Here is a 57,671-nt window from a genome sequence, read left to right as displayed (position 1 = left end):
TAATTTTTGTACAAGTATACCCGCTTCCATTTGTTGAATACGATATCCTCTGTATCCGAGTTTATGTCTGTAGTAATGATAGTCCCCTACCACATGCAGGCAGATCGGAACATCGAGTATATTGAAGTCGCTCCTATTTATTGCCTGTTTTAATATGGGGCGATGGTCTCCAAGACGAATGAGCCTTAATTTATGGGAAGGATAGTCATAATAATAGGCGCCAGCGGGAATATCCTCCACAGAATAGAGACAACAGTACAACGAAACTCGAGACCTCGGTTGTTCTTGGATTTCGGGGATATCTATTCGATCCAGATCATTTCGGTAGAAGAAAGCATTTGTCGCCTCACGCAAAAGAGTGGCTAATTGCTGTTGACTCACTTCGCGTAAAACGAAGTGCTCACCAGGTGAAAACCTCTTTCGGCTTGCCTCCATGAGATCCCAGTTTAAAGGTTTTACGTTTGGTAATGCCAAAGAAGGACCTCCAAAGGCAGGCTTTTTTTCTCCCCGTACCCGCTGAAAGCAGTCCGTTGATTCGAACTTTGATGCTTCATTCAACTTTATCAGCATGGGATATTTTCTAATCCTTCGAGAACGGATATAGAAATGATGCTGAACAGCGGGTAACTTCCGATACAATTCTTTATCCCAGACAATTTCCATTCCTTCACGCTTATGGGCAAACCAATTGATATCTGATTTTATCGAGAGAGGAATCACCGCATATACGCTTTCTTCCCATTGGTTCAGCCCCAGCAGATGATTGACGGCTCGATCGAGAAATTGATAGTAGACACCTGTTGTAAAACCAAACCTTTTCGCTGCTTCAAGTAGCTGGCCAATCAGTACCCCTGCATCCAAACCTTGGAGGCGGTACGACAGATTATGATACTTAAAGAAATTTTTCCAAAACATTGTCGATACAAATACTGCAGCAAAACACCCTGACATGTCACAATAGTAACCCAGAGCCATTGTCAGATAGGAATCGCAATTTCCTTTGCGCAGCAACACCAAACGATGATGGGCAGCGTCATAATGGTACACTCCCGCGGGCAAGTCATCCATGTTTAAATACACGTATAATTCGCTTGGATACAAAGCCCCTCCAGACGGAACAAATCTTCGGAATAACTCCTCTGATCTTTGGTCGAAGGAGTCCCAGTCATTACCTGGATCAGACACTCGTGTAAGACCAAATGTGACCCAGAGAAAATGTCCAATATCACGAATGGTTGGCTTCGATGATTGTTTATTTCTGCCGTGTTCAAGAGACAGCGGAACTTCTAACGAAAGCGGCACGACAGGCAGTTCGCGATAGATCTTATAAACCAAAGGGGAATCTCCCCAATCTACTGTCCAGTCGGCGGGGATAATTTTTTCGACGTCATACAGCAGATTGTGCAAAAATACATCCCTGCGCATACTTTTTCCTCCTACTTCAAGACCTATGGAAATGGATGCGGATGCGGATTCAGTTGTTCATATGTCAGGGGATGTTTGGTATAGCCAAGCTGCATGGGTACGTTCAAGACACGATCCAGTCCTGTTACGCGGGTTAAGTGATAGCCAAACGTCATCGGCAGCATCCCAGGGATCAGAACTTTCACGCTGTACAGTTCGTTTCTGATCATTTCTGGTGTCGTCTGGTTAACCACTATCACTTCGAGGTTTAATTGCTTAAAAATCTGCAGAATGCCTTTCAAATCATCCGTCAGGTCATGATGACCTGCCTGCAGCTTAAACTCCTCGTCAAATGTTCGCATGGGCCGATCATCATGAAGCAAAAAGTGCAGTCGCTCTTCCGCTTCAGGCAGACTGTACAGCATACCATGGTCTTCCATGCTTTGCACCCGGAAGGGATCGTGCAGCATTTGCAGAAACTCTTCCCGATGCATTTCATATTTTTCATCGAGTGTTAACAGCATGTCGGCCAGTTCATGCACCGCGGTTTTTACAGCTCGCAACGGATCCGGATGAGACCCGGCGGCACAGACGAGATTGACTCCCTTCTGTTTCCTGTTTTTCGTAATGGCCCAAACACTTGGTATCCCATTCTCCATTGTCGCGTTATACAAATACAAATCGTAACCTGCCACTGCTTTTATTCGCTCAATCATCAAGAGCAATTCTTTGTCTTTCGCAGATTCAGGATCAAGCCGCGGTAAAGGCAGTTGTGCGTACCATGTCAAAAGAAATGCGTCTCGTTCCACCACTTCCAATATACCGTAGAAAATGGCCTCTTCTAAACACCTGCCTAACGCGCAACCATTGGAGTTTTCATAGACGAAGTCATCTTCCAGGGCGTAGTAGGCAATCGATTCTGGTACCAAGATTGGCTTCTCCTTAAAAAATGAATAACCCCATACCCAATTCATGGGCCGTTTTGGATCAAATCTTTGGAGAGGATAATCAGGACTTGCATATTGTTCCTCCGAATGCAGCCCGATCTTCAGCGGGTTGAGCGCGTGGTCTTTCACCTTCTCATAACTGTCGCAGATGACCGTTCTTTTGCCTCGTGGATGCAGACCTGCGTATCGCTCCAATGCCTCCAGGATCGCTGTCAGTTCACTCTGCTCATAAGAAAGAGTTCTCCCGGCTGCTCCTTCATTAGACGTTATCATCGGCAGATTCACGCTCATGACGGCAAATGGGGTCAGGTGGTCTTTGGTTTTTTGATTGATCATGCCAGTTCGAAAATCAAAATATTCCTGAATGAGGACTTCCTTAAAAACATCTAGCGAACAGATTCGATAACTGTTGCGATTTGCCTTTGGTCTTGGTTGAAGAGTAATACGTGCGGCCTCAGGTGTATCCTCAGGCAATTCCCCACATACCTCACATATTGGATTTGGCAAAAAGAAGTGCTCTGAGGTCGCCAGAGTTTGCAAGTTTACCAAATGGATTCTTGTTCTTTGTACTGTATATGGGCGACTGCCCTGTAACACTCTTTGCGCTTCCGCGGTGATCATGTTCGCCAATTGGTACATTCCCGTATTTGATGCCCATGCATCACGCTGTCGTTTCTTTTGATTTTTTAGCTGGAGTTGAATTTCCCTCAGATCTCTCCGGTTTTTGCGGGTCATCAGTCTTCGGAAGTCGGCACACTGCGGACATCCTTGCATACGTGGTCCCACGAGTGGCCCTACTACGCCCTCTCCAAATGAAACAAAGCCCCTTAACCAAGGAATGCCAGCCTTCTTGAACACCTCTTCAGCCTGCAGATGAATGGAAGGATGCCAGAAATCATGCAGTACTAAAGCCAATTCCACCTCTTTGGGTATATCAGCCTTACAATCAGGCTGCTGCACGACACTGTATTGACTGGACAGGTTTCGATATACGAAATCCGCTAACAATCCCTCTCCGACAATCATCAGGACTGTGCTCATCAGGATTCATCCTTTCGCAACAGCACACCAAATACTCCTGCCAATTCCTCTTTCAAGACTTGCTCCAATTCCAATTCACAAACGAACAGCTCTTTATTGTTTCGTCTCAAAGAGGACAAGGCGGCTTGCAACATTTCGGTGTGTGCTGTCTCTTCAACTGTGGGGATGACCAAACTGTGTGGAAGCTTTTCTTTTACTACAATGGAGGACGGATTAATCCCATATGTCGTTGTTTGGCTAAGAGATGGGTTATGGTTTACCCATAACGCCTGCTGCAATACGGTGCGCAACCCCATAGTCAGATGTAAGCATACGCTGTAATACCAGCGATCATTTGTGCCTATCCAGACTACCGGGAAGCCTGATATTTCCTCCCCCAGGCATACCGTCGGTGGGCCGTTCATGATTGTCAGAGCCTGTAAGTAAAAAAGAGAATGTTTATCTTCTATTGAGTTCAGCTCAACTGGATAAACAGCAGTTTGGTGGTTTTCGAGCTGTTTACGCAGCTCTGCTGTCAAACTCTTTTGCAATCCTCGGGTAACGGCTTCCGGAACAGTCTCACCCGCGCCTATTCCAACAAATTCCTCAGTCCCAAAAAGCGGTTTAGCCATTCTCGATGCATACGCTTCAATTCCCGCCAATCCCGCTTCACGCCTAGCTCCATCATGCGTCAAAGCTGAACAAACAATGTCAGCAAGTAACTCTACCGGACCTTCGGATAAGGGATCAACTACTACCACTCGGCATTGCGCCAATGGGAGTTGTTCCAAATCCCCCTCGTCCCATGTATGAAAAATTCCTGTTTGATCCGATGTTAACGAACCAAAGAATGCTGGCAAATCATATGAGCCATTTTGATGAAAACGTTGTTCAAAAAGTAGATTCGTGTCCTGCACCCATTTCACACGTGCACCACCAGTCACCAGAGGGTGAGGGGTAAACGGATGCCACTCTCCTTCCATCGTCTCCAAATTCATGAGAAAGATTTTATTTTCCTGCTCAAATGTCCCTGTAATGGTCTTAAGCAATTCAAACACAACGATGTTTGCTAACATGGCAGCGCAAATGGGGGAATAAGCGCTGGAACAAGAGCCGTTGTTGAATGAAGATCGGTGGATTCGGCGCCTGGCCGATTCAAAACATCCATCTGCATCTGGACGTAAAACTGGCCCCGCAATTCCCACTTGGTCCTGGCAAATAGCAGGAATAAAGATTTTGTTTTGTTCCTTGCAAATCGAATAAAGCACCCGCAATTCCTCAAGGTCGCCTTCTTGTTGTACATATAAGACAACTTGAAAAGTCTGCACAGCCTTATGCCAACCATCCCGATCATTTTTTTGCAGATAAATTTCCTCCAGCTTTACCTCGGAGTCCTCTTTTCGAGCATGTGCTGCCAATTCCCACAAACGTTCCCGATTGGTCTCAATGGAATGGGTAGTGGCTATGTATATGGCAGGCAATCCTGATTCCAACAATGCTGCAACCAAAGCAGAAAGTAGGGGACCAGAGCCAACGGCCAGCACTTTGGTTTGACGGTACAACTGAAAACGATAGGCAGCGGAATCAGTGAAGCTGTTCAAAAATTCTATCTGAGGAGCGTATTTCTCCATAATTTCCTTGGATAACTGGTGTGGAAGCTGACTGCTCCAATCGTGGACAAAGCCGTTTTGGTACAGCATGTCTGCAATGTGATATATGTGATTTCTACGCTGGTCAGACAGCCCATTTGTCAATTCTTCCAATGTATGTTCCCCGTTAAACAAGGGCATCAGTTTTTCAATCCACTTGTGAATTCCCTTCCCTTCCATCTGAAATGATCCTAGATTGTTTTGAAAATACACACGGTCATCTAGATCAGGAACGTAATACGTATCCCCTTTTACTTTTAGTCGCATGGATGGGGTGATAGATGTCATTTTATGCCTCCTCCCGTGACCTGATTTCGGAAATATGTCTTTCACAACTATTTTGATCTTATGCTCTGCAATTTGTCCTTCTTGTCAGAAAATGATGGGGAAGAAAAAAAGCCATAACCCACGATAATCATGGATTATGGCCCTTCTATCAGCATATCTATATCTTACCCTTTAGACATCTGTCTCAACATCAGTCCCAACATCTGGGTCTGCATCTGTCATAACATCTGTCTCTCCAACCACATCTGTCTCTACAACCGCATCTGTCTCTCCAACCGCATCTGTCATAACATCTGTCTCTCCAACCACATCTGTCTCTACAACCGCATCTGTCTCTCCAACCGCATCTGTCTCCACATCGATATTGGTATAAGTCCCCAGAATCACTACTACCAAAAAACATGCTGCTTGCTTCGATCCTGCTTACTTCCATACTTTCAAAATCTCGCCTGAAATCACTGCTCACTTGTTTTCCTCCCTTTTTCATGTCCTAGGGCATTACTTAATAACCCTAATTCTCCTAACGTATGATCAACAAAACCTACTACCAGGGGAGTTAGAGTACTTCAGTTCGTCTTGCTGCAAGATATTCTCGGAACAACTCGTTCGTCACTTCATTTCCTCAATTCGGGTATTTGCCAAGTGTACAAAAAGGTCCAAGAAGAGAAAAGGCAGTCCAGGAAGAAAAGAGTGATCAACAATGTCTAACTCTCTAACGAGGAGAAAAACCGCACATTTCTCATTAAATGTTATTGTACAGAAGGGTGCATTTGAGGATTTGGAAATAGCCAAGTCTACGGTGAAACAAAACATTGTCTATGCGCAACATTATTTTGATAGGAACGCTGAAGTGAATGGTTTTCCATGGATAAATCTCGTGTTTCATGAAGAAAATGATGTCTTCGAAAATGACAGACTTCAGCATAGCTTCAACTCATCTCACGACTTACGGGATTTTTTTATTGAAACCGCTCGTGCAGGAGGTTGGAGAAAAACAAAACAACGATTACCTTGTATTAACATCTACTACCTTATTGCAATCCCTCCTGATGGTATATCTGCTGGCGTTCATATACCCGGTGCTGCAACATTCTGCAATCTGCGGGCAATCGAAAAACTATCTTTGTTGCTGCGGAAATGGAAGAGGGCCAGCCCTTCAGAACACCTTGCCTTGTACGGTATTATTAAGCATCGCCCTTCCGTTTTTCTTAATGCAAACGCTATTTCGCCATCTACATTGGCTCATGAGATTGGACACATCTTGGGGTTAGGCCACAGTTCAGAACCGAGTAACCTTATGTACCCCATAGCTAATCAACGAATTCGATGTGAACTAACCTATGAACAAAGCATTTGTTTGAGAGATGGAATATGGAAGTACAGTCACGGGTATTTTCCGTTCCTATGACGATCGCAATACAAGAAAAAAGCCCCCCGTTATACGAGTGGGCTACAGGCTGTCTATAAGGTGAACTGCACCCCGTCAAGTAGACAGTACAAATAATAAAAATTGGTTAAGCGACCTTGGTCCTGAATTCCATGGGCCCATTATCAATACACCTACCAACTCGGGATATGCTCTGGGTGATTTTACGACCAAACAACCTTTTGAACCTCAAAGAGGTATTCTGGAATCCTCGATCACTGTGAAGCATAGGCTTGCTTCCCTGTACCGTTTCCAAGGCCAGTTTCTCCGAAGCACTATAATTTACTTTGGACATGAAAAAGCTCCCCTTCAATAGCAGGTTTTATATTTCACCTGTCTACTTAAAGGGGAGCATATCATACCCTTCATACCGCCAGCCTCTTTTTTTACGTGCAGGAAAGTTTAAGCGCTTCATACTTAAACTTTCCGGAGCGCATAACGAAGTACCTCAGCGAGCGTTTCCGGCATTACTTCGGTGAAACTTTCCTCTAAAACGCGGTCGCTCCCCCATGAATAAGCATCGGTATAGTTTTTTTACGAGATATATTCCTGCTGCAAAATCCCCATGTGCACGAGATCATGCCATTTTCCCTCTCGAAACAAAAACTGACGCGAAATCCCCTCTTGCTTGAATCCGAGTTTCTCATACAGCTTGATGGCCTTTTCGTTAAAGGAAAAGACGCGAAGCGATACCCGATGCAGATTCATTTCCAAGAACGCATAATCTAGCAATAGCTTCAGCGCTTCTCGTCCATACCCTTTGCCCCAGTATTCCTTCTCTCCAATATCGATGATGCACTCCGCATTGCGGTTTTTCAGGTCGATTTGAATGAGGGAGGTAATCCCAATCGGTCGATTGGTTTGGCTGTCTACGATCATGTAGCTCTTCGATGAGCTTCCTTGCAATATGACCTGATTCACAAACCCGTTCGTATCGTCCCACGTGTAGACGTCCAAAGACGGACTCGTTGTCCGCATGACTTCCACGTCATTTCTCCACGTATGGTAGACGTCCACATCCTCCCCCGTCATTTTTCTCAGATAGATTCTCTCGGATTGAAACAACATTCTTCCCCCTCCTTATTGAACCGGTCCCAGCATCGCTCTCAATGAAAACAACAATGCTTCCATCTGCACGGACACCTTCGTTTTCTCTGCGCCCAAATGCGCGGTATCCAGCATCAATCCATCGATAACCGAGATGAGATAGCGAGCAATCGCCTCAGGTGGTAGCTGTGGCTTGAACTCACCTGTCGCTGTCCCATGCGCAAAGAAAGCTGTCAATACATCCACCATTTTTTCATAGCGAGTCGTGATGTATGGATAGCTCTGTTGCTTTTGCTGATCTTTCAATGACAGGAAAAACTCTGAGTTGGCTTGGGACAGGGTTTGTTCGATTTTCTCAATCTCGACCTGCTGTTTGTAGACCCATTTGGTGACTTGCTGCCAAGATGTTTCGCCAGCAATTGGTGTGAAAAACTGTACATCCTGTTGATCCTCGAATTGCAGCAGCTCCAAGTATAAGTGCTCCAGATTATCAAAGTAGGCGTACAAGGCTCCCCGCGATACACCAGCCTCGTCCATGACGTCTTGCATGGTGGCCCGTGTATAGCCTTTTGTGATGAACACACGTTTTGCCGCTTGTAGCAGTTCGATTTTCTTTTTGGTTTTGTATTCGTCGCTTACTTTTGGGGCCATGGGGTTTAGGACTACCTCCTTTGAACAAAATATACACTGATGTCGTTTTTGTTGGTGAGATTATTATAAACGACATTAATGTCATTTTTCAACTCCTCATGATCTTCCCTCAATTTTCACCCCAACTTTCAACGGAAGTAGCCGCAATGTCCAATCAATGAAAAAACCATGGCATATCCTGTGTTAGATTGTCATGAAAGGATGGGGCATTCTTGAAAAGAAAAAAATCGAAATGTCTCAAGAAAGTCTTTGGACGTTTAGTACAATATGGACCCTATCTGGAACGTCGTAGAGATCTAAGTAATCATCTTAGAGATGAATGTAATGAGTTGAATCCGAATAATCCGAGTGGGACTTTTTGTTGTTACCATTGTAGTAGATGTGCCATATATGGTAATCGTTATGGTGACTATGACTGCAACTATTGTAATTCCGCAGAATGTAGGGGCGGGTGAACAGCATTCCTTGGTATAGAAAACACGCGAAAAAGCACCCTGCTTCACCAGTAATAGTGATCCAGGGTGCTAAAATAGCAAACTTGCTCTATTGCGTCCGATCCGGTATGACAAAGGACACCGTTGTTCCTTCACCCGGCTTACTCGTAATGCGCAAGCCCTTCCCGTACATTTGCGTCAGTCTCCGATTCGTGTTGGATACTCCGATTCCGCCTCTTTCCTTCTTCGACAAGTCGAGAATTTGCCGCACAGTCTCTTCCTCCATCCCGATACCGTCATCCTTCACCTCAAAAAGAGTGGCGTTTTTTTGCCGGACGATGCGGATATGGAGAGTTCCCCCCTCAATTCGGGTAAGAAGACCATGGTTGATTGCATTCTCAACCAATGGCTGAATGGTCAGTGGCGGAATCAACAAATCGATATCAGGCTCAACCTCCCACACGATCTGTAGCCGCTCGCCAAACCGCTCCTTTTCAATGTAAAGATACGCTTGGACAAGCTCCAGCTCATGGGAGAGGGCAACTTGTTTTCCTGTATTTAAAAAGTCGAAGCTGATATGCAAGAAGGCGGTAAACGCATCCCCGAGTTTACGCATCTTCTCCGTATCAATGTCACTGAGTGCCATAATCGAGCTAAGTGTGTTGAACAAGAAGTGTGGGTGAATCTGTGCCTGCAAGTAGGCAGCCTCCATGCGCAGTCGTTCATCGACGGTTTGCTTGAGCGTCGTCAACGACCAGACGCGATATTTCAGCTCCATGCCATCGACTGGTTTGCAAACATAGTCATTCGCACCAGACAAATACCCGGTGTATACATCCTCAGACTGGCTACGCGCCGTTAAGAGCAAGATCGGAAGCTCGGAAACAGTGAAATGCTCCCTGACCTTTTGCGTCAGCTCGTAGCCCGACATGTGCGGCATCATGACATCGATGATAAGCAAGTCCCACTGCTCAGTAAAAAGCAGATCGAGCGCGTCTCTGGGCGATGTGCACGTCGTGATTTGGTATTGCGAGGATGAGAGCATTCGATCCAGCACCCTTAGGTTAATTGGGTCGTCATCGATCGCCAATATGTTCGCCTTTCTTTCTACAAACGTATGTACAGCCGTTTCCTGAAAAGCCAAGATACCTGAAGCTTCGCTATGCCTCATCTGGTTGATAGCCGTCACTTGATTATTCTTATCTATCTGCTCCACATATTGGCTCTCTGCTGCTTTCATTTCATCTGTACTAACCACGGGCAGCCAGAAGCTAAATACCGAACCTTTGCCCGGTTCAGAGTCGACTCTCAGCTCGCTATCATGCAGCTCGACCAGCTGTGTACAAATAGCAAGACCGAGGCCGATTCCTCCTCCATCGTTCGTTGCTTGCGCTCCCTGCTCATACGGCAAAAATATCCGTGCCTTGGTCTGCTCATCCATCCCGATTCCTGTATCGGATACATAGATCGCCATCTGTCCGTCCACGATATCAGCAGAAACGACGACAGATCCTTCTTCCGTGAATTTCAGTGCATTGTGAACAAGATTGAACAGAATCTGGACTAGCCGCTTCTCGTCTGCCAAGATTGGTGGAATGGACTCTCGTATGTCCATTTTCAGTTGAACAGGCTTACCCTCTACCATGTAGGTGAGCATGCTGATGATTCCGGAAACAACCGATTGAATATGCAACGGCTTCTTCTGCAACACGATATGCTTGTCTTGCAATCGTACGACATCTAACAAATCGTCTAGTAAATGCGACATTCTGCGGCTGATCGTGATTAAGAGCTCCATATCCTGCGTGCTGCGACGACCCATGACATGCTTTTCATTGTTAACGACAGTCTGGGCGATATTCATGATGCCGTGCAGTGGCGTTCTCAGTTCGTGAGAAGTATGGGCGAGAAACTGGTCTTTGAGCTTGTCGGCTTCTTTCAATTGCTCCGTTAGCATTGCCTTTTCCTCTGAATTGCGAAAGAATCGCTTGAACCAATAGGCAGAAAAACTGACAAGAGCAGCAATCAGATCGAGCGGATAAAACACGTACTTGATATCGATGACTTGATATTCCATGATTGCGGACCATATGACATTGGAAAAAATACTCGTTGCAGCAATGAGCAAAAACACAGCGTCATGCTTGTTTTGCATGAGCATGCGGCTGATCCTGCATACAAACAGCAACAACGGGCCGAAATAAATCATGACCAAAAATGGCGTCCCCGCTAAAACATACACCCATTGTGCCGTTCCAACTACGATGACTGCCGAGTATAGACTAAGCATGAAAAGATACGCCCTGAACGGTTTGGAGTATTCTTTCTCCCCCTGTTCAGTTAAGCTTCTGACCAATAATATCATCAGCAAAGGCTGCCATATGTAGGCAAGCACTTCCACCTTGATCGCCCATGTATAATCGAAGGGGAACCAATGCAACAGCAGGTTGTCATAATCAGACACACTCTTTATCCCCACGCAGGAAAGCAACAACAAAAACACCAGAAACTCTTTGTGACGGGCGTTAAATATATACAAGATGCCGGCGTACAAGCCATGTAGCACTAGGATGAGGAAGGTTGCCATCTGGAAGCCGATAGAATACCAACGTTCGGTGTCAATAGTGGCCTGCGACCCGAAGTAAATCGATCTGACAAGGCCCCCTTCTATTGGATTATGAAAGTTGGCCGTTCGGACAAGCACTTCAATGACCTTCGCATCATCTGCAATGTATGTAACCGTGAAGGATTGCTTCCGCGGTGTGTACTCTTCCACTGTTGCCGCAGGCACTCCGACTCTGGCTAAAATCTCTCCGTTAACCTCTACGGTGGAAGCTGCCTCCACTTGCGGAACCCATAAGGTGTATGGCTGATTTAGCGGTTGATCGACCAAGATTCGTAAACGGTATGTTCCATAGCCATACGATGACGGAGAGTCCCTGGAAAAAGCGCTGCTCCAATTGCCAGGCACTTGAACGTATTGTCGTTCGTCATTCAATGATTGCTTGAAATCTTCATGCGTGATGAAAGAATTAGGAAAAAACTCCCATTCCCCATCCAGTGAAATAGACGGGGAATTTTCAAAGTCCCACCCGCGCATATCAAGAACCCCTTGAACCACAGGCGGATGCTCTGGAAACGTGTGAAACGAAAACCAGAACATCCGAAGACCTAGCAGAAATGCTAAAAACAAGAGAAGAATCAAAAGATGCTTACTTATGAGTGCTTTTGAATGACTCCGATTATGGTTGCTTTGCTTTATCATAGTAAGATCATCTTTCGACACGATTCAAATTATCCCTTGTCAAATTGCAGTTCACCTAGTCCTTTTTTCTCACACAAACTGTCTACTATCGTTATTCCGCCCAAACCGATAAATGGCGATTAAAGCAAAAACCGTAGCGAATGCGAGCAAAATAGCTATGTTCAAATACAAGCTCCCCAGACTGTACCCTTGTTGAAGCTTATTCACCGTATCGAGCAACCAATGCTGGGGCAAGAATGTTGATATTTTGCGCACGGTGTCCGGCATGATTTCCATTGGGAAGAAGCATCCGGCCAGGAGGCACGTCGGTACAATGATCAGGTTGGAAATCGCTCCGGCACCTGCTCTACTCTTCGCAAAGGCAACGGTCATCAGAGAAAGTGCGATTGCCCCCAGCGCGAACACGAACAGCGGCAGAATCATTTGACTATACGAGACGCCTGCATCTATGCCAAAGACGTTTTTCATGACGAGCAAGGTCACGATGATTTGCAGCAGTAAAATAAACATGCTGACGATAATATTCGAGAATACATAGGATCTAGCCGACATCGGCGAAGAAAGGAGTCGCAAAAAGGTACGATTTTCTTTTTCTTTTAAAATAATCTCCGACATGTTCACCGCTGAAAACATCATGAACATAATGAGGAAACCAATCGATTGATTCGTCATACGCGTCACGTTCGAAGTGTCTTGAAGCGTTACCGTGTTGAGCTTGTAGCTTTGCTCGTGGTATGCCGTATACAGCTTCGTGAACTTAGCCTCATCCGCTTGTGCCGCTTTTCCAATCGCGGCAAGATTGCCGATATAACTGTGCAGCATGGCCTTCACGTAGGCAGTAACCTGTTCACCTTTTACGGATACAATATTCAAGTGTGCTGGCGCCCCTTTCCGAACACTTGCAGCATACCCCGACTCAAAAACAATTCCGCTATCCAGCTCACCTGAAACGATTTGTTCACGCATCGTTTGTTCGTCGATGACGGTGACTTTGATAGATTTCAATCTCTCGATAAACCGGATCGTGTCCTGCGTGATCATCTGGTTCCCATCCTGATTGATGATTCCTACATGGATCGTTCCGCTGCCTGCATTGCTGTAGAGGGTAAGAGACAGCAGAACCCCTGCGATCGGCAAACCCAAGTAAGTGAACCAGCTTTTTTTACTGCGAAACGTCTCCATCAGGGTTTTCCGAATTAGCCATAGCATTTCACTCATACGTAAGCCCCCTCCCGTCTGCGCATTGTGAAAACAGAAATAATGATGAACGCCGTGGCAATGCTCACATTCATCGCAATTGCAAACCATGCGCCTCTCGGATTGTCTGTGTAGATGATTTGCATCAGACCTGTATTCACCCAGTGAAGGGGAGAGAATTTGGACAGGAGGCTGAAGAGACCAGCTGATTGATCAACGGGAAAATAGGCACCGCCTACAAAGGAGGCGACTTGCGTAAAAATATTGTTGATTGACCTTACCCCTTCACCTTTGAAAAGAAAGCTAATTCCCAGACCCAGGCTGACCGCAAGCAGCACCTCTGTCAAAAGCACGAGGATAATCATTCCGTAGTGGTTGCCCCAATCTGCCTGGAACACGAACTTGCTGACTAAGAACACGACGAGTACGAAAAACAGATTGACGAACGTACTGCCGATCATTTTGCCGGTAAAAATGGCACCTTTGCTGACAGGTGCTGCCATTAATCGGGTGGACGTTTTGTTCGTTCGCTCCCCGGTGAACAAATAACTCGCAGAGAACATCGAGTAGAGCGCAACCATGGTCGTCATCGCAATCGCATAATAGTCGATTGCCCCCGGTTTTTTATTTGCATGCAAGGTCGTTTCATGAATAAAATCATCACGCTGTCCGGTACCCTTGACGATTGCCGAAGCAGATTCGGGATCTATCTGATAAGCTGCGGATGCGAGCGAGTACCGATCTGCAAAAACGGTTAGCATCCCCGCAAGGATATTGCTTCCTATCGCATTCTTGCTGCTTCCATAAAACTCAATCCCCGCATCACTGACGACTGCGTACCCCGTATAGCGATCCGAGCGAACTTCCTCCTGCCCGTCCATGCCTGAACTTACTTGAGCGACCTCCACTCCCTTATCACCCAATGCTTTTATAAATGAGTTCCACGCCGTAGACATTTGCGCATTCGTCCCGTTGCTTTTATACAGCAAGCGCATGTCTCCTACGGTCCTCGAATCGTCGAATGCATTGGAAAGGGCGGAACCTAATATCAACATCAGAATGATGGGAAGCGCTAGCATAAACATAAACGTTCTCTTTTCGCGAAGGCTGGACTTGATTTCTTTTACAGCGATATTCCATATATTCATGTCAAAGCCCCTCCTCTAGTCTCGCAAGTTTCGACCGGTTAAGGTCAAGAACACAGTCTCCAGATTCGGCGCCTGCTCTTCAACAGAGCGGATTTCTACCTGATCCTTGATGAATTGTTGAATGATCCGGTTCAGGTTGTTGATCTCCGTTTTCGATACGATTTTGATCGTATTCTCTTCTTGAAGCACCGCATTCACACCAGGAATCGCCTTAATACCTTCGAGGTTTAAGGGTTCATCTGCCCGGACACCTATCCAAATTTCCTTCGCGTCGGTAATAATCGCTTTTAGCTCCTCCTTCGATCCTTCCGCGATGACTTTTCCATGATCAACGATGGCAATACGGGTGCAGATTTCTTCGACCTCCTCCATGTAATGGCTCGTATAAATGATCGTGCAGCCCATTTCGTTGAGCTTGCGCACCGAATTCAAGATATAATTGCGCGAATGAGGGTCAATCCCGACAGTAGGTTCGTCCATGATGATCAGCTTCGGCCGATGGGCAATGGCGCAAGCGATGTTTAACCGACGCTTCATCCCGCCAGAGAAGTTTTTGGGAAAGCTAGTAGATTTGTCACCAAGACCTACGAATTCAAGCGCCTCTTCCGTCCGTTCGCGAAGCAGTGATCCACGCAGTCCGTACAAGCCAGCAAAAAACCTCACGTTTTCATAGGCAGTCATATCCTCGTAGATGGCAATATCTTGTGGTACGATACCGATGTTCATTTTGGCGAATTTACTGTGCTTCTCAATGTTTTTTCCCAGCAGGGTAATCTCACCCTTTGTTACGCGCAACAGGGAAGCGATCATGTTGATGGTCGTGCTCTTTCCCGCTCCGTTGGCCCCCAGGAAACCAAAGATTTCTCCTTCACGCACATTCAGAGACATATTGTCGACGGCGACGAAATCACCGAATTTTTTCGTTAACTGACGAATTTCCAATACATGACTCACGTAACTCACTCCCTTCGTGGCTATGTCTGCATTGTAATAAAAAAGGATGCCCCTATGTCAGTGCATAAGTTCATCCCTCGGTATGAGAATTCTCATGTTATTTCTCATGATCTTTTTCATTCGTTGCGATAAGGCAGCAGTGTGGTCACGCTAAAGCCTCGTGTACCGTCTACAATCACTGTTCCACCAGCGGAAGCAGCTCTCTCCTCCATCCCGAGAATGCCAAGCCCTTTTACAACCTTTTCTGCGCCGTTCCCATTGTCTGTGACCACTGCTTTTATGAATGTATTCAGCACCCGTACCTCTAAGGAAATCACTGTCGCCTTCGCATATTTGAGTGCATTCGTGACCGCTTCCTTCGCATTTTGCTGGATGATTTTCCACTGAATCGGTGTAATGACGTCGATGTCCCCGTCAAAAGTAAGCGTGGCTGTCACTGTCTCTCTCGCAGACAGCTCATCGACAAACAACCGGAGTCGATTGATTCCCAGCTCCTCCGGCCGTGGCTTCACATCCTTGAGTGTCACTCTGATTCGCTCCAGCCCTTCCTTCGATATTGCGATCGCATTACGGAGCAGCTCGGATGCCTTGTCTTGATCAGTCGCCATCAGCAGTCGCGACGCTTCCATTTGTATCAGCGCACCTGCAACCGCATGCCCCACATCGTCGTGAATTTGTTGGGAGAGGCGATTGCGCTCCTCCAGTTGAATAGTGTAGGCAGACTGTCGGAAATACTCATGGTTTTCGTTTAAGGTACGGGTCAACCCGTATAAATCCTCTCTCAGATTCTCCCGTTCAGCCTCCAGCCTGCCAAGCTTCTCTGTCAACATACTGCCGCATCTATGCAGAAAAAAACTGAGCAAGGCCGTGAATAGAAACAAGGGCACCCATTCAGGTGGTACGATCAGCAGTGGCAACAACATGAATAGAAATACGACCACCAGTTGCTTACCTGCCAAGAAAGCCAGCTCCAACATATTGATTGGCAAGAGCAGTAAAAACAACGGATCGAGCACGAGTCCACTCGCTACCACGAACAGGATGGATAGCCCAACAAACCATTGCTGATGATTCTTCTTTTTCATGATGAGAATAGTGAGATTAATAGCCAAATACAACAAGTACACAAGAGTTTGCCACGGGTCAACTTCAGAAGTGGGATGAGCAAGAAAAGAAGTCACGATGATAAGCCCAAGTACCGCTGCCTTATTAGCCATGGTCCATAATTCCATCGGTAGACCTCCTTTCAATCAGACATGCTCGTTTCGCCCGTCAAATAATAGATGGCGATCTGCGTACGGTGTTCAAGCGCTGTTTTATTCAAGATGGAAGTTATGTAATTCGCAACTGTTCCCTCGGAAATAAACAGCTTCTTGGCAATCTCTTTGTTCGATAGCCCCTTGGCGATCTGCTTCATGACATCGAGCTCCCGTTCCGTAAATAAGCTTTGGTCGATTTTGCTTTCGGTAGGGTTGGCTGCTTTCGCTTTGGAAGGAACGGTAGCGGACACGGTATCCGTAGCGTTCTTTCCTGTATTCAGGTTCATTTTGATCTTATCCAGGACGACATCCTGCAGCACATGATGGTTGTTATAGACACTCTTGATCGCATCTCGAATACGGTTGGGATCATTGTTTTTCAATAAATAGCCGCGTGCCCCCGCCTGAATGGCTTCGAGGACAAATTCGTCATCGTCGAATGTAGTCAAAATGAGCGGTTTGACCGTAGTCTCGGCAGTCAGCACACGAGTCGCTTCCACTCCATTCATGTTCGGCATCCGAACATCCAAGAGCGCGACATCTACCTCGTTTTGTTTACAAAACGTCACCGCCTCGACCCCATCCTCCACACTCCCGACTACTTCAAACTCCTCGAAGCTCGTCAGGATGATTTTCATGCCTTCCCGTATAAACGAATTGTCGTCTGCGATCAACACTTTGATTTTCAAAGCAGCTTGCCTCCCGTCGAACACACCCTCGTCCGCATAAAGAGCGGACGTATATATTTTTCCCAATATTACCACTGTCCCGCTTTGCTTCACAATTGTTGAATCGCTCCCCAATTGTTCTCACTTTCAGGTCACACATGGAAAAATTAACACTTCGAATATATATAGACACGAATGCGCTGTGTCAGTAAGATAAATTACCTGAGCTCTCGTAACCAACATACCAGGGCCAATTTTTTGAATGGAATACTCTATGGAGGGGAATTTGTGGAAACAGCACAACTAAATAAAACGGCTTGGAACACCGGGGCTTATCAAGCGTGGCTGAAACGCTTTGGAACACCTGTTGACGCAGCGGTCAAAATTAAAGAAGACCCCCAAAAGCGAATCGGTAAAGTATATGAGCACATGGGGGATATTCGCGGCAAAAAGATTATTAATTTACTCGGTTCTAATGGAAATAAAGCCGTTGCGCTCGCCTTGCTAGGTGCCGACGTGACCATTGCCGATTTCTCTTATGAGAATGAGCAGTACGCCAGAGAACTGGCTGCAGCTGCCGATGTTGACCTGACTTACATCGTATCGGATGTATTGCAGCTACCTCCAGATGTATTGTCTGGTGAGTATGATCTCGTTTTTATGGAATTCGGTATTCTTCATTACTTTTTGGACTTAACCGAATTATTCCAAGTGGTCTACTCACTCCTGCGAAAAGGCGGCGTGCTCGTCCTCCAAGATTTCCATCCGGTATCCACAAAACTCATCTCCTCACGCGGAACGACTGCTACTATCCGTAAACATAAAGTAACAGGCGATTATTTCGACACCTCGCTTGAGGAAAAGGACATTGCTTTCTCCAAATTCCTTTCGAACGGGATGAATGACACTGAATCAAAAGTATTGTTACGCAATTGGACATTAGGGGAAATTGTAACGGCCATTGCAAGCAAAGGGCTGTGCCTGAAAATGCTGGAGGAGCTCCCGAACCTTTCCTCGGAAGTTTTTGACAAAGGAATCCCGAAAACCTTCACGATTATCGCCGAGAAATTATAACGAACGTCTGCCATCATCTTACTAAATTCCTACTACCGAACAGAGGAGACTTTCCCTCCTCTTTTCTTTCACGCACTTATAGACTGACGGTCAGTCATATGGTAATCTGTATCCAACCACTTACTGACAATCGAAGGAGGCGTATATGAAAAGAATCGTGAAAAACCCCACAACACGGCGAGCAGAAATACTGGAAGCCGCCGGGGAGCTATTTCGAAATCAGGGTTATGTCCATACAACCGTGGATGCGATTATTCAAAAGGTGGGCGTAGCGAAAGGAACCTTTTATTACTACTTCAAATCGAAGGAAGAGATCCTCGAAGCATTTGTCCAGTCCATGGTCGATACGCTTTGCGAAGAATATAAAAAAATCGCAGATGACTCTACCTTAGGTGTCATGGCGAAGGTTCGCCAGATGCTGCGCAGCCAAAGCCAACCCATCGACAAGAAAGCCGAATGGATGGAAAGCTTGCATCGCCCTGAAAACAGAGAGCTTCACGAGCGTCTGAACATCGCCATTATCGTAAAAATTGCTCCTGTGCTTGCGCAAGTCATTGAACAAGGAAATAAAGAAGATGTCTTTCATGTGGAGAATGCCTTGGAGACCGTTCAGTTTCTCCTCGCTGGCTCGCAATTTTTGTTGGAATCAGGCATTTTTCATTGGGAGCAAGAGGAACAGACAAAACGATTACAAGCCATGCAGGTGATTATTGAAAGGTCACTAGGAGCTGCGCCGGGGTCCTTCTCGTTTCTTTAATGCATGAAAAGGAGGAAAGACAATGAACGCTCATGATAAAGCCTTTCGCAAATTCCTGATCATTTGGTCAGGGCAGCTGTTTTCAGCGATCGGAAGTGGACTTACCGCTTTTACCTTGGGTGTCTTTGTTTTTCAACAGACCCACTCTACCATGAGCTATTCGTTCATCATTCTCTTCTCTTTTCTCCCCTCCTTCCTTTTACTTCCCTTTAGCGGGGTGCTGGCAGACAGATTTGACCGCAAGAAAATGATGATTATTGGCGATATCGGTTCCATAGCTGGTATCTTGTTCATCTTGCTTGTCATGCTGTCCGGTCGTATGGAATTATGGCACATCTATTTTGGGGTCGGCATCAGCTCGATCTCTGCCGCTATTCTAAACCCAGCCTTTAAAGCAGCCGTTTCCGATCTGGTTTCGGAAGAGATGTACTCACAGGCAAGCGGGCTCATCCAACTGGCAAGTTCGGCTCAATATCTTATCTCCCCACTTGTTGCAGGGTTTCTTCTCAGTGCTTTTGATATCCAGCTCGTCTTACTCATCGATATGATGACCTTCCTTCTAGCTGTCGGCGCCGTGCTGATGATTATGAAACACGATGCCACTCCCCATAAACACGAAAGACAAAGCTTTTTTCGCGAAATGTCTGAAGCCTTCCGCTATCTCCTTTCAAAGAAAGGGGTTTTCTCTCTAGTTTTGTTAATGTCCGTCGTGTGCTTTTACATCGGGCTGCTGCAATCGCTTTTTGGGCCTATGATGCTGACATTAACTGATTCCAAGACGCTCGGTATTGCCCTCTCTGCATCTGCATCGGGCATGCTCGTCAGCAGCCTTTTGATCGGACTCTTCGGTATGGGAAAGAGCAAGGTGTTCATGCTGTCCTTCTCTCTCGTACTTGCTGGCTTGTTTTATGCCCTGATGGGTGTGTTCACCTCCGTTTTGCTGATTATGATTTTTGGCTTCCTTTTTTTCATCACGCTTCCCTTTGTGAACACGAGCCTTGAGGTTCTCATTCGAACGAACGTCGAGAATGAACGGCAAGGCAGAGTGTGGTCGATGATCACGGCTATTTCGCAAATCGGGTTCGTACTGGCATTTGGATCGGCGGGATTTTTGGCGGATCATGTATTTGACCCGCTATTTTATCCAGATCAATTGCTGGGTCAAACGGTCGGGCAGATCATCGGAACGGGGCCAGGCAGAGGGATTGGCTTTCTGTTTGTTCTCTCTGGATTGCTTGTGGCACTACTGGGAATCGTAATCGGGCGTGTAAGCAAGATACGGGATTTGGAAGAAATGACACTGAAAGGTATCCACTCGCACAAATAAAAATATTTTCTCAAAATCTATGCAACTTATTCATATTTTCCTTCGTCTTGAATGTCGAGTTCATGAGACTTACACCTAGAAGGAGGAAGATTCAAATGAAAAAAGCTATATCTACTTCGTTGGTTGCTATTCTACTCGCAACAAGTGTACCTGCTGCTCTGGCGGCTGACCTGGAAAGCAAGGGAAATGGGAACGGCAAGCCCGAAGTAAAGACGGAAGCAAAAGACAAATCGAAAGAAACTTCTGTCACAGAATCTGATACCGATACGGATAGCGACGATGAGGACTCAACCGAAGCTAGCACAGAAACCAAGATCAAAGACGTAAAATTGAAAAAACAGCTGATCGAGCTTCGTCAAGAGCTCAAGCATGCAACTGAAATTACAGCGGATCAAAAAACGAAATACGAGCAGCTGGTAGCTGAACTGGAAAAAACCACTGACAAGAGCGGCGCTTTGGAAGTGCAGCTTGAGCTGCTTGAGCGCACGTACCAAAAAGGAGACCACACACCATTCAAAAAGCTGGGAGAACTCCTTGAGAATACTGGCTCGACAGAAGTGAAAGCATTCGTGGATGGACAACAGGTAAAAGCTGACGTGGCACCGTTTGTACAAGGTGGAAGAGCGTTGGTGCCTGTACGTGCTATCAGTTCCGCATTGAAAGCGGAAGTGAACTGGAAGCCAGAGACTCGTACCGTAGAAATTACGCGTGGCGAAAAATCTATCACGCTGTACCTCGATAAAAAAGAAGCAACTGTAGACGGTAAAACCATTTCTCTGGACACTGCACCTGTACTGAAAAATGGACGTGTATTCCTGCCTCTGCGCTTCATCAGTGAACAGCTGAACGCGGAAGTAAAATGGCAAGAAGAAGGCAAAATCGTCATCATTGACGACATTCAAGCCTCTCAAGAATCCGAGCAGGATACAGACTCCGACGATACATCTGCAAAATAATACAAGTTACAAGCCCTCACATAGCTGAGGGCTTTTTTACCGTTAGTTCTATCTTTGCTCGTATGACATACCGACACTTTTGCCATTTTTCCACGTCTGAAAACAAGCTCATTTCCCCCGCCGTCTTCGCCATTCCTAGTAGCTTCATTCAAATCCTGCACGAAACGTCCGAAAAAATCATATGACTCGGACGTTTTGTCTTTCTTACGCACCAAACCGCTGGCGGTACCCGCATCTTCTGCATAATTCCTCGACAGCTTCCCTGCGTGAAAATCCTTCTATCAGATTATTGGCCCGCTCGCCATCCACAATCTCAGTGAAAGAGGTCTGATTAATGTTCCCTAGATTAATAACCCCTTCCCCATCGAGACAGCACGGAACAACTGTTCCATTTTCGAGAATCGCAGCCTGCGTGCGCAAGCCATGGCAAAAGCCTTTTCCATCATCCTCAGGCGCTGTCAGACTTGGCCACTGGAATTCGTAATCTTGGTTCAAATAAACGTGGTCATCGATTTTTACCCCGCTGCCCGGCACTACTTTTTCTTCAATTCGATAGTCCAGCCCAAATTCTTTCTCAATGATTTCGAGCGTCTGGCGGTTTCTACTCTTTTGAATGTTCGTGACGTTATCCTGCGTCAAATTCCACAGCCGGAAAGAAAAAATGACTTGATGCTCCCGAGCTTCCCGAACAAAGGAGAGAATTTCCCGCAAATACCCTTCGCGGTTAGTTGAACCGATATGTCCGTCAAAGCTGTGAAGCGAGAAGTTCATTTGTCGGAGCGCAGGCTTGCCCAGCAATTTATGCCGATTTTTCGCGATCAGCGTACCATTTGTGGTGATATTGACCTTGAAGCCTTTCTCATGGCTGATATCAAGCAGCTCATCAATTTTGGGATGGAGAAGCGGTTCCCCTTTGACGTGCAAATAAATATAATCGGTGTGCGGTTTGATCTCATCCAGCCTTTTCGCAAAGTCTTCTACTTTAATAAAACTTTTACTGCGCTCTGTTGGCGGACAAAAGGTACAGGCGAGATTGCAAACGCTGGTGATTTCTATATAGACTTTCTTAAATGTTTTCAAGATGTTTTCCCCATTCCAGATGCCTATGATTGATCATACCCATCATAGTAACATAGGAGGGCTTTTACGGGTAACGGTGTATTCTGGTGAAGAGGCAACATTCATCCCCTTCCTTTTTCATAGTCCTCTTTTAACATTCCGTATATCTCTAGATCCACGATTCCTTTTCCCGACCATAGCGTTGCTTGTCTAAGTGTTCCTTCCTTCATGAAACCATTCTTCAACAATACGTTCTTGGAGTTCTCATTCGGAGGCATCACTTCCGCCTGTATTCGGTTGACGTTGACATCCATGAACAAAAAGTGGAGTAATATGCTTACCGCTTCCGCCGCAATCCCTTTTCCCCAATGCACTTCGGACAAGAAGTAACCAATCGTCACCATATTTACCTTTTGGTGAAAGTCGAAAGCTTCGATAATGCCAAGCAAGTGATCGGGGTTATCATTGGCGAATATCCCCCATTTGATCCTGGATTTTTTCAGATAGTCTCTCTCAAAATGCCCGATCATGTTTTTCACTGTCGCTTTATTATGCTTGGGGATAATGCCGCAGTATGCAAATACATGGTCATTGCTGTAGATTTCAAATACTTCGTCCAAATGCTGCTCTTCGATTTTCTTCAAGGTGAAACTATCTGATTTTAAAATGGGAAACTGGTTAAAAAGTACGTCAACGTTCATGATTTCAACTCCATCTTTTGAGATTACCTAACTTCTTAATTTTTCCAACATGCCTCTTTTTCCTCCTTATCCACCCAATAGAAAAAAGGTATGGAAGCTTGCCTCCATACCAGCATCATTCATTTCAAAAATAGTAGATAGACAGCCATAATCCCTGAATCTGCAAGGATATGACTGACGATTGAACCCATCAGTGATTTGCTCTTGTCTCGCATATATCCCCAAATCATTCCCGCCAAAAATACTGGCAAAATCATTGCGATATTATACGGCCAGCTAAACAAAGGAATGATAGAGAGGAAATGATACAAACTGTAAAACAATGATGTCAGCAAAATCATGGTTCGCTTCGTCAGCTTTCCTTCCAGCCTTTTAAATAAATATCCTCTCCAGTAGATTTCCTCAAGAAACGGATTGATCACTAGCAAAACAAGGATGAGCCAAACGAGTAGATTGCCTGAGAAATCCCATTGTACCAATAATTTTTGCAGATCATCCTTTTCAAACAAAAAGCTGTGAAAGAAATATCCCGCAAGAATAATGGTGATAAAGAAAAGAAGTCCAGTCATAATGCCATGATACATATTGCGGCGGTTGGTTCCCAATCCCATTTGCCTGAATGTTTCCCGCCATGTATTTCTTTTCAAAACGATCATGTCCACAAACGGAACCGCAAACAGCCACCCGTAAAAAAGCAAAAACGTGACTGGGACGCTACTCATGACTTGTAAACCTACAAAGATCATGAGCGTTGGCCCTAGAAATAACAGAACATGCTTCATCATATCCCCACCAAATCATGGCTTGTTTTTACTAACAAGATTGTAGCGAGGAATACAAAAAGCGAGTAGTACTAACTTCACGTAGTACCAAAAAAAACGAGGGCATGGATCACTCCAGCCCTCGTACTTATTTCTACTAAATCATCTAAATAAGCATCCCCGCAATCGCTGCGCTCAACAGATTCGCCAAGGTTGCCGCAACTACTGCACGCAAGCCCATCTCCGCAAGGTCTGATCTTCTTGACGGAGCAAAGCCGCCCAAGCCGCCAATGACCATAGCCAGCGCAGCCAGATTGGCAAAGCCGCAAAGGGCGAAGCTGATGATCACAACGCTTTTTTGCGACAAATTCGCAATCTCCGGTGCAAAAGCCGTGTACGCGACAAATTCGTTGAGGACAATCTTTTGTCCGATGAAAGAACCGGCTTTTAGCGCTTCCTCCCATGGAACCCCAATCATAAAGGCAATCGGCGCGAACAGGTAGCCTAAAATATGCTCGAGCGTCAATGCTTCTACTCCCACTAACCCGCCTAGCCAGCCAATAATCGAGTTCAGCAAGAAAATCAGCGAGATAAACGCGAGCAACAGCGCACCGACACCAGCAGCCACTTTTAACCCGTCCGAAGCTCCGCGAGCAGCCGCATCAATGACGTTTCTGGACTCCGTATCCTTCATCACTTCTACATGTTCCACTCTGTGGGGCTGTTCTGTTTCCGGCATCATCATTTTCGCGAGCAACAAACCACCTGGTGCTCCCATGAATGCTGCGGCCAGCAAGTACTCAATCGGAACACCAAGCATCGCATACCCACCGATAACCGAACCCGAAACGCACGCCAGTCCACCTGTCATTACAGCAAACAGCTCGGACTTGGTCATTTTCTCAATATAAGGCTTTACGACAAGTGGCGCCTCAATCGGACCCAAGAAAATATTTGCAGAGGCTGACATGGACTCGGTTTCGCTCGTTTTGAGCACCCGTGACAAAAATCCACCAATAATTTTCGTCGCCCACTGCATGATTCCGAGATAATACAGGACCGAAATCAAGGAAGAGAAGAAGATAATGATCGGCAATACTTGCAGGGCAAACGTAAAGCCTGCATTCTGTGCACCGAGTATCCCGCCAAACAAGAACTGGATTCCGGCATTCGTCGAATCAATGATGCTTTGTACAATCGACGCCAAGTACTCCAGAAGCTTTTTCCCAAAATCCCATTTCAGTACGACCAAAGCAAAAATAAACTGAATCGCAAACGCACCAATGACCGTTCTCGGATTAATCGCTCTCCGATTTTTCGAAAACGCAATGGCTATCAAAAAAATTCCCAGGATGCCGAGAACTCCCCAAATGTATTGCATGAACGTATCCTTTCCTTATCGCCAGCTGTGTCGATATCTAAGATGACTTGTTTTGTTCTAGTTCGCTTTTTTCGCTAATTCTGTTATGTAATCAAAGAATGCATCACGATCTACGTCATAAACCACATGTACAGGGCGTCCATCAGCCGTCTCAACAGTTCGGCCTTGGCTAGCACCTTCTGTAATCACGATGCTGTTAACCGTTTGCACCTTTACAAGATCACTATTGCCAACAAATGCTGTGGTTAATACATCCCACAGGTAGTAAGTCGAGTTGGTCGAGAAATGTACAAGCGGCGGCACCATTGCGTAGCATTGACCCAAGAAATCCACACCGATATGCTTGCGCGCTTTTGCCCAGCGCTCACGAACATCCAGTGTCAGTGGGACTTGGTTCGTGCTCTCCAGTGCGACCAAATCAATCTCAATTCCGCTTTCCCATACACGAGCAGCTGCTTCCGGGTCCCAGAATACGTTCCACTCTGCAGTTCCATCGTGCTCAGGCTCGTGCACGTTTCCTTCTTCGCGGAACGTTCCGCCCATCCACACCAGGCGCTCTACTTTTTCTTCGATAGTTGGATCGATATCCAATGCACGCGCAAGGTCAGTCAAAGGACCAGTAAACAGCAAAGTCGTTTTTCCTTCCGTAGCACGCAACGTTTCAATAATGTGAAGATGTGCAGGCTTGTCCGCTACTGGCGTAATCACTTCTCCTGATTCATTGAGTAAGGGCAGTGCGTCTACATAAAAGGCATGCATGCGCCAGTCCTTTGGAAAAGGATTTTTCCCGCGGGAATTGGACTCTGCTACATCCAAACCGCCATTACCAAAACGATCAATGATTTTCCGGCTGGCAAACATCGCTGGTTCCAAGTAGCAATCTGCTGGAATGACGGATACACCCGTCAGATTCACATTGTCCATTTGGAGCAGCAAGAATAAAGAAATTAAATCATCAACGCCGCCATCATGGTTAAAGTAAATGTTTTTCTTCATCATTATTATCTCCAATCTCATACATGAACTTGTATGAAGTATCATTAAACCACTATTATTTGGAACCCATCAAAAAATAATACTAAAGTTTTACTAAAAAATATACAATCACAATGAAAAACGCAATCGATAGACGAAAAAGAGGCTATCCCCCAGGACGGCCTCTGCATCTTTTATTTGTTTAACAAATGGAAAACTTGTTCGACATCTTTGTCCCCTCTTCCGGACAGATTAACAATCAGGATCTGCTCCGGGGACAGAGTGGGGGCCAACTGCAAGGCATACGCAATGGCATGTGCGCTTTCCAAGGCGGGAATGATCCCTTCTGTTCTCGATAATTCTTGAAAAGCCCCCAACACTTCTTCATTCGTCACCGTGTAATATTCCGCTCGTCCACTGACTTTTAGCTGGCTATGCTCTGGGCCAATACCAGGATAGTCCAACCCGGCCGCAATCGAATACGTTTTTTGAGGTTCTCCATTCTCATCCAGCAACACCAGGCATTTAAAACCATGAATGACGGCTGGAACCCCTTTGGTCAAGGTAGGTGCCTGATCAGGCTCAACACCAATCAGACGTACGGCTGGTTCCTCTATATAATGGGCAAATGCTCCAATCGCGTTACTGCCACCGCCAACAGCAGCGATGACCGCATCCGGCAATCGCCCTTCTTTTTCTAAGATTTGACGCTTGGATTCTTCACTGATAATCGCTTGAAAATATTTTACCATCGTTGGGAAAGGATGTGGACCAACCGCAGATCCCAATAAATAGAACGTGTTCTGATAGTTTTCAACCAGATCATTCAGCGCTTCATCGACCGCATCCTTCAATCTTCCTTGCCCTTTGGACACCGCAATCACTTTTGCCCCTAAAAGCTCCATCCGAAACACATTTAAAGCTTGTCTTTTCGTATCCTCCGCACCCATATAGATCACGCAATCCATGCCAAACATCGCGCAAACAGTCGCGGTAGCAACTCCATGCTGTCCTGCACCTGTCTCGGCAATAATACGTTGTGCACCCATTCGTTTTGCCAGAAGGATTTGACCAATGACATTATTGATCTTGTGGGCACCGGTATGGTTTAAATCTTCCCGCTTTAAATAAATTTTGGCCCCGCCGAGTTTTGCAGTTAAATGACGAGCAAACGTCAACGGATTTTCCCGACCGATATATTCTTTCAGATAATACTTGTACTCTTCGATGAATTCCTCATCATCTTTATACTTTTCAAATTGCTCAGCTAAATAGTCCAATACTTCCTGTAATTGTGGAGGGACAAAGCTTCCTCCGAACTCACCGAAATATCCCTTTTTTGTCTGTTCTGTCAATGACATGCTCATCTCTCCTCAGCTATAACTTGTCCTCAATCCTTTCTTGATTTTATAAGATCAAAAGAGCGTGTGTCAAAGTTGATTTTCGATTATTCTGAATTTTAATTTTGTCAGTTCATTTTCATTTTTTACAAAACAATCATTTTAGCTTCATATTTTCCCAATATAGATCGGGTAGTCTAACAAAAGCGGTTCACTACGTCGTTTTTTCATTCGGAGGGATATGATGAAGATTCACTTTCAAAAGAAAAGCTTGCTGGTCGCAACAATTGCGGCTCTATCCTTGATCGGCACACAAGGAGCAGGTGCAACTCAAAATGTAACGGGAGCACCAGTAGTAGCAGAAATTCATGAGTGGAAAAATCCTCCTGCGCTCGCTGAAGGTATTAAGGAAGGCGGCTTCTCCGGTCTGGTGCATCTTCCTAGCGATCCTCCTTCTATCTTTTATACATTGGCTGACCGTGGACCCAATGGTCAATTCGGCAAGGACGAGCTACGTACGTTCCCTGACCAAAACTACACACCACGCTTGTACAAAATAAAAGTGGAGAACGGAAACATTCACGTTTTGGAAACAATCAAGCTGCGATTGCCACAGGGCAAGATCAACGCCTTTACGAAAACTTCCTCTATCAGTGGATTGCCGAACCTCGCTGGCCCTGATGAAGTTCCTTACGATGTAACGGGAACAAAAAAGATTAGTTACGATCCAGACGGTTTGGATTTGGAAGGCATCGCTTACAACCCGGTCGACGATACTTTTTGGTTATCCGACGAATACCGCCCATCCATCATTCAAGTAAAGCGTGACGGTACAATCCTGGGCCGATATGTGCCAAAGGGTACTAAAGAAGCCTTGCTTGCCGCAGGTGCAAAGATGGAGATTTTTGATACACTGCCAGCCGTCTATTCCAAACGCATTGCAAACCGTGGCTTCGAAGGTATCACCATCTCGCCAGACGGCAAGTTCTTGTATACTTCGATCCAAAGTCCGATGGCACTCCCTGATAAAAAGACAGGTGAAGCTTCCCGTAACTTGCGCATTTTAAAGATGGATCTCGCCACCAAAAAAGTCGTAGGCGAGTACATGTACATCGCAGAGAACGCGAAAGATTTCGTGAAAGTGAAACAGAAAGACGTCGTTATCAGTGACTTGGCCGCACTCAGTCAGGATGTTTTACTGATTGACGAGCGCGACAAAAATGCCGGTGCAGACGCACAGCTTAAGCGTATTTATAAAGCAGATTTTTCGAAAGCAACCAATTTACTCGGTACGTCAACAAGTGAGCACGACTTCGAAAAACTCACCGTTGCCCAAGTGAAAGAGAAAGGAATTGTGCCTGTTTCCAAGGAATTGCTGGTGGATGTAGCCAAGTTGAATTATCCGCATGAAAAGCTGGAAGGCTTGGCGATTGTGGATAAAAATACAATTGCCATTGTGAATGACAATGATTTCGGCGTAGATGGCTATGATGAGCAAGGGAAGATTAAAATTAATAGCAATCCAACGCAGATGTATGTGATTAAAGTAGGTAAGGATTTGAAATAAGAAGGAAAAGGAAGGGGCGTGATCCCCTTCCTTTTCCATTCATTCCATATCTATTGTTCTTTCTATAACGAGGTCCATGTGCTTTCCAGCCACTGATCAAAATCAGCACCTTTTTCTCCCTCGTACGTATCATATATATCGCTTCTCATTTTTTGCAGTTTCTCTTTGAACTCCTCGAACGTATGACCTTTTGGCAAGCTTTTCTTAATTCTTACCAAGGCTTTCGTTGCTCCTTTGATCAAGTCGCCTTTTTTCTGAGCAGGTAATCGGACTCCTTCTCCAAAAGCTTTGAGTTTCTGAAAAGCAGCCTCCTGAACTTTGTACACAGTATCGTTGATCATCATCCGCGTCAGTAATTTCATTGTTTCTTCATGCTTCCACTGACCCAATTCTTCAACAGCCTCTAAGCGCTCTCTCCAATTCGATGTCCGATTAGCAGCTTTCTTTAATTCCTCAAAGTTTTGGGGAAGCTCATTTTTGATTACAGTATTATTCAATCGAATCTATCTCCTTCTGACTATCATCCTTCTATTATGACACTACGTCACACGAATAACACCACCTATTCACATATAAATTTCTCGAAAATCTAGGTCTGTTCCCGTCAACCCATGAATAAAATGAAAGGTATTTCGCCAGTTAACCTGTCATCTATCCATCGAGAGGAAAATGGAGGGTTGTCTATTGTTAACAGTCAGGAAGAAGAAAATATCCCTTTGGGTGATCAGCGTAATGATGCTCTCTGCCATACTGTTGCTCTTTGTGCCATCCGTAGAAGGGGCACAGGGCAAGGGATCTGAAGCATCCACAAACACAAATGTGGTAGCCGCAGCCAAAGTTTCACCAAAAGGCTTTTATGCAAATTGGGAAATGGATGTGGGCGGAGCAAGAGGATGCTCCTCGTTGTGCTGGGAGTATTTTTACTTCATCAACGATAAGCAGGTGGCAACCACTTTCCCAGACGGCGGAATTGATGCACTAAATTGCAGTAAAGATAAATGTTTAACCTATCAAATCAAAGGAAACAAACTAACGCTCAGTAACGGAAAATCGTATACGTTCAAAGTCAAATCAGCAAACGAACTGGAGATCAATGGTGGAAAATTCATCAAATATGCTCCCTCCACTGGGCTGAAGCTTCAGGGCAAGTACGAGTCTTTCAGCTATTCCTCCAATGTTCTTGGTACGGGATACGCAAGCTCGATCACCTATGTATTCAATAAGGACGGTACCTTTGTGGACAGCAGCGTCGTGGGCGTCACCACAGATGGTTCCAGTACAGGAGATAATTCGGGCACTTCTACTAGCGTCGGATCGGAGTCCAAAGCATCTGGAACCTACCAAATTACAAACTATACCCTCACTCTGACCTATAAGGATGGCAAAACGAAAAAGCTCCTATTTTTCCTGCCTGAACAGCCAAGTCCAAAAATGCTGCGCATCGGTGGCCGCGACTTTTTGCTCGCGGATGGAAACGCCTCTAAGCCTCAGCCCCCTGAACCGCCTTTTGGAGATTTTCTCACAACCAAAAAAGTAGCAAAAAAACAAGTACTCTTTACCTTCAAGCCAACCAAGAGCGATCAGAATGACAACATCAAAATTACCCTGCAAGGGTACCAGTGGGCAAAGCTGACGATTGAGCCAGCTTACGTCAATTCTTTTAAAGGATTCGGTGATAAGGGGATTGTCGCACTAACGGCAAAATATCGCATCGATAATGGGTCAGCTCAATCAGTTAAAGTCAACAGCTTGCAAGTTGCGCTTGATTTGCCCGATTCCAAAGCCAGTGTAAAAGCCGCAATCGGATTGACCCCTACAGTAAAGGATGAGTTAAAACCGGGCGAAGGCGTGGAGACCATGCTGGTCATTTTGGTGCCAGCCGAGCATTTTGACAAGAATAAGGATTTCAAGCTGTGGTTTGGTCCGCTGCTCAACCTGAAAGGGCAGGATGTGTTTCAAGAGGAATGGCCCAACTTCAACATATGGAAAAAGTTGTAGTAAAAAAGCTTCTCGCCTCTCATGATGATGAGGCAAGAAGCTTTTCATTTTGTATCATGCTCTAACCCTTACATTAAGACTGGTGTGTTCCTGCAATTTCTTTTTTCGAATACCAAGACATAATACGTCTTGCAGCTTCTTGATATCCGCCAGCGTTACGCAAGGAGTCCCCTACCTGTATCGCACGCTCTTTATAGGTGGATTCGTTCAACACTTGCAGCAAAGCGTCCTTCAAAGCTGTCGGTGTAAGCTGCCCTCTATCCAATATAATCCCCGCTCCTAACTCCTCCACTCGCTTCGCCACAATCGGCTGATCGGAGCTTAAGGGAATCATGACGAGTGGCACATGAAAATAGAGAGCCTCACTCGTACTGTTCATGCCAGCATGTGTAATAAAAGCATCGGCTTGCTGGAGCACTTCCAGTTGCGGAACGTACGGCTCAACGATGAAATTGGATGGAATATGGTCTCCGAGCACCCCCAGCTCCGTGTCTTTTCCGCAAGACAGAACGAATTGAGCCGGGATATCCTGAAAGGCTGCAAAGCACAGTTTGTACAATTCCACATCTTTGGTCAAAATACTGCCCATGGAAATGTATACGACCTTATCGTGTGGCGAGCGAAGCTTTTCAAAGGGAAAAGAAGGAGCATCCGGACGCGATGTAATCGAAGGTCCTGTAAATAGATAACTATCGTCCAGCTTGTCAGCATCTGGTTGGAATTCACGGCTGGTAAAGACAATCTTCATGTCCCCATACTGGCGAGTAATATCTTCAATGGCAGGGACGGCTACGTTGCATACACGAGCGATGCTCTGTGCAGTCTGCGTTACTCGTTCATAAAGTGCATCCACATCTACATCACTTGCATCAAACACTTCGACAATCTGGCTGAGCGGTTCTGCAAATGCCAGGTTGGTTACGGAGCAGATCGTCGGGATTCCTAACTTCTCCCCTAAGATCTCCCCTCCCCACCCAAACAAGGAGTCAAAAATCAGGTAATCAAATGATCCGTTTTCTATCTGCCGGAGAATCTCGGGAATGTGGGGTTCAATAATGCCTCGTAGCATAAAATCGGTGAAATGAAGAGGGTGTTTGAATTCTGTTGGGTTAAAACCTAAATCACGAGATACTTGTTCATCCAATTGATAAGCGCGGAATTGCGCCCCAGTCTGGGCAAGCCTATTCCGATATTCTTCTGAGCACATATAGACGACTTCTTCTCCGTTGTCGACTAGCTGCTTCACTAATCCCAATGTAGGATTCACGTGACCATCTGCTGGAATCGTAACATACAATACGCGTGCCACTCACTCCACCTCCAAAAGAATATTCAATTAGAAAATGTTTCCATTTCATTATAAGCTAGATGTCTGGTGAAAATAGTTAGAATCCAAATATTTCATAATTTGTTCAATATTTTATATGAAGATGTTTAGTATTGTGGGTAATTTTCGGAAACACAAAAATCCCTCCAGCCATCATTTCTCCATGTGAAGGGATTTGCATCCATTTTATTTAATTTGGAAGCCCCGAAGACCCGATGCCTACAAGGAGTTTAACTTCTGTACTTTTTTGAGATATTTAAAATATTCGTCTCGAAGCGGGTGCTTTTTACTCAACCACGGTTTACTATCTTCTCCTGTGTAGTGAATAATCGCCGGGTCTATTCGCAGGTTGCTTTTATAAAGATGCTTGGACTGATAATTCCATTTGGTATCAAGTTGAAGCCAATTATCATGAAGAATCGCATTCATCGGATCTTGACTGGGATAACGGATAATACTTTGGTTCTTTTTCATGTAATCCATAATCTTTTTTGTAATGTTATGCTCTCTCCATTTTTTCAAATTCATGACTAATACTCCCGCATTAAAGTAATCACAGTCATCCGGAATAGCCAGGTCGGCATGTCTTAATTTGTTTAACCCTTGCCAAGAATCCATCACCGCTGCAAGGAAATGTTGATCAACTTTTGTGTTCCATAATGGAGTAATGTCCTTTTTAATAACGATATCACTGTCCAAATAAATCACTTTTTCAACTTCTTTGTCCAGCAGGTCTGGAATAGAAATTCGATGATAGGTTTCCTGAGTAAGATGATCACGGACGAGGAATCCATCATATAGGGTCGGATCAATAGTTACATATTTGATTTGAGCATGGAATCGTTTCACAGTTTTCGTTAAGATGGATTTATTTTTCCCAGAGACTTGACTGTCGATAACGTGAACGATGACTGGGTTTTTAGAAACCTTATTTTCAAAAAGGGAATATAACATGACTGCGAGATGTATAGCAAAACCATCATTAACGGCTGTTACAATATGAATCGTGCCCACTATTCTCCCACCCCATATCCTTATTGAGCTATATATACACACTATTCATGGACAGCGGTGGTTTGTGTGATGAAAATACCTAATTATTTCTAGATGGGAGCACAATTCACAGCTGCAAGCCTCCGCTGATGCCACTTTTTTCTGTGATCGTGAAGAAAACCGTTATACGACTAGAGCATGTTCCATCCATCCCCATAAAATATATAAGCTGTGAGAACGAGTCGAATTCGGCAATGACCTTATCCCATAAGTAGCGGCGGTATTGGGGTAATTTGTCCAAGCTCCAGACAGGGAACAAGAAAGTACCTATTTAAAAGGGTGATGAAATATGATCTCCTTTGTGGTTGGCAGAGGTATGGGCCATCTCGGTAGATGCATTAGCATAACGGAAAAATTGCAGCAACACCATCTTCCCATTCACGTGTTTGCCTTTCGGGAAACACATGGCTATTTATCGAAAAACCTGCACAACGACGTCCAGTTGAAAGCCTTTAAGTCCAAAAAATTCGAGGATGGTAAACAAACCACACTATTAATAAATGATTGGCGCTCCGATGTGCCTCGATTTCGCAGTGAGGGGAAGGTCGATGGAAACACAAAGCTCGTGACCCTCTATCACAGTGACTTTATCATCGATAAAAATGATTCAGCTCCGATGCAGGAATATAAAAATCGCATTGTAGAAATCGCCAATCAATCCGATATCTTTCTGCACATGAATCTTATTCCACCTAAGCAGACCCATCCGCAAATGAACTGCATCTATATCCCGATTCCTTTAATCACCAGGGAAATCAGCCAGTCCCCGGAAGAAGTAAGACGCATGTTAGGCCTTCAGCAGAACGAGTCGTTTATTTTGGTTCACATGGGTGGCGGTCTCGCTAACCGTTATGAACAGATCGTGAAGTGGTATGATCAAATAAACTCACTTGCCGGCCGATATCGATTTGTTATAGCTGGGCAATTGGCAGATGAAGATTACCCATTCAATGAAAGAATCATCAAAGCCCCGCTCATCCCGAATGGCAAAAATCTTGTACAGGCGGCCAGTCTGGTCATTAGCAAACCGGGCATGGGCATTTTAGGAGATTGCATCTCTACAGGAACCCCATTGCTTTTCCTTCCGCCGGATGATGCGGAACGCGAGCAAAAAATAGATATGCTGAGGGAAATAGCCAATAGTGATAAGGTATCGATTCAGGAACCGGAAGAGATTGTACCAAAGATCGAGCATGCTTTAGCAAATAAAGAGGCCATTCAAAAAAGATTTCGTCTTATCCCTACCAACGGCGCTGAGGTCGCAAGCAAAATTATCGAAATGGCATACCGGATTCCGCTATCGAAATTGCCAAAAAGACAGGAGGATCTCTTGCGCTTGACTCCGTATAGCTCATTTGGAAATAAGGACTGATGACTTTGAAGCAAACAAGGAGGACTGTCTTAGGTAGAAGATCAATTTCTACTTAAGACAGTCCTCTTACTTTCGCTCATTTCCTCTCTAAATTACCATCTATGCGTCGAGTATATTTTCGATTAGAATATATCAGTGCTATTCTGCTATCGGCAGAAGGTCAAAATCTATTACAGGTTTACCCTGATATTATTGGAGGCTTTTACTACTATCATGAGCAGTCAACAACATACCAACGTCAAAATCGTCACAGCCGATCCTAGCGCGATCGGTTTGTTCGGACTAGCTATCGTTACGTTCGTAGCCTCTTCGCAAAAGCTTGGACTAACAGAAGGTCTTGGACTCGTGATCCCTTGGGCCATCTTCCTCGGTGCTTTTGCCCAACTCTACGCATCTATCCTCGACGCGAAGCACAACAACACATTCGGGACGACCGCTTTTGGAGCGTACGCGTTCTTCTGGCTCGCGACGGCAAGCAGCTGGCTTGTGAAGCTCGGCGTATTCGGTGAGACACTCGCTGCTAATGCGGACGGCGCACAGCTCGGCTTTGCCTTCGCTGGATATCTCATCTTCTCTATTCTGATGACGATTGGATCGATGGAGACTCATAAAGTATTGTTCTTTATCTTCGTCCTGATCGACGTCCTATTCTTAGGTCTGACTTTTGATGCTTTTGGTGTTGCTTCTGGCGTATTCAAACCAATGGCTGCTTATGCTGAGATGGGAATCGCTCTGCTCTCCTTCTACGGTGCAGGAGCAGCGGTGCTGAATAATCACTTTGGTAAAGTATTCCTTCCCGTCGGTCGTCCGTTTGGGATTTTTAAAGATCGTTCTTAGTTTGGTAGCCGCTCTTTTCGCTGATTTGCGAGGGGCGGCTTTTTCTATTCGTTGAAGCATGCAGATTAAAAAAGTGGTTCGTCACAACAACAACACCAGGGTAACATTTCCGCTTCCTCTACAATATGATGTGCCTAGAACAATCTAAAGAGGTGAGCTGATGGCAGTCGTAAAAGCCAGGAAAAATGATATTGACATGTTGGCAAGGTTGCTTCGAGCCGAAGCTGTGGGTGAAGGCGAAATGGGTATGCTCCTTGTGGGGAACGTTGGAATTAACCGAATAAGAGCGAATTGTTCCGACTTTAAAGGAATACGGACAATTCCCCAAATGATCAACCAGCCACATGCGTTTGAAGCTCTGCTTCATGGTATGTACTACCAAAGGGCTAGAGAGAAAGAACGCCGTCTGGCGCGACGGGTTGTGAATGGAGAGCGGTATTGGCCGGGCAAATTCTCCCTCTGGTATTTTCGTCCGGGAACGGCGCAAAATCCCCTGCCTTGTCCGCCGACCTGGTATAATCAGCCACACGTAGGACGTTACAAGCTTCATTGTTTTTATGAGCCGACCGCAAAAGAATGTGAAAATGTATATAATACTTTTTAAATTTGTAGACGAAAACAGCCTAGGCATTACACTATGGGTGAGTTACGACAAGGGGCTTAAACGTTAGCCCCTTGTATTTTTGTTAAGTCTAATCACATCAACGTTACGCTCCGAAATCTCCAAAGTCCTCCGGTGACTTATCTTCCAGCAAGATGATATCTTCTCCTTGCTGTTGTCTTATTTTAATATTTTCTTTCCCCCACGAACACATAACATCTACAATCTTATTCGCTGTAACTCCATATTCCGTGAGGCTATATTCGACTTTTGGCGGCATTTGCTGGTACACATATCTTTTTACAAGTCCATCCTTCTCAAGTTCGCGCAGCTGCTGGATCAGAACCTTTTGGGAAATGCCGTGAATATTGCGCTGTAATTCGCTTGTTCTCTTTACACCGGACATTAATAAGCATATGATCAGAGCTTTCCACTTTCCGCCGATGATTTCAAGTGTTGCCTCTATGCCCAGATTATATTGTTTCATAGATGAACACCTCGTTCATGCTGATCTTGTAAAGTCAGTATAAAAATTCATTGTTGCATATTTATTTTTTTGAGTCCAGTACACACCTTGAAGTAACCATCTTACTTTATTGTGTGTATTTTCTTTTTTTTATGCCTGCAAGATAATGATGATATTCAAAAAAGAGGCAAGACACTTTGGGGATTTTGGCCTGAGAAGGGGGTTTTTACAATGAAAACACTGGTGATTTTGGCACACCCGAACATTGAGGCTTCAAGGGTAAACCAGCGCTGGAAAGAAGAGCTGCTGCAATATCCAAACGATATTACCATTCATGAGATTTACAAAGAGTATCCTGATTGGAACATTGAGGTTCCTAGAGAGCAACATCTATTAGAGGCATATAATCATGTTATCTTGCAATTCCCGTTGTATTGGTACAGTTATCCGCCTTTATTAAAAAAGTGGTTTGACGATGTTTTTGCTTATGGATGGGCTTATGGATCAAAGGGTGACAAGCTTAAAGGGAAAAAATTGGGACTAGCCATGTCCATCGGCGATAAAAAAGAAAATTATTCGCCAGAGGGCTCTGTTTCTTTTACCGTGGATGAAGTGATTACGCCCTTTAAAGCCAGTACAGTACATGTCGGCGCAGTGGCATTACCCTATTTTGCTATCTTCGGAGCTTCATTTCAAGCTAGCGATGAGGAAATCAATCGCAGTGCAAAAGAATATATCGATTATATCTTTACGTATCAACAGTAACCAAGCTCTTCCGTGTTAGCTGTCCCTTCCTATCTTTTTAGGGTAGGATAGCCCCTTATCTTGATTCGTTTTTATATTTACTGGAACACTTCATCAGATTTTTCTGTTAAATACCCAAAAATTACCAAGACGTGATACAAGCACTGTCACTTAACTTCCCAACTCCATAACTTACTATCAGGGAGGACAAAACTAATATCTCCCTGTTTTATGGAGAAAGGAAGAGGATAAATGGTAACATTAGTTGTTTGCGTATTTGAATCTGACGGAAGTTTCTTTTCTGTTGTTAAGCTCAATGGGATCGAAATTACTGTCCCTATTTCGAGCGAAGTTTATAACCTGCTCAAACTGATCGGCGTCCCTAATTGTCCACAAATCAGTTAATAGGTAGGAAGAATGAAAGTCTGCTAAATCTTTGCTTAGAGGCTGATGCTACATCAGCCTCTTTTCGTCATTGCTTTCGTGAACCGACCACACCGTACGGGCTATTTGTTTACCTTCATTTTCTAAATACTATTACATACCCAATCTTCTAAAAATAGGTATTTTACGCACGCTGAATGCCTGTACCTTTCGTTTTCATACCTCATATATTAAAAATGATCATAAGAATATGGAGGTATGCAACTTTGGCAATTAGCCCACTATGCCGTAGATTTGCTGAAATCCTTAATGCACAGGCGACAGTCGTTAATGGTGTTTGTACTGCCCAGACTCTAAGGACCAATATAAGAGCTACCATTTTAGGAAGACGGTCCAACTCTGCGTTGACCATCCCCCAATTCCACTCTTTTGAGAGCATTAGGGAGAATGGCACTGCACTTTGTCTGGGAGAAACAGTTATTCTCACACGTGAGATTAACCCATTTATCTCGCGTCTCCGTAAACATGGTATAAAGGTTACTGCCTTGCATAACCACTGGCTGTTTACCAATCCAAATCTATGGTATATCCACTATGAAAAGATTGAGAGACCATTGGTTTTCGCCAGAGCCGTACGCGATGCTCAGAGTGTGTTAACGAAAAAGATTGTACGCCCGGTTGTTCGTAGGAAAAAAAGATAAGAAGACGATGGTGGTCGGTCGTTTGGACAGTACATGATCTTAGATCGTTATAATGGAGGGAATATCCCATGAAAAAGAAGAAATCCAATTTAAAGAAATTCAAGAAAGTAAACGGTAAATTGGTACAATATTCTTATCAAACTCCAAATCACTATCCTTCTCAAATAACCGGTTGTTTTCGCTGTTGCGGACGTCATTGGTGCGGTTGGTGTTGCCCAGAGAATCCGATTTGATCTTGGTTCAAGCAACGCATTTCACATCGGTTGCGTTATGGAAGTTGAACAACTTGAAAGATGATTAACTACAATTACCGATGTGTAAAGTCTCAATAATTACTCGCATGCTTCGTTCATTCAAAAACACTCCGCTCAAACCAGTACCATTATCAAAGATTTTGAAATAAGACTTTTCAATATAAGTGACTTTCCGCCCTATCATTTATCTGGTAGGGCATTATTCTTTTTGATTATCAAAGTAACTGGTTTGTTAATAAAAATATGAATTGGGAGCAGAATATTATTATCAACTTACCTATATGGAGATGACCCTTATGGCTAACGACAACAGTAACAGCAATAACAACAACAATAGCAGCGGCGGTAACAATAATAACAACAATAATTCAGGTAACAATAATTCAGGTAACAACAATTCAGATTCTAATCCATGGCACAACCCAGACACTAACAGTCAAGGTCCCAATGTGCACGATCCTAATTTACCGGATACAGGCAACACTTCTCCCACTAACCCTAAACCTGACAAATAACCGTGTTGTGAGAAACCAATATCCACTTATTAGCCGTTTCAGTAACGAACGGCTATTTGAGTTTCTACATCGTTAAATTCCTATCCGGTTGGCTGAAAAAGGCAGCCGACACGATGGAAAAAAAGGTAGGCTATCCTCCGGAACCGTCCATTACCTGTATCGTGTCATCAAGCAAGAAAGCCAAAGGTTACTCAAATAAAAAGCACCTTGATTTTTTCATCAAGGTACATAAGTAATCCAATTCTCGATAATAAGAATTTGTCACATAATCAATGGCCGGGGTCAGCTACGTTCTGCTTTATTACAAGTACTTTTTTCATTTGGGGCACCCTCCCTATTTTCGTTTTGTTTGGAATTTCCCTTTAAGTTTGTAAAAGTCACCGATGGATCGATGTTTATACTGAGGAAAGATGGCGGGGGATATGTTAAACATACATTAGCGGTCGGCTTAGAACAGTTCACATCGGCTAATGAGAACATTCAAGCTGAACAAAGCCGATTGACCGCCCGCAAAGTTAAACTTGAAACGCTAATCGAATCAAAGAAAGACACAGAACGATACTTGGAGCAAGTGCTTAAACACATCATCCACAAGCTGATTAAAAAAATTTAAGTACATACGGATGACAGCATTAAGATTATCTACAATATCGCCAGCCCCGCTTCCTTTGGTTTATGTCCCACCATATACTTTTCTGGTTCAATCTAAAAATTATTTCGGAAACTACCGATATAGTTAGTATTCCAAAAAATATATTTAATGGGAGTATAATGATCGTCGTTATACTCACAATCTCAAAGGGGAATATCTTATGAGGACTCGAAATCATACTAGAATTTTAAAAGTAATCGCTAGTTTATCTGTTATTTTCGCTACTGTAAATTATCCAGTAATCTCCTTTGCCGAAACAGTTGATTCTAGTTTAGTAAGTGAAACAAGCAACGCTGATGACATTAATACCGGTATAGCAAACTTAGACTATGATAATGACGAAGTTTTAGCAGTAAGTGGTGATGAGATTGATAGTTTTGTTCCAAAAGAAGGAATCAATCCAAAAGGTAAGTTTGTAGTCATAGAACGTAAGAAAAAGTCACTTTCAACTTCTCCAGTAGATATTTCAATTATTGATTCTATGACTAATCGCACTTACCCAGGAGCATTACAACTTGCAAATCAAGCTTTTGCAGAAAATAAACCTAGTGTATTACTGGTACCAAGAAAACCTTTGACGATTAGTATTGATTTACCAGGCTTGAAAAAGGAAAATTCAATGACTGTGGATAATCCAACATACGGTAATGTGTCTGGAGCAGTAGATGAGCTTGTATCTAAATGGAGCGATGAGTATTCAGCAACACATACTTTACCTGCGCGATTGCAGTATGCAGAATCAATGGTTTATAGCAAATCTCAAATTGGAAGTGCTCTGAATGTTAACGCTAAATATCTTGATTCTACATTAGGAATTGACTTTAATGCGATTTCTAGTGGAGAGAAAAAAGTGATGGTGGCGGCATATAAACAAATATTTTATACGGTAAGTGCAGAACTGCCTAACGATCCATCCGATCTTTTTGATGATAGTGTTACTTTTAAGGATTTGAAACGTAAAGGGGTCAGTGATCAATCCCCACCTGTTATGGTATCCAATGTAGCATATGGTAGAACCATTTATGTGAAATTAGAAACAACCTCGAAGAGCAAAGACGTAAAAGCAGCATTTAAAGCCTTGCTTCAGAATACTGCCAATGTAGAAACGAATGCCGAGTACAAGGATATTTTTGAAGACAGTTCCTTTACAGCTGTAGTATTAGGCGGAGATTCACAAGAGCATAACAAGGTCGTTACAAAAGACTTTAGTGAAATCCGGAATATCATCAAAGATAATGCGGAATTTAGCCTAAAGAACCCAGCTTATCCAATTTCCTATACAAGTGTTTTCTTAAAAGATAATGCCATTGCTGCCGTTCATAACAATACAGATTATATTGAGACTACCGCTACAGAATATTCGAAAGGCAAAATATCGCTTGGTCATTATGGCTGGTATGTCGCTCAATTTGATGTATCCTGGGATGAAGTTTCCTATGATGAAAATGGTGAAGAAGTACTCACACATAAAACATGGGAAGGAAGCAACCAAGACAGAACAGCTCCTTTCAATACAGTCATTCCTCTGCCACCTAATGCAAAAAATATAAGGATTTTTGCGAAAGAATGTACCGGCCTTGCTTGGGAGTGGTGGAGAACCGTTATTGATGAATACAATGTTCCATTATCTAGCGAAATTAAAGTTGAAATTGGAGGAACGACATTAAACCCAACAGGTGGTATTACATTTAATTAGTTGTGAAAATAAACGGCTGAAGCCCTTTTTATCAAGGACTTCAGCCGTTTATCTTTTTCTTATTCCTATGCAGGGGAAAAGGTGCAACCCAAAACGGTGCTAAAAAACAGGCGATTTGGAAAACTTTGTCGAAATTAGTCATAGTTCTTTATTCCTGCATGCATTTGCAGTCAGAAAGGAGTTGGTAGAATGCAACAACGTACCTCTAGGACAACACTTAATCAACCCAATAAGTCAGCCACCAACCAAGCGAATAGGACGGCAGGTGGTCAAACAAGGACGGCTATCTCTTCGATAATTTGAGTTATAAAAAAACAGAGAGGGTTTCACCTCTCTGTTATGCCAATACCTCTCAATTATTAGTTTTCCTGACCAACAATGAGCAACACTCCACATGTGTCGAGTATCCAGTGAGAATAAATATGACACAAAATATTTCATTATTTCGAAACGAACAGGGAGGGTAACAGTTGCATCATTTCATTCACATGCGGTGATTCTCCAAACATGAGATGCTTGTTCCAATCTTCCGTGCCAAGTTCCCTATCACCCATTTTGATAAAACACAAACCTCTCCGATAGTAAATATCTTGTTCGTCTGCATCAGAAAACGCTAAGGCCTCTGTATAATCGGAAATGGATAATTGCCACTCCTCCTGTGCTTCATAGACCCATGCACGGTTGTAAAGGACGGTTGCATTTTTCTCTAGTGCAATAGCTTCAGTTAGATCAGCTATGGCCCTGTCATACTCCCCCATCTCATAGTACAGGACAGCCCTATTTGTCCAAGCGGCCATCATTTCCCTATCCTTGTTTAGGGCAGCGGTAAACGTTTTTAGTGCTTGATCATTATTGCCATCCGACATTTCAATTAAACCTAGTGTACACAGGAGCCGCGCATGATCAGGCTCTATTTCTAAACCGAATTCAGCATCTTTTCGGGCCATTTCGAATTTCTCCACTTGATACAATAATGTAGCTCTGTTAAGTAATCCATCAAGATTTTCGGGGTCTATATCAAGCAAGTAGTCATAGTCCGCCATTGCTTTCTCCACATCTCCAAGACGATTGAAGGCAGTAGCTCGATTGAAATAAACCTCTGGAAACGGAGGACTAAGCTTTATCGCTTGGTTATAATCTTCAATGGCTTCATCCAGTCGCCCCATCCGGCTATAAAGGTTTCCACGATCAAAGTAGTATTCTGGATAATTGGAATCAATCTGTATCACTTGGCTAAATGTTTCAGCTGCTTCTTCAAACCTTTTTAAAGCTACGTAAATCAGCCCTTTATTATGAAGCAACACCGAGCGATGCAACATATGTTCATCAGGAGCAAGAACCTGATTTAACCTTTGCCATCCTTCCGTAACCAATCGAAGCGCTTCTTCAGGATTATCCATATGTAACTCTACTAAAGCCAATCCATTTTGGTTAAATACTTGTTGAAATGCACGTTCTTTTTCATCTTCAATCAATTCTGCCAAATCAATGGCTTTTTGTATCCATTCTTTCGCCTTCTCGTGTTCTCGTTCTTGGTGATGCCTCGTATAGTACATCGAAAATCCATATGAAATTTGCATATGAACTCTAAAATTATCAGTGTTTGCGTACACTTCTCCTAAAAGCGTCGGTATATCATCAGTTTCACCCAATGCAGCCAGAGACGTAGCCATTTTCATTGTAAAATACCGGCTATTATCAAATTCGCTGCTCCAATTCGTCAGTTTCCGGCCACGTAGGCTCATATCGATAGTCGCATTGTAAAAACCCATGTTAATGCTATAACTAACTGCTTTAAACAACGCTTCGCTTGCTGATTTCTCAGAAGTACCGCGCTCCAGATGAAACGGAATGGCGCCTAAGTGCAGTGACCACTGCTCTTCTTTTATAAGAGATTCTGCCCGCTCTTCGTGAAGGCTCTGACGAATTTCAATAGGAGTTGCTTCATAGGCGAGCAATTCCTGCTCACAATCTGATGTGCAGTCAGAAAATATGTATCGTTTCGTTAGCTCAAGTCGCTGTTCGTCAGATAGATTTACTATCCCCATATCTTGTTCGATGTCAGAAAGAATAGTAGTAGGCTCCGTATACGTTTGTAACGCCTTTTTCAGGGCTTCATTTTCCGCTATTTCACTTGAACTTACGATCACCTGAATCAGGTCAGACTTCGCACGACGCAGAAGTGTACTTATAAATTCTGCATCAAGTTGATCACAGGCCTGCACATTTTCAAAAACCAGGGTCAATTTTCCCATTCGTTCCCGATTCGCTAATGCCAATAAAAGATCGATCAAACCATTCGACATGCGAAGTGTACGCAATTTAGAATAATAACGTGTTCTCTCTTTCGGAATAGCAAGAGAGGTAAGTGTTTCTACACTAACAGGAATGACTGCTTTCAGTTCTGGTGCTATGGATAAGATCTCGATGCAGTGTGATAAAATCAGGTCTGGCCATTTCGAAAAAGCTTCTGGAATAATCTGGCGCAGAAGGTCACCAGTACCTGTATAGGGTCCTCTAAGATTGCAATGACAATTGCTGACATAACATGTGGAGTATTGCTCTTCGAAGTACTTCTTTTCTCGGTCGCTGCGTCGAGATCCAATCAGCCATTGGTGTGTAATCGATTGTTTCATTTCGACTCATCCCCTCTGTTCCATTGATAAATTCCGAATTTCCCTTTTGTTTCTACGCTCTTTTAGGTATAGATAAAATACAATTCCATACTGGACTCCCGTTATAGACAAGAAAACAACGGAATCCCAGAATTTCATTTCTTCTCCTGTAAATATGGAGAGAAAAATATTCGTTAAAAGTTGAATAGCGACCGGAATCATATAGAGCATCATTCCTGTCATCATCATCCAGCCAGTTGCGTAAAAAAAGCTGTACCATCTCGCTACCTGATGATCCCGTTCCGTATACTTGGACATATCGACCATCTTGTTCTTTTTTCCAATTAGTCCATACCATATATTTTTCAAATAGGAACGTGTAGCCTCCTGAAGATTTACACACCCCAACATCGTAATCATTAAATAATAGATATCTGTTTGAAGATGAAAATAAAATTGCCAGAGGAAACGCAACAGTGTTGTAAATGCTAGTCCCATACAATATGCAGCTATGATTGTCTTCTCACCTGTATTTATCCAAATTGCACCAGCAACGATCACCAATAAGGAATACCACAAAATATCACCGAACATTCCAACTAAAAATGGAAGAACACGCTTTCGTTTTGGGAATCCCCAAATACCTGGCATGGAAGAAGTGAAGACCAAAAAGTACATTCTTCTGCCTATACTTAGTTCTGACGGGATACCCAGTCTTCGTCCGGCAAGCATGTGCATCAATTCATGAAACAAGATCCCTGGAATCTGACCGATCGTCATGCCAAGAAAAATCACCATGGCGTATTCGGAAAATAAGATGCTTTGTCGACCCGGACGAATCTGTGGATATTGGTATAACAACCACAGGGCACAGGTTATGATGGCACCAAAAATCAGCCAACCAAGTGGAGAAAAAGCTAGCTTACCCAACCATTGCCCCGATACTTTCTGCGCTTTCGTTTCCTTTTCCTCAACATCACAAATAAATGTCAGGTCACGTAATGTCTGCAAAAAATCATCCATGTCCACTTCATCTTGATAGGTATCTTGATACCAGGAATGCGCTTCGGCAACCCCCATGCCCTCTTGCAGTTTTCGTACAAGTGCTGCTCCATCCTCAGGAAAAACAGCAAACGTATCCGTCCCAAACCGCCCAATCAGGACTCCTTGCTTATCCTCCAGAAATGTTAACGGGTGTAATTGGATCATCCGATTTTCGTTCATGACTTTCCTCCCGGATGTTGTCATGCTATCTTCATAATTGAAAAAGAGGGGCAAATGCCCCACTTTTTCAATGTTACTGACAAATCTTTATGCCTGCTCGCAAGTGCAGTCGTACATTGTGTTAGCTACTGAAGTCAATTTTACAGGCTCGGTTTTTTGCACAGTAATTTTTTTCATAATAATGCCTCCGATAAATTGATATTTATACCATATTCGCGAATATATGGTACATACTGGTAATGATAGACTGTAATTTTCTGACTGTCAATAATTTTTTGATTTTTTTGAAAATAATGCAATTTGATCCTTTTTTTATTAGACAGTAATGCCCTAAAAAAAATCCCCTAAGAGAAAACTCCTAAGTATGATACGAAAACGCGATGAAATGGCGTTTAAATTACATTTCTTGAGTTTATTTCATTCGAAAAAGATGGAATAATTTATGTAAAATAGTTGTTTTTTACCTTCTTTTTTTACCTATAAGGTGGGAGGGTGAAAAGCATGAATGATGAGTTATTAATAGAGGAGTGTAGAAAAATTTTAAGAAGGATCGCTTGGCGGTTGCAGTATCAAGCAAAGAAGATTTCCACCCGAGAGCTTCCGATCATAGAAAATATCTGTGGGCAGAATCAAATGTCTTCTGTAGATTCTAAGTTACACTTAGAAGAAGTGTTGAATTCCCTTCCAGATAAAGCAAGATTTATTATTGAGCAAGTAGTGATCAATGGAGTTCCAGAAGAAATAGTTGCACAGCATTTAGGCATATCTCAACAAGGCGTAAACAAATACAAACGGAAATATTTAGGGATACTTCGAAAAAAATTAGAGTCTAACCCGCAAGCAGTTAAGTCGTAGGCCCTCCCAAAGTTCACGTCAGGGCGCGAGGAAAGCACGTCGATAATGATGATTCATGGTCATATCAAAAACAGCTCATCGCGTGTGCTGAGGACTCTGTAAAGGTCGAGGAGAACTTACTTGATGAGATCTATTTCCGACGAATCGATCCGGGGGATCCTTTCCCGGAACCTTGGTACCAGCCCGGGGAAACAAGCGAGATGTGGGCAAGAAAAGAAGATGTCTTTCGAAAAGCCGCTGAATGGTATTATGACAACAATAATTAGGGGTAGAGCAATATTTTGACCGTTTTATACGCTGGCCCAACTCACATGTTGAGCTGAGGAATCCGATCTTGTATCGGATTCTTCTTTTTTGTTGTTCGAGTGATTGATTCACTTTTTAAACAAATTAAGCAAGTGTAAGGCTTTTTCCAAAAAGCAAAAAAATTTCTAAGAGGTGGTTGTATTTTACTTTGTTTTTTTACCTACAAGGGTGAAGGCGATGAGTTGAGCGCTCAAAATAGTCGCTAATAACAATACAAAGGAGTGTTATTATGTCAAATTTTTCTTTAGGCACAGGTGGAGCAAACCTTATCAAAAAACATGAGGGATTTTCCTTGAAATTTTATGGAGATCCTTATGGGTATCCAACAGTTGGATGGGGACATTTGATTACAAAGACTAAAACATATACTAAAAATACAACAGGTAATCCAAATGATTCTCTTCTATCCCAAGCACAAGCTGATGCTCTATCAAACTCTTTAAATCTAGGTTATACTTCACCAATTTCTCAGTCTAAGGCAAATACTTTTTTTGCTGATGATACTGCAAAGGCTGTAGAGGCAGTTAATAAATTAAAACTTCCTACAGGTTGTCAATTTACACAATCTCAGTTTGATGCACTTGTTTCGCTCACTTTTAATGCAGGTCCTAAGGTGCTAACAACCGATGATGTAAAAGCTATGCTTGCCCATGCGTTTATATATCCTTTTATTGGCCCACTTACACCAGCTCAAAGTGATACTTGTTCAAAATTAGTCAGCAAAGCATTTTCATATGATAAAAATTTAAAAGCAAGAAGAAATGAAGAAGCAACTTTATTTTGTAAAGATATGAAATATACCCACAAATATCCAGTATATACACTATAGTTTAATCGTTTTACGACATAAACAAGAAAGGTCAGCCTAAAGGTTGACCTTTCTTGTTTAAAAAATTATATTCACAGGCATTTTCAGAATCGCTTATAGGATATCCTTACCTTCCTGGATATTTTCTATTCTATTAGCACAGCTTATTACATATCCTTCATTCATTTAATCAGTAATTTTTTTAAGCTCAAAAATAGTTGCCTCTGATATCAAGATAAGCCTATCGTTATTAACAACAAAAAAACCTACACTTACAGGTATGCTCATTTTTGTAGAAGGGTCACTTATATCTATTACTTTTACTACATCATTTATATTTAAGTCTGGGATATCTATTTTATATAATCTATAAAAAGAGTCAGAGTTATAGCATGTTGCTGTAATCTCATATAATGGATTTTTTAGTTCATATTGATATTTCTCATAGTTTTTAAGTCCTTTTGATGAAAAAAAGTCTTTTTTGATTATAATTTCATCTCCAATAAATTTTTGCCCTGTTGGATATTCAGAAGCATCATTATACGAATTTGCAAATCCTAAAAGCTTCTCAACTTTCCAAGTTCCATAGAAATATTTTTCAGTTTCACTATCCAAATTTATATTTTCTGCATTAAAACAATCGGATGTGTTTTCTGGAATAATAGACTCATCCGTTTCAGGTTTAGGCTCACTAGAAGTATTTGGATTTGATGGCATTTCAACATTTCCACAAGCCGATGCTAGCATCAACATGATCATGATACAAACCAATAATATTTTTTTCATATTTCACATTCCTTTTTATTTTTTTGATTGTGTCACAATCTCTTCAAACATCATATGGCTATTTACTGCGTATAATTTTTTTGCGGTGATAGTAGGATTCAATATGCCAAATCACTGCCGTACGCACTTCATTTGCGTATTTTGAAAAGCTTACCATTAAGCCATTATTGCTTGGCTTTGCCCAAAAGCTCTCCATTGGAGCGTTATCCCAAGTCCCCTTTATGGCCCATGGAACACCGATAGCTAATCATCCTTTGATAATCGTTTGAGCACTATCGGCTCATTACGTTTATTATATTCACCTGTTATGACGCTTTGGCATACCAAAAAGTTCCAGTGATTTTCCCCTAAATATTTTTGGGTTCTCAAGCTCCGTCTCTGCTATTCCTTCGCATTCATTCGCTTCTGCTTACGCAAGCACACAAAAAAGGCCCTCGCATTAGCGAAGGCTATGTGTTTCAACCAGATTTTTTAGCATTTTTAATATGTTTGCAGAGCAATTGCTGACTTCCGGCTATAAATGCCAATAGACTCCCCGACACAACGAGCAAAAGCAAAGCTACAACTATACCATTCCCTCCTTATCTTTGTTAACCTTTGTTACGAGGCGAGCGTAGGGGAATTAGGTTATATTTTTCAAGCAATTTTTGTCGCAAAAAGGACTATAGAAAATTTCTCTCCGAGCAAACGAGGGTTATATCCGATTAAGAAAAACAAATCATTTCATTCGTCACCCACCCCATATAAATAAAAAACCTCAGAATTTTTTCTGAGGTCTAGTCACTAAATCATTATTTTTCATCATTATAGAGGTAAGAAGCGTTTTCTAGCCTTCTTTTTAAGTTATAATCCTCATCTATTTTGCTATGGAGTAATCCTTCAGGTATATTGATTGTTCTTGCTATCCAAGCCCCCATCAAATGAAAAGCCGACGACCTGAATCGAATAAGGTCTTCGGTTTAATAATTACAAGAAAACCAATTTGAGAAGAGTCAAGAAACTTCCTGACATATTTATTGTCACAATGTACTAAGCCGTAATTCATAAAAATACTGCACAATTGGATGCTTTAACTTCATCTTCTCGGCCATGTTTAAAATTCGCTTTTTTCCAACCCTTCTGTCCACCAAAGCTAGAATATTCAACAAGATATCATTACTCTCTATGCTTTCCTCTATAGAACTAGATAAAAACGTATTAGCCACAACGGTAAAATTTGATTTACTTAATGAAGTCTGCGCTGACAAAAGCTCCTTTGCATATTCCGTTATTTTTCTATTTCTTGCAATTACTTTTAGACGATCCTCCGGAACGATCCCCTTGGTATCTTTTCTGACCGCTTCAATTTCTTCATCGCTGATAGGAATTTGGATATCTGAATCATTCTTAATTTCCTGCTCCGTCTGATACCATCTGATCGAGCTAGTTATATCACTCATATTAAGTACGTTCTTTTTATCTACGGCAATATAACAAATTCCTGATTTATCAGGTAAATAACGGTAACCGGTTGCACTGTATTCGAACCTTCCATCTAACGCAGGACAGAGAAAGCTCTCCAGTTGTTTCTTCAATTTGCTCCAGGACATGTATCCTCCTATGTTCTCAAGGCCTTCTACCAGTATTTGCGGCAGTTAGGCCTATGGCTTTGTTAAATGCCTTTTTCTCATTGATACAGTATACTCCATTTAAAGCAAATAACATCCTTTAATAGTTTTGGAGACGGCATTAGTTCGTAGGGGCATAGCAGTATTCACTAAGTGTAATATGATTCAACAGAGCCATCATCTCGAGCTTATCAAGTCAGGACTCGCATAAAGTCAAAATAAAAAGCACCCTGACAATAGTTGTCAAAGTGCATCTGTTACACAAATGTAAAGCTTTTAATCTTACCACCCTGGGTCAGTGCCGTAAGAAACTATTATAGAATGGTTTGGAATGGCTTGTACCTCAGTTGCTTGTATAGTTTGAGGCGCAGCAACTAAGAACACCGCTATTAATATATGCAAGAGAAGCTTGTTCATCACTTTCCCCTCCTAGTTATCTGGATATTATAAGATTATTATACACTTTTTGGATATCCTTTATTACGAAATAATCCATCTCTTTCTTGTTTTTTGTGTAATAATTTAAAATTTGATTTACGCATTCGTATCCTTTTTCATGAGCGCTAACTTTAGCGTACTCTAAGGTTGCTTTTAAATAACTATCTGCTGCATCTCTAATTAGACCGAGACGCATTTTATAATCTCCTTTTAGCCTAAAGTAATAGGCTAATTCTGTTTTCTTGAATGGAGTTCGTATATTTACATTGTTCATCTGACCTTCATACTTTAGAAGATTTTCTATGGAATGAAAATCATTGCTTTTTAGGTATAACTCAAATAATTCATTAACAATGTGAATGATATTATTGTCCGTAGCCCCTGAAAGACAAGCTTGTAGCTGAGTGATAGCTAAGTTAAGATTGCCCTTCTTCCCATTAATAGCCCCTTCCATTACTTTTACGGTTTCAGTTACGTGTGGGTATGAATAATGACTAAACAACTCAAGGTATTTTTCTGCTAGCTCATAGTCCCCCGAATAAAAATGCGAGTTGCATATTGCCAATGTTGAATCAGCTTTGATTCTGCTTTGTGTCCCATCTTCTTTTAAAACATGTTTACAAAGTTTGATGCAATCATCAAATAATCCGAGATTATAAGCATGGACTCCCAGTTTATAATGTAAAAGTATCCGTTTTATCAGGAGATAAAAATTCCGCGTAATGCAAGATTTGCTCCCTAGACTGATACGTTTGAGGTAATTTAGTAAAATCATCTCGTTCAATTAGATATTTCTTAAATAAAGCTTTTGCAATGTATATCGGCTCACCACATTGTCGTGCATAATTTGCGATGACCTTATAGAGAGCTAAACGTATTTCGTTATTTATTACTACTACAGCAGTCGTATCAGAGAAGTTATACAGTCGCTCCAATGCCTTCTCAATCTTTTCATTAGGAGATTGAAGAAATTTCAATGAAACTCTTTCGACTAGTGAAGTATGATCACATTGAATGATTTCTTGAAGAATTTCAAATAACGTTTCACTCCTAGTCTCTTCCTCAAGGTATCCTTCAATAATTTCTTCATACGGATACGGAAATAAAATGGCTAAAGACTTTACTGTTTTAAATTCAGGGCGTTTTGTTTCTCCACTCTCTATTTTCTGTAGAACCCCCCTGCTTAAACCAGTTCTATCCTCCAACTGAGAAAAAGACAGGCCGCTATTTCTCCGGTATTCAGCCAGCATATCCCCAATCGTTTTCTTTTGCACCATATTCCCCCCAATACAAAAACTTCCTTTTTCTTACAACCCAATCGAGCAGGATTATAACAAGGCACCAAACATGAATCAACAAAAATTGATCGACAAAATATGGTTTCATTTTGACGAAAAATATCGAAATACGTCAAATGTATCAAGGTAAATTTTTCCATAGGTCTTGTGATATCGATGTTATATTGCAAATGAGGGGTGAGGCTATGGGGGCCAAGTAGCAATGAATGAATGGCATAAAGTAAGTAATGAAGACCTACTCCAGATCATCGTTGGTCTTCGACAGAAACTCAGTGAGGTTATAAAGAAAAATGGCAGGTTAACAGACAAAACTGTGGTGGAGGTGAGTCAGGAGCTAGATAACTATATCGTAGAGTGGCAACGTAGAAAAAATATCAATCGAAAAGGAGGATAATCTCGAAGTGAGCAATCTTGGTACTCAGCAGCGTAGTTTTCCTACAAAAAGAAGGACGCTCCTCTGCTTCCAGTCAATGGAACGTCCCATAAATAAGAAGCCTAAGCCCCTTATCCGCAAGAGTACCATCGAGTTAGGTGAAAGAAAAGACCCAATCATCTTTATTCAAGGAATACTGTGGTAGGGTAAAGACAATCTTTTAAGGTAAGGGAATCCTATGAAAAAGAAATTGGATACCAACTTGAGAGAGCGAAATAAATTAAACGAGAAATTGAACAAAATTTTAGTTGAAAGATTATTATTGCAAGAACAAGAAAAAGCGTTGATGTTAGAAACGAAAAAAGTGTTAAACCGAATTAAGGAATTAGACTGTACCTCGACTGTTAAAAAAGATTTTTCGTTCAAGAGTAGGAAAACTCACTCTCACTACGATTATTCAGAGATCGCCCAACTCATTAGAGAAATATTGAGTAAAACTGAAGGTGGTATCATTTGGCAGAACGTTCTATGTAATGAACTTCAGAAAAGAGGTATTACGTTTAGTAATGCACATGTTATGTTCAAAAATGTGTTGCCTTATTTAAGTGACGTAAAGAAAGAAAAGATTGGCAGCAAGATAAGATATACCCTCCTCACAAAGTAGACTCACATAAATACATGAGCTAAAAAAGGCCGGGATGCTAATTCCCGACCTTTTTTTACAAGTTTTATAAATATTACAATGAATAATTAAGATAGTCGACCGATGTACTGAATTATACACTTCTTGATAAGATGACATACAGAAAGTAAAAAAATCCCATTGGAGGTAAGTCGATGAAAAAGTTTATACTTTCTCTCCTATGCACAGTCATACTATTTGTCCCTTCTGTCTCTTTTGCAAAGGAATCTCAGGCTCCATTCGCCGCAAAGTATCCCGTTGACGCAAACGCCAAAAACGTAGAAACCATAGTAGATACTACGTGGAAAAATAGCCCCGACATTCTAGAAGATTCAGCTAATAACATGGTTGTACCAACCAGGGAAGACTGCGGTTGTGATGAAGTTATTAAAAAAAGGACAAACATGATTTACATTGACGACACAATGCCCATAGAGTACACCATCCACAAAGGAAAATTAGTTCTTTTGAAAAGACCTGATCTCCACTATTACACCCAGAACTTCACTCAAACATGGTGGAATCAGTACACTGGAAAGTTTGCACAAAAAGCAGCAGAAGGAGCCGGCACTTATGTCAGTTTCAGAATTGGAGGAAAAATGCCATATATGGCAAGATTGTTGAAGCTGAAAGATCGCTTTGAAAAACCATTTCAGTATGGCGACTATGCACTAGGAGCATTAGCATGGATGCAACAAGAAAAAGTACCGCTTTGGGGGGACATTATTTCAGCGTCAGTCCCGAAAAGTGGTACAGAGATTTCCCTGATTTACATTAGCGAAACTGGGAAAAATAATAGCTGGAAGTATCGTGCCCGTTTTGAAGTTGAGAAAGATGGAACAGTAAAAGTTGATCATTGGGTAGTGGATTAGTAGATTTGAAGAATATGAAGGGATGTCTTCTAGGCATCCCTTTCATTTTTGGTATAATTTAGGTAGGTGAGGGAGGGTGGTAAAGGAATATGAATGAAACTGTCTTTAGTTTCGTAGAGCTGCTTGAAATTGCTGGAGGCATATTCTTTTTCAGTTTGTTTAGGTATGGATTAAGTAAGCATAATGCTACTTGGAAGTTTATTTTTCTTGAATACTTTGCTATTGTTATGAGCATTTGGATTATTAAATCGTTGGTGAATCTTATTTTTGGTTAGGGGAACATGTCTGGTGATAAACCAGATACATACAAGACATGCCGAATAGATGCACCTATTCAGTTACTTTGGTAGCAGCCATGACCCACTCTCTACTTTCAACTGATAGTGTTTCATTTGTAGTAGGTAGCACATTAGCACAAAAAAGAGGGGTTCTCCGCCCCACTTTTTCAATCCGCCAATCCATCTCCGCTTATTTTTCGTGACATGCTTGGCATACCCAAGAGTGGACTCAATCTCTCCTTTTGCATATGGTGGGGATAACAGCTATGATAATTTAATTCCGTTACCAAAAGACTTCCACCGAAAAGAGGTTACTCCTTGGTGGGCTAGTTATGGCAAATATGTACCTTCTGGTGATGACTATTAATTCTTAGTGGGTGATTCTCCTTGAAGAACAATATATCTGAACTGGTATTGGACGGGTTAAAAAAACGAATAGATAATAGTAATCAATTATCGGTGCAAAAAATGAATGGGAAAGTTGATACAGCCCAGTTTACATTTTACCCTCCTGCTACAGCAGGGATGATTGAAGAGTTCTTAAGAGACACTCATTGGCACTTACCAACTGACTATAAGAATTTTCTCCTAATCCATAATGGAGCATGGCTGTTCGAAAGTGTAAGATATGGTGGAGGATATGAGTTACTAAGTCTGGACGAAATTAAGAATAGTCACCTAGATTATATGCCTAAACATTGGTATCCTATCTCGATCAACAATGGCGATTACATTTTTATTGACTCTAATCGAGTTAAACACGGCCAGAACAACTATTTAGTGTGTTTTAATCATGATGATGTCTCAACCTCAGAAGGTTATTACTTAAATATGACTTTTGAAACTTGGTTAGAAAGATTAATAATTGCACAAGGAACAGAGTTTTGGACTTGGTAAGTGGAAATAAAGAAGGGGCTGTTTCAAAAGTCGATTTTTTCGACTGAGAGACACCCCATTTTTAATATCGAAACTCTTGGTACATCAACGTTTCAGAGGGACTTCTCTAGTTGTAAGGAAGATGTGGAAGCACTCATTCAAGCTTACTCTAAACAGATTGAATCTGCCCCCTACTTTCACATAGAGTACAATGCCAACGGGAAAGCAAATTTTATAGAAGTTACCTCGGATACAGAAAATTGTTATACGTGCTCATTTAAAGGGTCGGATGTTTTTAATATCAAGGTAGAAAAATTGGACTGTCATTCAATTGACATTCCTTACTCTCATTGAAGGATGTGATCGTGTGAGTAATCCTTTTGAAGCCCTCATTAGTAAGATCAGGGGAAGTAGGACAAGTGTAGACGGGAACGTGCATATCAAAAACGAGGAATATCATTTTACATTCTACATCTCGAACGAGTCTATCACAGATACAAAGGAGAAATTAAAATCGTTTGAGTTACCAGAGGATTACGTCAGTTTTTTAAGCCACTACAAAAGTGCAACACTATTCAAGAGCGCCAAGCATAACTCTGGGGGTTATGATGTGCTAAGTACCGAACTCGTCATTGGGTACTGGAAAGCCTACAGCATCGACCATCCTTACTATCCTATCGTTTGGAGCGATAACTCAAATAGCTGTATATGTGTGGATCAAGACAGAATACATAGTGGCAAAGGTTACCTCACATGGGTTGGATCGATACTACCAGACGATACTATCGACATAGACCTGACATTTACAGAGTTGCTGGAACAACTTATTGAGCATGACGGAATTGAGTTTTGGGACCGACCCATTGAGGAGGAAGAGTAAGAAAAAAGGACGCCTTTTATAGTGCGTCTTCAGGATGAAATCGGACGACTAATGCATGACTGCCAAAAAGCTGGGACTAAGCTCTCAGTTTTTTTCTGTAAGTTGGGGACGTTTAACAGACAAAGAAGCAGAGGAAGCCCCTCTGCTACTCCAATACGTATCCACTATTTGTTCTTCTTCTCTAACAGTGCCACACTCTCTACGTGTGTCGAGGTGACAGGGAGTACAAACCTTAACCAAAGGAATGGCATTTGCTCACTTTCGGGGCTGCTGAGACAGCCGTCCTTTTTATTTTATCATGTAGCCCCCTATTTTAGAGATTATTTAATGATTAGCAAAAGAGAGTTTAACTTCAGAATAGACATGATAAAAAAGAGGCTAAGTCTGTAGGTCATGGAAGTCAACCTAAAAACGTAGCCTCTTGATTTTCAGATTATCTAATATCTAAGCGTGCTCTTATCAAAAGATATTCTTTCTGAGCCATTTTTCATAAATATCCAAATCTTCTTCTGTGTGAAAATAATGCTCGGAAGCATTTGAAACAGCAAGATTGCAATTAAACTTTGTGATAAATGTTGATAAGACATCATACTCGCACAGTTCGTCTTTTTTTCCATATAAAATTGAAGTTGGAGAATCCCATTTTATAATTGGATTCTTGATAACATACTGGTAATAATCCCAATATAGGATTTGACCGATAGGTGTAGATATTTCTTTTTCTCTGCACAGATGTTCTTCTGTAATATCAAACCATTTCATCATATTTTGAATCAGTCGGCTCATGTCTAAAACAGGAGAAAGAAATAGGCTTTGCTTTAAAACTTCATCTTTATAAGCTAACAAGCTAAAATATGCTCCCATACTATTTGCCCATAGGCTGATAGTATTTGATTTCGTGTGTGCAAATTCTAAAACCTTCTTCAAATCAGAAACGCAGTTTTGCACTTTACAAAGCTTAGAACTATTTTTTCTATCGCCGTGTTCAGGCAAATCAAAACTGAGCACTTGATATCCCAATGGAACAACCTCTTCGGCTAGAATACGAATCGGAATATCTGATTTTGAAGACATATTGCCATGTACAGCAATAAATATTTCGGTGCTGTCGTTTCCCCACAAAATAGCAGGAATATCATCTATTAAAATATTTTCTTTTAACATGCATCCTCCAAATTATTGAGGTGTCACCCTCCATAGGTCGTTGTATATTATTTTGTTACGAATATCATATCCTCAATTTTCGCCCCAACTTTTTCTATCACAACTTTAATATAGTCTTAATAATGTCTTGATACAAAAACAGGGGAACGGCTTGATGGCTCTGGGTTTTCCCCTTTATCCATTCCCCGATTTTATCACGTCATTATTCAATTATTAGCACGAGTTTATTATGAATAGCATGGGTTTATCTAGGGCCTACACGTCCCTCACCAGTAAAGCCACAGATTCCACATGCCCCGTATGCGGAAACATATCCACCGGCTGCACTTCCTTCACCTCATACCTCTCCGCCAGCACCTTCAAATCCCTCGCCAACGTAGAAGGATTACAAGACACATAAACCACTCTCTCCGGCTGCATCTCCAAAATCGTCGTCAACAACGCCTCATCACAGCCTTTACGCGGCGGGTCAACCACAATCACATCCGCTCGTATGCCCTTCTCTTTCCAAGCAGGAATGACAACCTCCGCAGGCCCTGCCTCAAACGTCGCATTCTCCACGCCATTCAGCTGCGCATTCCGATTCGCATCCGCAATCGCTTCCGGCACAATCTCCACACCGTACACATGCTTGGACTTCTGCGCCAAAAAGAGCGAAATCGTCCCGATGCCACAGTACGCATCAATCACCGTCTCCGCACCAGTCGCACCCGCGTACTCCAGCGTCTTGTTGTACAGCACCTCGGTTTGCGCA

Annotated in this window: 51 protein-coding genes (2 of these 51 cut by a window edge); 21 read left to right on the top strand and 30 right to left on the bottom strand. The window is 42.8% G+C overall.

Features of this window, described 5'->3' with window-relative positions; genetic code table 11:
- The 4 genes from ACKKE8_RS04535 to ACKKE8_RS04520 form a co-directional block, all read right to left on the bottom strand.
- On the bottom strand, positions 1–1,425 hold the 5' portion of the coding sequence (locus tag ACKKE8_RS04535) for a SagB family peptide dehydrogenase (RefSeq protein ID WP_409177113.1). The gene continues 171 nt to the left of window position 1, outside the view; the window shows 1,425 of its 1,596 coding nt (coding positions 1–1,425); the start codon lies at positions 1,423–1,425; the stop codon falls past the left edge of the window.
- 23 nt (positions 1,426–1,448) lie between these two features.
- Positions 1,449–3,392: a TOMM precursor leader peptide-binding protein gene (locus ACKKE8_RS04530; protein ID WP_409177112.1), complete on the bottom strand. Its 1,944-nt coding sequence runs from the start codon at positions 3,390–3,392 to the stop codon at positions 1,449–1,451.
- On the bottom strand, positions 3,392–5,308 hold the full coding sequence (locus ACKKE8_RS04525) for a putative thiazole-containing bacteriocin maturation protein (protein ID WP_409177111.1): 1,917 nt from the start codon (positions 5,306–5,308) through the stop codon (positions 3,392–3,394). Before ACKKE8_RS04525 ends, ACKKE8_RS04530 begins: the two co-directional genes overlap by 1 nt.
- Positions 5,309–5,479: 171 nt before the next feature.
- Complete coding sequence (locus ACKKE8_RS04520) at positions 5,480–5,704, bottom strand: hypothetical protein (RefSeq protein ID WP_409177110.1); 225 nt, start codon at positions 5,702–5,704, stop codon at positions 5,480–5,482.
- A 304-nt stretch (positions 5,705–6,008) separates the two neighbouring features.
- Here ACKKE8_RS04520 and ACKKE8_RS04515 point away from each other — a divergent pair, with 304 nt between their 5' ends.
- The gene (locus ACKKE8_RS04515; RefSeq protein ID WP_409177109.1) at positions 6,009–6,716 is read left to right on the top strand and encodes a matrixin family metalloprotease; all 708 of its coding nucleotides are present in this window, start codon (positions 6,009–6,011) and stop codon (positions 6,714–6,716) included.
- 552 nt (positions 6,717–7,268) lie between these two features.
- Here ACKKE8_RS04515 and ACKKE8_RS04510 read toward each other — a convergent pair.
- The 8 genes from ACKKE8_RS04510 to ACKKE8_RS04475 form a co-directional block, all read right to left on the bottom strand.
- A complete protein-coding gene (locus ACKKE8_RS04510; protein WP_409177108.1) occupies positions 7,269–7,802 on the bottom strand; it encodes a GNAT family N-acetyltransferase in 534 nt (177 codons plus the stop codon).
- 12 nt (positions 7,803–7,814) lie between these two features.
- On the bottom strand, positions 7,815–8,432 hold the full coding sequence (locus ACKKE8_RS04505; RefSeq protein ID WP_409177107.1) for a TetR family transcriptional regulator: 618 nt from the start codon (positions 8,430–8,432) through the stop codon (positions 7,815–7,817).
- Positions 8,433–8,975: 543 nt separating this feature from the next.
- The gene (locus ACKKE8_RS04500) at positions 8,976–12,131 is read right to left on the bottom strand and encodes an ATP-binding protein (RefSeq protein ID WP_409177106.1); all 3,156 of its coding nucleotides are present in this window, start codon (positions 12,129–12,131) and stop codon (positions 8,976–8,978) included.
- A 69-nt stretch (positions 12,132–12,200) separates the two neighbouring features.
- Entirely contained in the window at positions 12,201–13,349 is a 1,149-nt protein-coding gene (locus tag ACKKE8_RS04495) for an ABC transporter permease (RefSeq protein ID WP_409177105.1), read from the bottom strand.
- Positions 13,346–14,476, bottom strand: coding sequence for an ABC transporter permease (locus tag ACKKE8_RS04490; RefSeq protein WP_409177104.1), 1,131 nt, complete (start codon positions 14,474–14,476; stop codon positions 13,346–13,348). Before ACKKE8_RS04490 ends, ACKKE8_RS04495 begins: the two co-directional genes overlap by 4 nt.
- Positions 14,477–14,491: 15 nt before the next feature.
- On the bottom strand, positions 14,492–15,430 hold the full coding sequence (locus ACKKE8_RS04485; RefSeq protein ID WP_409177103.1) for an ABC transporter ATP-binding protein: 939 nt from the start codon (positions 15,428–15,430) through the stop codon (positions 14,492–14,494).
- A gap of 116 nt (positions 15,431–15,546) precedes the next feature.
- The gene (locus tag ACKKE8_RS04480) at positions 15,547–16,662 is read right to left on the bottom strand and encodes a sensor histidine kinase (RefSeq protein WP_409177102.1); all 1,116 of its coding nucleotides are present in this window, start codon (positions 16,660–16,662) and stop codon (positions 15,547–15,549) included.
- A gap of 14 nt (positions 16,663–16,676) precedes the next feature.
- On the bottom strand, positions 16,677–17,378 hold the full coding sequence (locus ACKKE8_RS04475) for a response regulator (protein WP_409177101.1): 702 nt from the start codon (positions 17,376–17,378) through the stop codon (positions 16,677–16,679).
- 267 nt (positions 17,379–17,645) lie between these two features.
- On the opposite strand from ACKKE8_RS04475, the gene ACKKE8_RS04470 reads away from it, so the two are divergent.
- The 4 genes from ACKKE8_RS04470 (at position 17,646) to ACKKE8_RS04455 (ending at position 21,471) form a co-directional block, all read left to right on the top strand.
- On the top strand, positions 17,646–18,431 hold the full coding sequence (locus tag ACKKE8_RS04470; RefSeq protein WP_409177100.1) for a class I SAM-dependent methyltransferase: 786 nt from the start codon (positions 17,646–17,648) through the stop codon (positions 18,429–18,431).
- A gap of 145 nt (positions 18,432–18,576) precedes the next feature.
- Positions 18,577–19,188: a TetR/AcrR family transcriptional regulator gene (locus ACKKE8_RS04465; RefSeq protein WP_409177099.1), complete on the top strand. Its 612-nt coding sequence runs from the start codon at positions 18,577–18,579 to the stop codon at positions 19,186–19,188.
- 22 nt (positions 19,189–19,210) lie between these two features.
- Positions 19,211–20,515 (top strand): MFS transporter, encoded by a 1,305-nt coding sequence (locus ACKKE8_RS04460; protein WP_409177098.1) that lies wholly within the window; start codon positions 19,211–19,213, stop codon positions 20,513–20,515.
- A gap of 95 nt (positions 20,516–20,610) precedes the next feature.
- Positions 20,611–21,471 carry a copper amine oxidase N-terminal domain-containing protein gene (locus ACKKE8_RS04455; RefSeq protein WP_409177097.1) on the top strand — a complete coding sequence of 287 codons (861 nt, stop codon included), beginning with the start codon at positions 20,611–20,613 and terminating at the stop codon, positions 21,469–21,471.
- Between the two features lie 204 nt (positions 21,472–21,675).
- Here ACKKE8_RS04455 and ACKKE8_RS04450 read toward each other — a convergent pair whose 3' ends face one another.
- From ACKKE8_RS04450 to trpB, 6 genes are all read right to left on the bottom strand, one after another.
- The gene (locus ACKKE8_RS04450; protein ID WP_409177096.1) at positions 21,676–22,551 is read right to left on the bottom strand and encodes a radical SAM/SPASM domain-containing protein; all 876 of its coding nucleotides are present in this window, start codon (positions 22,549–22,551) and stop codon (positions 21,676–21,678) included.
- Between the two features lie 101 nt (positions 22,552–22,652).
- Complete coding sequence (locus ACKKE8_RS04445) at positions 22,653–23,231, bottom strand: GNAT family N-acetyltransferase (protein WP_409177095.1); 579 nt, start codon at positions 23,229–23,231, stop codon at positions 22,653–22,655.
- A 119-nt stretch (positions 23,232–23,350) separates the two neighbouring features.
- The gene (locus tag ACKKE8_RS04440; protein WP_409177094.1) at positions 23,351–23,953 is read right to left on the bottom strand and encodes a CPBP family intramembrane glutamic endopeptidase; all 603 of its coding nucleotides are present in this window, start codon (positions 23,951–23,953) and stop codon (positions 23,351–23,353) included.
- Positions 23,954–24,158: 205 nt separating this feature from the next.
- Entirely contained in the window at positions 24,159–25,373 is a 1,215-nt protein-coding gene (locus ACKKE8_RS04435) for a NupC/NupG family nucleoside CNT transporter (RefSeq protein ID WP_409177093.1), read from the bottom strand.
- Between the two features lie 57 nt (positions 25,374–25,430).
- Positions 25,431–26,369: a nucleoside hydrolase gene (locus ACKKE8_RS04430; RefSeq protein ID WP_409177092.1), complete on the bottom strand. Its 939-nt coding sequence runs from the start codon at positions 26,367–26,369 to the stop codon at positions 25,431–25,433.
- A gap of 173 nt (positions 26,370–26,542) precedes the next feature.
- A complete protein-coding gene (gene trpB / locus ACKKE8_RS04425) occupies positions 26,543–27,709 on the bottom strand; it encodes a tryptophan synthase subunit beta (protein WP_409177091.1) in 1,167 nt (388 codons plus the stop codon).
- 223 nt (positions 27,710–27,932) lie between these two features.
- On the opposite strand from trpB, the gene ACKKE8_RS04420 reads away from it, so the two are divergent.
- The gene (locus tag ACKKE8_RS04420; protein WP_409177090.1) at positions 27,933–29,255 is read left to right on the top strand and encodes an esterase-like activity of phytase family protein; all 1,323 of its coding nucleotides are present in this window, start codon (positions 27,933–27,935) and stop codon (positions 29,253–29,255) included.
- 62 nt (positions 29,256–29,317) lie between these two features.
- On the opposite strand, the gene ACKKE8_RS04415 is transcribed toward ACKKE8_RS04420, so the two are convergent.
- The gene (locus ACKKE8_RS04415; protein ID WP_409177089.1) at positions 29,318–29,752 is read right to left on the bottom strand and encodes a HEAT repeat domain-containing protein; all 435 of its coding nucleotides are present in this window, start codon (positions 29,750–29,752) and stop codon (positions 29,318–29,320) included.
- Between the two features lie 187 nt (positions 29,753–29,939).
- Here ACKKE8_RS04415 and ACKKE8_RS04410 point away from each other — a divergent pair, with 187 nt between their 5' ends.
- Complete coding sequence (locus ACKKE8_RS04410; RefSeq protein WP_409177088.1) at positions 29,940–31,253, top strand: hypothetical protein; 1,314 nt, start codon at positions 29,940–29,942, stop codon at positions 31,251–31,253.
- Between the two features lie 73 nt (positions 31,254–31,326).
- Here ACKKE8_RS04410 and ACKKE8_RS04405 read toward each other — a convergent pair whose 3' ends face one another.
- The gene (locus ACKKE8_RS04405) at positions 31,327–32,562 is read right to left on the bottom strand and encodes a macrolide family glycosyltransferase (protein ID WP_409177087.1); all 1,236 of its coding nucleotides are present in this window, start codon (positions 32,560–32,562) and stop codon (positions 31,327–31,329) included.
- A 237-nt stretch (positions 32,563–32,799) separates the two neighbouring features.
- On the bottom strand, positions 32,800–33,594 hold the full coding sequence (locus ACKKE8_RS04400) for a glycosyltransferase family 8 protein (protein ID WP_409177086.1): 795 nt from the start codon (positions 33,592–33,594) through the stop codon (positions 32,800–32,802).
- A 328-nt stretch (positions 33,595–33,922) separates the two neighbouring features.
- On the opposite strand from ACKKE8_RS04400, the gene ACKKE8_RS04395 reads away from it, so the two are divergent.
- The 3 genes from ACKKE8_RS04395 (at position 33,923) to ACKKE8_RS04385 (ending at position 36,446) form a co-directional block, all read left to right on the top strand.
- On the top strand, positions 33,923–35,005 hold the full coding sequence (locus ACKKE8_RS04395; RefSeq protein ID WP_409177085.1) for a hypothetical protein: 1,083 nt from the start codon (positions 33,923–33,925) through the stop codon (positions 35,003–35,005).
- Between the two features lie 213 nt (positions 35,006–35,218).
- On the top strand, positions 35,219–35,842 hold the full coding sequence (locus tag ACKKE8_RS04390) for an acetate uptake transporter (RefSeq protein WP_409177084.1): 624 nt from the start codon (positions 35,219–35,221) through the stop codon (positions 35,840–35,842).
- Positions 35,843–36,002: 160 nt separating this feature from the next.
- Positions 36,003–36,446, top strand: a complete 444-nt coding sequence (locus ACKKE8_RS04385; protein ID WP_409177083.1) for a cell wall hydrolase — start codon at positions 36,003–36,005, stop codon at positions 36,444–36,446.
- A gap of 103 nt (positions 36,447–36,549) precedes the next feature.
- Here ACKKE8_RS04385 and ACKKE8_RS04380 read toward each other — a convergent pair whose 3' ends face one another.
- Positions 36,550–36,930, bottom strand: a complete 381-nt coding sequence (locus ACKKE8_RS04380; protein ID WP_409177082.1) for a winged helix-turn-helix transcriptional regulator — start codon at positions 36,928–36,930, stop codon at positions 36,550–36,552.
- A gap of 210 nt (positions 36,931–37,140) precedes the next feature.
- Here ACKKE8_RS04380 and ACKKE8_RS04375 point away from each other — a divergent pair, with 210 nt between their 5' ends.
- The 4 genes from ACKKE8_RS04375 to ACKKE8_RS04360 all read left to right on the top strand — a co-directional run bounded on the left by ACKKE8_RS04375 (position 37,141) and on the right by ACKKE8_RS04360 (position 41,855).
- Complete coding sequence (locus ACKKE8_RS04375) at positions 37,141–37,674, top strand: NAD(P)H-dependent oxidoreductase (RefSeq protein ID WP_409177081.1); 534 nt, start codon at positions 37,141–37,143, stop codon at positions 37,672–37,674.
- A gap of 560 nt (positions 37,675–38,234) precedes the next feature.
- A complete protein-coding gene (locus ACKKE8_RS04370; protein ID WP_409177080.1) occupies positions 38,235–38,738 on the top strand; it encodes a DUF1259 domain-containing protein in 504 nt (167 codons plus the stop codon).
- 550 nt (positions 38,739–39,288) lie between these two features.
- A complete protein-coding gene (locus ACKKE8_RS04365; protein WP_409177079.1) occupies positions 39,289–39,507 on the top strand; it encodes a hypothetical protein in 219 nt (72 codons plus the stop codon).
- An 812-nt stretch (positions 39,508–40,319) separates the two neighbouring features.
- On the top strand, positions 40,320–41,855 hold the full coding sequence (locus ACKKE8_RS04360; RefSeq protein ID WP_409177078.1) for a thiol-activated cytolysin family protein: 1,536 nt from the start codon (positions 40,320–40,322) through the stop codon (positions 41,853–41,855).
- 440 nt (positions 41,856–42,295) lie between these two features.
- On the opposite strand, the gene ACKKE8_RS04355 is transcribed toward ACKKE8_RS04360, so the two are convergent.
- Both ACKKE8_RS04355 and ACKKE8_RS04350 read right to left on the bottom strand, forming a co-directional pair.
- Complete coding sequence (locus ACKKE8_RS04355) at positions 42,296–44,491, bottom strand: tetratricopeptide repeat protein (RefSeq protein ID WP_409177077.1); 2,196 nt, start codon at positions 44,489–44,491, stop codon at positions 42,296–42,298.
- 6 nt (positions 44,492–44,497) lie between these two features.
- Positions 44,498–45,694, bottom strand: a complete 1,197-nt coding sequence (locus tag ACKKE8_RS04350; protein ID WP_409177076.1) for a hypothetical protein — start codon at positions 45,692–45,694, stop codon at positions 44,498–44,500.
- Positions 45,695–46,195: 501 nt separating this feature from the next.
- Here ACKKE8_RS04350 and ACKKE8_RS04345 point away from each other — a divergent pair.
- Positions 46,196–46,549, top strand: a complete 354-nt coding sequence (locus ACKKE8_RS04345) for a sigma-70 family RNA polymerase sigma factor (protein ID WP_409177075.1) — start codon at positions 46,196–46,198, stop codon at positions 46,547–46,549.
- Between the two features lie 535 nt (positions 46,550–47,084).
- Entirely contained in the window at positions 47,085–47,684 is a 600-nt protein-coding gene (locus tag ACKKE8_RS04340; RefSeq protein WP_409177074.1) for a lysozyme, read from the top strand.
- Positions 47,685–47,849: 165 nt separating this feature from the next.
- Here ACKKE8_RS04340 and ACKKE8_RS04335 read toward each other — a convergent pair whose 3' ends face one another.
- The 4 genes from ACKKE8_RS04335 to ACKKE8_RS04320 form a co-directional block, all read right to left on the bottom strand.
- Complete coding sequence (locus ACKKE8_RS04335; RefSeq protein ID WP_409177073.1) at positions 47,850–48,449, bottom strand: hypothetical protein; 600 nt, start codon at positions 48,447–48,449, stop codon at positions 47,850–47,852.
- 1,019 nt (positions 48,450–49,468) lie between these two features.
- Entirely contained in the window at positions 49,469–50,038 is a 570-nt protein-coding gene (locus tag ACKKE8_RS04330) for a hypothetical protein (RefSeq protein ID WP_409177072.1), read from the bottom strand.
- Between the two features lie 451 nt (positions 50,039–50,489).
- On the bottom strand, positions 50,490–51,059 hold the full coding sequence (locus tag ACKKE8_RS04325; protein WP_409177071.1) for a hypothetical protein: 570 nt from the start codon (positions 51,057–51,059) through the stop codon (positions 50,490–50,492).
- A 109-nt stretch (positions 51,060–51,168) separates the two neighbouring features.
- On the bottom strand, positions 51,169–51,768 hold the full coding sequence (locus ACKKE8_RS04320; RefSeq protein WP_409177070.1) for a helix-turn-helix domain-containing protein: 600 nt from the start codon (positions 51,766–51,768) through the stop codon (positions 51,169–51,171).
- A gap of 226 nt (positions 51,769–51,994) precedes the next feature.
- Between ACKKE8_RS04320 and ACKKE8_RS04315 the strand changes: the two genes are divergently transcribed.
- The 5 genes from ACKKE8_RS04315 (at position 51,995) to ACKKE8_RS04295 (ending at position 55,753) form a co-directional block, all read left to right on the top strand.
- Positions 51,995–52,186, top strand: a complete 192-nt coding sequence (locus tag ACKKE8_RS04315) for an aspartyl-phosphate phosphatase Spo0E family protein (RefSeq protein ID WP_199928747.1) — start codon at positions 51,995–51,997, stop codon at positions 52,184–52,186.
- A 217-nt stretch (positions 52,187–52,403) separates the two neighbouring features.
- Positions 52,404–52,829 carry a hypothetical protein gene (locus ACKKE8_RS04310; RefSeq protein ID WP_409177069.1) on the top strand — a complete coding sequence of 142 codons (426 nt, stop codon included), beginning with the start codon at positions 52,404–52,406 and terminating at the stop codon, positions 52,827–52,829.
- 173 nt (positions 52,830–53,002) lie between these two features.
- Positions 53,003–53,719 carry a hypothetical protein gene (locus ACKKE8_RS04305; protein ID WP_409177068.1) on the top strand — a complete coding sequence of 239 codons (717 nt, stop codon included), beginning with the start codon at positions 53,003–53,005 and terminating at the stop codon, positions 53,717–53,719.
- 665 nt (positions 53,720–54,384) lie between these two features.
- The gene (locus ACKKE8_RS04300) at positions 54,385–54,894 is read left to right on the top strand and encodes an SMI1/KNR4 family protein (RefSeq protein WP_409177067.1); all 510 of its coding nucleotides are present in this window, start codon (positions 54,385–54,387) and stop codon (positions 54,892–54,894) included.
- A 346-nt stretch (positions 54,895–55,240) separates the two neighbouring features.
- Positions 55,241–55,753: an SMI1/KNR4 family protein gene (locus ACKKE8_RS04295; RefSeq protein WP_409177066.1), complete on the top strand. Its 513-nt coding sequence runs from the start codon at positions 55,241–55,243 to the stop codon at positions 55,751–55,753.
- A 459-nt stretch (positions 55,754–56,212) separates the two neighbouring features.
- Here ACKKE8_RS04295 and ACKKE8_RS04290 read toward each other — a convergent pair whose 3' ends face one another.
- Together ACKKE8_RS04290 and rlmD are read right to left on the bottom strand one after the other, a co-directional pair.
- A complete protein-coding gene (locus ACKKE8_RS04290) occupies positions 56,213–56,917 on the bottom strand; it encodes an alpha/beta hydrolase (RefSeq protein ID WP_409177065.1) in 705 nt (234 codons plus the stop codon).
- 255 nt (positions 56,918–57,172) lie between these two features.
- Positions 57,173–57,671, bottom strand: the 3' portion of a protein-coding gene (gene rlmD, locus ACKKE8_RS04285; RefSeq protein WP_409177064.1) for a 23S rRNA (uracil(1939)-C(5))-methyltransferase RlmD. 935 nt of this gene lie beyond the right edge of the window; only the last 499 of its 1,434 coding nucleotides appear in the window; its start codon lies beyond the right edge, outside the window; the stop codon is at positions 57,173–57,175.

The sequence above is a fragment of the Brevibacillus fortis genome, assembly GCF_046196545.1.
Classification (GTDB): Bacteria; Bacillota; Bacilli; order Brevibacillales; family Brevibacillaceae; genus Brevibacillus; species Brevibacillus fortis_A.
Note: the sequence above shows the minus strand (reverse complement) of the source record. Positions and strands in the feature narration are given on the sequence as shown.

Excerpts from the sequence above, each read along its gene's own strand:
- ACKKE8_RS04460 (WP_409177098.1), top strand. The coding sequence starts at position 19,211 with ATGAACGCTCATGATAAAGCCTTTCGCAAATTCCTGATCATTTGGTCA.
- ACKKE8_RS04435 (WP_409177093.1), bottom strand. The coding sequence starts at position 25,373 with ATGCAATACATTTGGGGAGTTCTCGGCATCCTGGGAATTTTTTTGATA.
- ACKKE8_RS04395 (WP_409177085.1), top strand. The coding sequence starts at position 33,923 with ATGATCTCCTTTGTGGTTGGCAGAGGTATGGGCCATCTCGGTAGATGC.
- trpB (WP_409177091.1), bottom strand. The coding sequence starts at position 27,709 with ATGTCATTGACAGAACAGACAAAAAAGGGATATTTCGGTGAGTTCGGA.
- ACKKE8_RS04330 (WP_409177072.1), bottom strand. The coding sequence starts at position 50,038 with ATGTCCTGGAGCAAATTGAAGAAACAACTGGAGAGCTTTCTCTGTCCT.
- ACKKE8_RS04465 (WP_409177099.1), top strand. The coding sequence starts at position 18,577 with ATGAAAAGAATCGTGAAAAACCCCACAACACGGCGAGCAGAAATACTG.
- ACKKE8_RS04420 (WP_409177090.1), top strand. The coding sequence starts at position 27,933 with ATGAAGATTCACTTTCAAAAGAAAAGCTTGCTGGTCGCAACAATTGCG.
- ACKKE8_RS04455 (WP_409177097.1), top strand. The coding sequence starts at position 20,611 with ATGAAAAAAGCTATATCTACTTCGTTGGTTGCTATTCTACTCGCAACA.
- ACKKE8_RS04350 (WP_409177076.1), bottom strand. The coding sequence starts at position 45,694 with ATGAACGAAAATCGGATGATCCAATTACACCCGTTAACATTTCTGGAG.
- ACKKE8_RS04430 (WP_409177092.1), bottom strand. The coding sequence starts at position 26,369 with ATGAAGAAAAACATTTACTTTAACCATGATGGCGGCGTTGATGATTTA.
- ACKKE8_RS04375 (WP_409177081.1), top strand. The coding sequence starts at position 37,141 with ATGAAAACACTGGTGATTTTGGCACACCCGAACATTGAGGCTTCAAGG.
- ACKKE8_RS04340 (WP_409177074.1), top strand. The coding sequence starts at position 47,085 with ATGTCAAATTTTTCTTTAGGCACAGGTGGAGCAAACCTTATCAAAAAA.
- ACKKE8_RS04370 (WP_409177080.1), top strand. The coding sequence starts at position 38,235 with ATGCCTGTACCTTTCGTTTTCATACCTCATATATTAAAAATGATCATA.
- ACKKE8_RS04480 (WP_409177102.1), bottom strand. The coding sequence starts at position 16,662 with ATGGAATTATGGACCATGGCTAATAAGGCAGCGGTACTTGGGCTTATC.
- ACKKE8_RS04305 (WP_409177068.1), top strand. The coding sequence starts at position 53,003 with ATGAAAAAGTTTATACTTTCTCTCCTATGCACAGTCATACTATTTGTC.
- ACKKE8_RS04290 (WP_409177065.1), bottom strand. The coding sequence starts at position 56,917 with ATGTTAAAAGAAAATATTTTAATAGATGATATTCCTGCTATTTTGTGG.
- ACKKE8_RS04365 (WP_409177079.1), top strand. The coding sequence starts at position 39,289 with ATGGCTAACGACAACAGTAACAGCAATAACAACAACAATAGCAGCGGC.
- ACKKE8_RS04530 (WP_409177112.1), bottom strand. The coding sequence starts at position 3,392 with ATGAGCACAGTCCTGATGATTGTCGGAGAGGGATTGTTAGCGGATTTC.
- ACKKE8_RS04315 (WP_199928747.1), top strand. The coding sequence starts at position 51,995 with ATGAATGAATGGCATAAAGTAAGTAATGAAGACCTACTCCAGATCATC.
- ACKKE8_RS04380 (WP_409177082.1), bottom strand. The coding sequence starts at position 36,930 with ATGAAACAATATAATCTGGGCATAGAGGCAACACTTGAAATCATCGGC.
- ACKKE8_RS04390 (WP_409177084.1), top strand. The coding sequence starts at position 35,219 with ATGAGCAGTCAACAACATACCAACGTCAAAATCGTCACAGCCGATCCT.
- ACKKE8_RS04515 (WP_409177109.1), top strand. The coding sequence starts at position 6,009 with ATGTCTAACTCTCTAACGAGGAGAAAAACCGCACATTTCTCATTAAAT.
- ACKKE8_RS04360 (WP_409177078.1), top strand. The coding sequence starts at position 40,320 with ATGAGGACTCGAAATCATACTAGAATTTTAAAAGTAATCGCTAGTTTA.
- ACKKE8_RS04440 (WP_409177094.1), bottom strand. The coding sequence starts at position 23,953 with ATGAGTAGCGTCCCAGTCACGTTTTTGCTTTTTTACGGGTGGCTGTTT.
- ACKKE8_RS04445 (WP_409177095.1), bottom strand. The coding sequence starts at position 23,231 with ATGAACGTTGACGTACTTTTTAACCAGTTTCCCATTTTAAAATCAGAT.
- ACKKE8_RS04490 (WP_409177104.1), bottom strand. The coding sequence starts at position 14,476 with ATGAATATATGGAATATCGCTGTAAAAGAAATCAAGTCCAGCCTTCGC.
- ACKKE8_RS04500 (WP_409177106.1), bottom strand. The coding sequence starts at position 12,131 with ATGATAAAGCAAAGCAACCATAATCGGAGTCATTCAAAAGCACTCATA.
- ACKKE8_RS04310 (WP_409177069.1), top strand. The coding sequence starts at position 52,404 with ATGAAAAAGAAATTGGATACCAACTTGAGAGAGCGAAATAAATTAAAC.
- ACKKE8_RS04505 (WP_409177107.1), bottom strand. The coding sequence starts at position 8,432 with ATGGCCCCAAAAGTAAGCGACGAATACAAAACCAAAAAGAAAATCGAA.
- ACKKE8_RS04525 (WP_409177111.1), bottom strand. The coding sequence starts at position 5,308 with ATGACATCTATCACCCCATCCATGCGACTAAAAGTAAAAGGGGATACG.
- ACKKE8_RS04345 (WP_409177075.1), top strand. The coding sequence starts at position 46,196 with ATGAATGATGAGTTATTAATAGAGGAGTGTAGAAAAATTTTAAGAAGG.
- ACKKE8_RS04355 (WP_409177077.1), bottom strand. The coding sequence starts at position 44,491 with ATGAAACAATCGATTACACACCAATGGCTGATTGGATCTCGACGCAGC.
- ACKKE8_RS04510 (WP_409177108.1), bottom strand. The coding sequence starts at position 7,802 with ATGTTGTTTCAATCCGAGAGAATCTATCTGAGAAAAATGACGGGGGAG.
- ACKKE8_RS04335 (WP_409177073.1), bottom strand. The coding sequence starts at position 48,449 with ATGAAAAAAATATTATTGGTTTGTATCATGATCATGTTGATGCTAGCA.
- ACKKE8_RS04385 (WP_409177083.1), top strand. The coding sequence starts at position 36,003 with ATGGCAGTCGTAAAAGCCAGGAAAAATGATATTGACATGTTGGCAAGG.
- ACKKE8_RS04495 (WP_409177105.1), bottom strand. The coding sequence starts at position 13,349 with ATGAGTGAAATGCTATGGCTAATTCGGAAAACCCTGATGGAGACGTTT.